Raw genomic sequence first — 56,601 nt, forward strand, 5'->3', positions numbered from 1 at the left:
GAGGTTCGTTTCGGAAAAGCGAGAGTAGGGGCCGGGCTCATAGGCGGGATCCAATGTGCCGGCATGGGAGCGTGCCACCAGTTCGGCATCCTGCTCGGTCGTTGCAATCCAGACGTTCGTCAGTTTCTCCAGGTCGTAGTCGACGCCTTCGACCGCATCCTTGTGGACGAGCCACTTCGTTCTCACGAGCGTCCTGCCCGCTGACAAGGGAATGACGATCGCGACGACCGCATGGTCGCCCATGAAATGGTTCCAGCTGTTGTGGCCCCACAGATGCATGTCGCCGAGATCCTTGCGGGTCATCGCGCCCAGGAGCTTGGCGGATGCGGCGGTAGCGTCTGCTGTCTGGGACTCGCCGGCGCCTGAAATGATCAGCCGTTGCGTCCGGAAGTTCGTCGCGCAGTCGACGAGTTGCTCGACGGCTGCCGAGGGGTAGCCATCGGCCTCCCAGCGCCTGGTGCGTTCCTCGTAGAGAGCCTGGTGCTGCCTTGCCGTCTCCTGATCTTCGGGGCTGAGACTTTCAGGATCGAAGCCGAAGTCGAGATCGACGAAGGAAACACAGAGTTCGGGGTGATTGGCCGAGCAATGGTAGCACTCGCGATTGTTTTCCATCGTGAGCTTCCAGTTGCCTTGCTCGATGACATCCGACTGGAACGCTATCTTTGCGTTGCTGATATCGTAGGGCGCGAGCCGTTCTGCCATCACCTGTTCGAGGCGATCGACATCCTGCGGAGGATTGTTGGAAAGACAGACGTAAATCAGACCGCCGATGGACTTGAAGGCGATGGGCTTGAGGTTCTTGCAGCTTTTGTCGAAATCGGTGCCCATGTGGGGTGCGTAGCTAAGCTCGCCCGAGAGCTCGTATGTCCATTGATGATAGGGGCAGACCAGCTTCGAAACGATGGTCGGACCCGCATCGAGCAGCCTGGAGCCACGATGGCGACAGACATTATGGACGACGCGAATTTCCCCATCATCATCGCGCAGCAGGATCAGGCTGCTGTTGCCGACATCGACAACGACAGCGTCACCTGCTTCCGGGACGTCGCATTCAAGTCCGACGCAGATCCAGTGCTTGCGGAAAAATACGTCCAGATCCGCCTCGAACACGTCCTCTCGCGTATAGAGGCCGGCTGGCAGCGAGTGACCGTCGATCCGGTCATCGAGCAGGGATGAAACGGACGGTGGGAGCTTCTGTAACATAATTTCTCCTCATCTAAATCTGGAGAATCTATGTGCGCAAAAAACCATGCTCTCAACGGCATTAATATTCAGCGTTGACATAACGATATGTAATGCGTGAACGTCCTGTTTTCAGGTGCGCAGTGATCGTTTGTCATGCCGCGCGGGAGATGAAACAGAAGGCGACTTCGCATGGTCAGTTTGCGTCGAAAGCTTCCTCCTTTGACCGCTTTGACGACGTTTGAGGCTGTCGCTCGCCTGTCGAGCTTTACCCGCGCGGCGAGCGAACTCGGCGTCACGCAGGCTGCCGTCAGCCGCCAGATTCATCTTCTCGAGGAAACGGTCGGCAGCCCCTTGTTTCGGCGCTTGCACCGCAGGGTCGAATTGACGGAGAAGGGTAAGGCGCTTTCATCGGCAAGCACGCAGGCGCTCAATCTGATTGCCGATACGCTTGCGGATATCACCGCGCAGGATAGCAGCAACGAACTCGCGATCAGCGCGACGATCTCGTTTTCGCATTTTTGGCTGCTGCCGCGCATCGCCTCTTTTTCGCGTGCCCATCCCGAGATCAAGCTACGCATTATCACCCAGGACAAACTTGCCAGTCTCGACAATGATGAGGTGGACATTGCCATCAGATATGGCAATGGAGCCTGGCTCGACGGACAGGCGGAGCTTCTGTTTCACGACGAGATCTTCCCGATCTGCAGCATCGACTACGCGCAAGAGCATGGCCCGATCGCTTCGATCGAGGAACTTGTGCGCCATCCGCTGATCACCAACGACACGGATGATCCCACCTGGACCGGATGGCGCGATTGGCTTGCCGAATTCTCGGTCAAACTTCCCCCGAAGCCTTCGGGCATGCGCTGCAGTTTTTACACCGAAGCCATCTATGCGACGCTCAATGGGCAGGGAATTACGCTCGGTTGGAAGCGCCTGGTCGAAAACCTGTTGAACCAGAACAGCCTGGTTCGTGTGACCGAAGCATCGGTTGCCACCAGGAACGCATATTTCGTCGTCCTTCCGCATCGCCGACAAGGCAACGCCGCGGCAAGCACCTTCGTTCGATGGCTGAAAGACAGTTCAACGGAGGCGATTTGATCAGTGCTGCATTCGCATATGCTTCGCCTGCCAATGCCGTCTCCTGCTCCCATTGGTCCGCAATTTTCCTAGAGGGAGATAACGCTCTCTTATCAACGACTTACGCTCGTCTCCGCCGCAGCACCTGCGCGCTGCAAGAGAGGGTCGCTTCGACGTGGACGTCAGTCGCTCCGACGCCGGGCCTTCGCGCTCTGCGCGGCAAGCCGTCGGCCAATCCAGGAAAGGTATGAGCAGGAGATGAGGAACCAGACGCCAACGAAGACATAGGCCTCCAGCGCCTGATTGCCCCAGGCGACATCGCTGAACGCCATGCGCGCGGTGGCGCTGAGATCGTGCAGGCCGAGGATCACGACAAGGGAGGTATCCTTGTAGGCGCCGATGGTGCTGTTGACCAATGCGGGCATGGCCCGCTCGGTCGCCTGTGGCAGGAGCACGAGACGGGCGGTCTGCCAGAAACCGAGGCCAAGCGAAGAGGCAGCCTCATGCTGGCCGGCCGGCAGCGCCATGAGGCCGCTTCGCACATCCTCGGCGAAATAGGCAGAATGGAAGAAGACGAGGGCGATCAGGACCGCCACGATCGGATCGATGGCCATGCCCTTGGGGAGCGTCAAGGGCAGTACGAATACACCGACGAACAGCAGCGTCACCATCGGCACTCCACGCATGATCTCGACATAGGCGCCTGCGGCGCGGTGCAGCAGCCGATGGCGCGTCTGGTAACGGGCGAGTGCGAGCAGCACCCCGACCGGCAGGGCGAGGGCCAGCGCGATGGTGGAAAGGATGATGAGGATCGGCAGGCCATTCCACTTGGTGGCATCGACCGGAACGAGTCCGAGGATGCCCCCGCCCATCAGCGTGAAGGACGCGGCCATGCCCGCCAGCCAGAACCCGGCGAAGAGCCTCATGTCCAGCCAGCGCCCGCTGACAGCCATCTGACCGGTGGCGATGGAAAGGCCGAGTAGCAGCAGCGAGGCGAGCATCGGTCGCCACTGCTCGTCGAACGGATAGGTGCCGAACAGGATGAAACGGGACTTCTCCGCCCAGAAGGGCCAGCAGGCGCCTGCCGCCTCGGCACATCCGGCCGGATCGGCAAGTGGTGGCACGGCTGAGAGGACGAGCCAGTCGACAATGGCCCACAGGATGACCAGCACGAGGCAGCCGCTAGCGAGCGACAGGAGGCTTGCGCCCGGTCGGGAAAGCTGCCTCAGCAGCCAGGCGGAAAGCCGGCCGAAGCCGATCGATTGTGTCATGCCGCTCATCGTCCGCCCCTCCCTTCCCGGGCGCGGGTGCGGGCGTTCCAATGGTTCAGTACGCCGGTGAGCGCAAGGCAGAGCAACAGGTATATCGACATGGTGATCAGCATGGTTTCCAATGGCCGGAAGGTCTGGTTGATTGCGGTGCCGGCGACCGACATGAGGTCCGAATAGCCGACGGCAATCGAGATCGAAGTGTTCTTCAGGAGATTGGCGAACTGATTGTTGAGAGGCGGAACGACGGTCCGCAGCACCTGGGGCACAACGATGAGCCAGGTGGTCTGGCCGCTCTTGAGGCCGAGCGCCGCCGCGGCCTCGATCTGGCCCTTCGCAACACCTTCGATGCCGCCGCGCAGCACCTCGGCGATCTGCGCGCCGTGATAAAGGCCGAGCGCGACGGCTACGGTGCAGAACTGGATGGAAAGGGCGACGCCGCCCTCCACCGAAAATCCTGCAAGTGCCGGCCAGGAGAGCCCGAGCGGTGCGTTGAGCGCGACGGCAAGCGCAGCCGGCACCGCGACGCATAGGGCAAGCGCGACCGGCAAGACCGGCAGGCGACGGCCGGCGAGGGCCTGGCGGCGGGAGGCGTGGCGCGTCCACAGCCAGATGAGCACGCAAACGAGAAAGAGGCTGGCGAAGAGCCAGAGCGTATTGCGTGGATCTTGCGAAAGCCAGGGCAGGTAGATTGCCCGGTTGGAAATCGTGAAGGGGCCGAACACCAGCGCCTGTCGGACGGTAGGCAGCCCGTTCACTGCGGCGACGAAGATGATCAGCAGGACCAGAATCTTCGGCAGGTTGCGGAAAAGTTCGATGTAGGCCAGCGCGAAGTAGCGTGCGACGGGCGATGTGCTGACGCTGAGTAAGCCGAGCAGAAGGCCGGCGAGCGATGCAATGACGAGGCTCGCGACAGCGACGACGACGGTGTTGGCAAGGCCGGCGAGGATCGCCCGCAGATAGGTGTCATTCGCCCCATAGGGGATGATCGTTTCGCTGAGATCGAAACCGGCCTGCTGGGAGAGGAAGGCAAAGCCCGGCCGGATGCCGGCCGCGAGCATGTTGGAATGGACGTTGAAGGCGATGGCGGCGAAGGCCGCGAGGATCGCAAGGCCGACAGCGATATCGGCCAGAGAAACGGCAGGCCCCACCTTGGGGGGACCGTCCTGCGGGGCTTGAGGAGTTTGCAGTTTCCGGTCCATGGAGGCGCTCAGGGATTGGTTTCGACAGGCAGGGCAAAGCGGGCGACCAGCGCCTTCTGCGCCTCGGTCTCCGGTCCGGAGCCAGCGGTGGCGACAAGGGCGGTGGCCTCCGCCACATCGAGGCCGAAAGCACGCAGAATGCAGATGGCGAAAGTGCCGGTGCGGCCTATGCCGGCCGCGCAATGGACGAAGACCTTGTCGCCGGTGGACAGCGACCGCGCCGTTTCGCCGGCGAGGGCGAAGAGTCCGGCCTCGTCCCCCGGCACGCCGAAATCCGTGATCGGGAACCGAACGACGGCAATGTCCATCCCTTCGGCGAGGCTAGCAGCGTAGCCGGGCGCCTTCTCCTCGATTTCCGCATGCGGAGTGAGGCTGACGATGCGGGTGATCTCGTGTGCACGCAGGTCGTCCATGTCGTCGGCGAACGGGCGCAGGCGGCCGGGCATCGGCCCGAGCCAGAGTGTGCCGGCAATGCCTGACGGCAGCCGGAGGGGGCGCAGGAAATGTGTATCGGTCATGCGGTTTCCGCTGCGAGCTCCGAGAGAAGGTAGGCCGGCGTCTGCGCCGTCGAAACTGCCGTCACGGTCACACGCAGCGCGGCGAAGGCGGCCTCGAGATCCTCATGTGCGGCCTGCATGCGCCAGCGGATCACGCGCCAGTGCAGGGCGGCATGGGCCTCGGCGGCAATCGGATCGAGCACAAGGCCGGAGACAAGCTCAAGGAGCCGGGCGCGGATGGCGAAGTAGCTTTCGACGAGCGCCTCGCCGGGGTTGGCCGCAAGTTCGCCGATCGTGGCGAGTTGGATGCGGGCGGACATGGCGAAATTCGGCGCGCAGCAGCGCGTGCAAAGGTTCAGCATGTCCGACAGCATGGAGAAATGCAGGTTGCGCTGGGCGGGATCGAGAGGGCTTACCACCGTGCCGACGCCTGAGCGTGTTTCGAGGAGATGCTCGAAGGAAAGGCGCTGCAGGACCTGGCGGATCGGGGTGCGGCTGACGCCAAACTCCTGCGCCAGCTTGCCCTCGTGCAGCATCATCGGCGTATCGGGGTGGGTCGTGCAGATGCGGAAGCGCAACTCCTGCAGCATGTCCTCCGAACGGGGCGGACCGGATCTCGATGTTTGCGGCAAGCTCACGCTTTCCCCTTTCCTGTGATTTGGCCCGCATCCGCGCGGCCGTTGTTCTGGTTGTGCAGCCAGGCTTCCTGAAGCGGGCTCTCGACCGATTCCGGAAAGGCCCGGCGCACCATAGACAGGGCCTCTTCGACCGAAAGGCCCCGTGCATTGAGAATATGCGCTGCGACCATGCCGCTACGCCCGGCGCCGTAGCTGCAGCACAGTGCGATCGCCCTGTCCCCGGTCAGCAGGGCCGAAACCCGCCCTTCCAGCCGCCGCCACGCCTGCATCCACGCCGCGCCGGGTGCGGAAAAATCGTCGATCGGCAAGGCCGCAAACGCGATGCCTCTCTGCCGGACGCGCCTGCGCAGCAGGGCGCGGAAGCCGGGTGGGCAGTCACCGTCGCGCGCCAGAAACAGGAAAAGACCGGCCCCGCAGGCGGAAAGCGCGGCGAGCGTCTCGTCAATCCCCTCGGGATCGACCCAGATCTCACCGCGAGGATTGATCGTCACACCGGGCGCGCCGAGGGTCACGAGGCGTCCGCCGCCGGGGCAATCGACGGTGGCGCGGATGGATATGAGATCGTCTACATCCGCCACGCCGCCGTTCCTCCTTCTGGCCGCTCTCTTCACCGTATCGGATAGGCGTACATCAGGCCACCTTTGCTGGTCGAGGCATTCTGGCTACCTTCGCGCTTGAGCTTGAAGGGCGTCGCAGGACCAAGATGGCGGTCGTACATTTCACCGTAGGAACCGACCTGCTTGATCACCTGGTAGGCCCAGTCGGCGGGCAGCTTCATCTTGGCGGCCATGTCCGCGGTCGCGCCGTCCTTGGCGAAAAGACGCTGTACGGCCTTCGGCTGCTTGTCGAGATCGGCAATGGCGGCATCGACATTGGTCGAATTGATGCCCAGTTCGTCGGCGTTCAACATGACCTGGAATGCCCAGCGCACTGCCTTTTCCAGCGTTTCGTCCGGTTGGGTCACCAGCGTCAGCGGTTCGGCGGAGATGATCTCCGGCAGGAGCTCGTAGTCGTCGGGAACCTTGGCCAGGCGGCGGTCGGCGGCAAGCGCAGTCATGTCGGAGGCGTAGGCGTCGCATTTGCCGGCGAAGAAAGCCTGCAGGCGTGCGGTCTTGTCGGCGATGTTTTCGACCTTGTAGGCAAGGCCTTGGGCGGCGAACCAGTCTGCGATGTTGAGCAGTGTCGTCGAACCGTCCTCGGCGCAGATCGTTGCGCCCTTCAATTCCGTAGCGGACTTCACGCCCAGTGATTTCGGCACCATGAAGCCTTGGCCGTCATAAAATGTGGTCGCGACGCAGGCGAGGCCGGGATCGGCCGAGCGCGTTCCGGTTTCCGTGACCGAGCGGGAAGCCATGTGCGCTTGCCGGGAGACCAGGCTCTTCAGCGAGTCGGAAAAGCCGATGCCGCGGATATCCGCCTTGCTCGCATCGCCGAGGATGGCGGCGGCCGCCATGCGGCAGAAATCGGCATTGAAGCCCTGGAAGACGCCGGCGCTGTTGGGCACGGAAAAGCCCGGCGCACTGGGGCTGACCAGGCAGACGAGCTTGCCGCCAGAGACCACCTCATCAAAAACCGGACCCGCCTGAGCCTGGGACGTAATGGCAAGACCGGCGGCGCAGGCGAGCGCTGCCGCGAGATAAGACCGAAGCATGATGTTTCCCCTCCTCAATCAGGTAAAGACAGCTATACCTGTATACATGTGTAACGTAGAGGCGGCCTTTCCTGCTGTCAACGGGGACGGGACAGAATAGTATTGCGTCGACTATCGGCGCTCGACCGAGTGAGTGGCGGAGGAGGACCGCTTGCTCAGCGGTTCGGGTTCGCGCCGTTGGGCATGCAGGCGGTCGGCCAGATATGCGCCGGCTGTAACGCCACGAGGGACCTAGCCAAAGGGGCCGAACCAAGATCGAGGATATGCCAACCGTCTGAAAAGATGGAACGCTACTCCGTTGCCCATCAGCCAGTGATCGCTGCGAGGGAAAGCCTGTTCGAGTTACACACAACTGTCACTCTGGGCTGTTACACATCGTGTCATCCGAATGAATTCAGGAGTCATTCGAATGATAAAGATGACTGAGGATATCGCGGTCCGATCCAAATGGGGCCAATGGCAAACCGTCGAGGAACAGCTCAATCGGGATATCACGTCCGGCGCTCTTGCGGCGGGTGCCCGGTTGCCGACCGAGACGGAGATGATGGAGCGCTTCGGCGTCGGTCGGCATACGGTTCGCCGCGCGATAGCCGAACTCGCTGCGGCCGGAAAGGTGCGGGTGGAGCAGGGGCGGGGCTCCTTCGTGGAGGAGCAATCCGTCATCCGCTACAACATCGCGCGACGGACCCGGTTCAGCAGGAACTTGAAGGAGCAGGGCCGCGTTCCCTCCGGCCAGCCGGTCGAGGAGCTTGAGATAGCGGCACCGCCGGTGGTCGCATCTTCGCTGCGCATCGCCGAGGGCGATGCGGTCTATATGATCGTGCGTCGCGGTTTTGCCGACGACGTGCCGATCACCGTCAGTCGCGCCTACCACCCGGTGGCGCGCTTCCCGAACATGCATATCCGCCGTGGCCAGGGCGTTTCAGTGACCGAGATCTACAGGGACTTCGGCATTCCCGACTATCTGCGCCATCGCACCATGATCTTCACCCGCCTGCCGATTGGCGAGGAAGCGCGCCTGCTCGCGCAATCGGAGGAGCAGCCGGTGCTCGTCGTCCAGAAGGTCGACGTCGATATGGCCGGCAATCCTATCGGCTACTCGGAAGTCGTGTGGGCGGGCGAGCGTATCCAGTTCGTTGTCGATTACGACGAGCAACCCGCTGACGAGGGCGGGGATACCTGAAGCGATACCAGCAAGTGCCGCAGCGGTTTGCGTTCGGCGAAAAACAATGGGTGGGAGCACCTCCGAGGTCTTTGCCTTGGTGGAGGTACTCCTGCGAAATTCGAGGACTATCAGAGAAAGAACGATGAGCGACGTGAGAGAAACGGACAAAGTTATCGGCCATTACCGCCATGACGAAATCCTGAGCATTCTGGCTGCGGGACGACCGGACCCTATCAAGAACTGCGCCGAACAGGTGCTGGATGCGCTGGGCGAGGTTTCGGTCCTCGTCAATCGCACGGGGCTGGCCATGCTGCCCTTCGTCGATACGGTTCGCAGCACGGCCTTCCATCTGGGCGAAGTGCTGATGGCGGAGGCGCATATTCGCGTGCCCTCGCATGGTGTCGAAGGATATGGCGCCGTTGTGGGCCGCGATCTCGAACATGCCATGAGCGTTGCCGTGATCGATGCGGCGATTGCCGCCGGGCTTTCCCGCGAACAGATTCTTGCCTGCCTCGATGCGGAATGCGCGCAACAGGATGAGGCCGACCGGGCGCGGCTGCGCAAGGTCGAGGCTACACGCGTAGAGATGGAGACCTTCTGATCATGACGCTCGCCATCACACCGACCGTTGACGACGTTCGCACCAATGCAGTCTTCGAGGAACTGATGTGGGGGATCGCCCGCCCCGGTATCGAACGGCGCCTTCCGGCCGCTGGTTTCAATGCCGTTGCCGAAAGCCTGATCGACCGCGAATGCAGTTTCCACGCCGAAACCGACAGAGTACTTTCGGACCTGATCACTCTGACGGGTTCAAAACCTGCTGCGATCGACAAAGCCGACTACGTCTTCGCGCCCATTGATGCGGAGACAGGCGTGGCAGCGCTTGCCGCGCTGAAGATCGGTTCGTTGTCCTACCCGGACGAAGCCGCGACGCTTTTTGCGACCGCCCGTTTTGGTTCCGGTCAGGCCTTGCGCCTGTCCGGCCCCGGCGTTCGTGACACCCTGACGATCGAGGTTGACGGTATTCATCCGTCTTTCTGGTCCATGCGCGCGAAGTCGCTCCGTTATCCACTCGGCTGGGATCTCTTTCTTCTGGATGGTGACCGGCTGATCGGCATTCCCCGCTCAACCAAAATCGAGGTGCTGTGATGGCCTATGTGGCAACAAGGGGCGGTGAGCGCGCCATAGAGCAATCCGAACGGCTCTACCGGGAAGACCTCGGCACGATCACCAAGGCGCGGGTCGATGCCGTGCGCGATGGTCTGCCATACCTGGTCGACCGCGTCATGGGTGAAGCTTCCTTCTACGAGCCGGACCTGGCGGCCTTGGCCTTGGCGCAGTCCGGTGGAGATCTTTACGAGGCGGTGCTGCTTTTGCGTGCCTATCGCACCACGCAGCCACGGCTTGCCGTGGCCGAGCCGGTCGAGCAGCCGGATCTGTTCACGGTGCGGCGCATTTCTGCGGCCTTCAAGGATATTCCGGGGGGACAGATCCTCGGTCCGACGCTCGACTACTCGCATCGCCTCCTGGAGGTCGGCGTTCTGGGCGGTGAGGACTATGCAGCACCGGCGGTCGAGGATGCCATGAAACCTGCGCCGGCCACGCAGCCGTCGCTGGCCGCCTGGCAGAAGATGCAGGGGCTGATACCGGATCATCCGGCAGAGCCGGTACAGCCGGAGGAAATTCCCGACGTTACCCGCGAACCGCTGCTGTTCCCGGCAAGTCGCGCTCACAAGCTTCAGTCGCTTGCCCGCGCCGATACCGGCGGCACGCTCGCACTCGGTTACGCCACCATGCGCGGCTATGGTTCGGTGCACCCGACCGTCAACGAGCTGCGGCTTGCCGAAGCACCGGTGCGCATGCGGCATCCGCGCGGCACAGTCTTTTCCGCTGGCCGCATCAGGGTCAGTCAGACGGAGGTGATCTCGAAGGCTGCCACTGGCCTCGAGCTCGGCTTCTCGGCGACCTTCGGTTGGAACGAGGTGAAGGTGATCGCTGCTGCGACCCTCGACCTTGCTTCCAACCAGCCCAATCCACATCCGGCCTCCAACGAGGAGTTCGTGCTCTATCACACGGAACCGGTGGAAAGCTCCGGGTTCTGCATTCACTTCAAGCTGCCGCACTACGTCACCTTCCAGTCGAGCCTCGACGCGCTGCGCCGGGTTACGGCCGACCGCGCGCAAGCGACGGCGAAGGTCAAATCGAAGACGGAAAACGAGGCAAGAGAAGATGAGGTCGTGTCGTGAAGTCCAACGCTAAACTGAAGGAACTGACAAAGCCTTGGGCGGCTTTCAACTACGGCTTCCTCGACGAATCTGCCAAGCGGGAAATCCGTCGACGCCTTCTGAAGGCGATCGCGGTTCCCGGCTACCAGGTCCCCTATGCCAGCCGCGACGTGCCGATCGCCCGTGGCTGGGGAACGGGTGGCTTGCAGGTGACGCTGACGCTCCTGAAGCCGGATTCGGCGGTGAAGGTCATCGATCAGGGGGCCGACGATTCCGTCAATGCGAGCAGCATCCGCAAGTTCCTCGGCAAGGTGGGGGGCGCCACCGAGACGAGCGATACCGAGAAGGCGACGCTCATCCAGTCCCGGCATCGCATTCCCGAGGAGAAGATGCGCGAGGATCAGATCCTCGTCCTGCAAGTCCCCAATCCGGAGCCGCTGCGGCCTGTCCAGCCGGACATGTCGATCGCGCGCGAAATGCATGGGGACGCCGACTATGGCCAGCTCTGGCTGGTGCTCTACGAGCAGCTCGTCAAATCCGGGCGCATCATGCAGGGGTCGAGCTATCCGAGCATGGTCAACGGCCGCTATGTGATGACGCCGTCACCCATTCCGCGCTGGGACGTGCCGAAGCTTGATCAGGCCGACCATTTGACGATCCTGTCGGCCGGTCGCGAGAAACGCATCTTCGCCGTGCCGCCTTACACCAGCGTCGAGCCGCTCGTCTTCGACGATGTTCCCTATCGGGTCGAGGATCATCAGGACAAGACCTGCCACCGCAGCGAGGTCACCGGCTTCTTCATGAACGAGCTTCCGCAGGAAGACGGCACGTCCCGCTATGAACTGTCCGACAGCTATTTCGGCATCAAGAACATACGCAAGTCTGAAGGTGAGCCGGTGAACATCGGCGCAACCTGGTACAACAATGGAAGGATGGACTGATGCCCTCCACATTCTTTGATGGCCAGTCGGCCATTCAATATCAGCCGCCACGGCTGATGACGGCAGATCCGATTCTGAGCATGCGCGGCATCAGCCGCAGCTTCGGCGATGTCAGAGCGTTGGTCGACGTCGATGTCGCGGTCTATCCGGGTGAGGTGCTTGGCATCGTCGGTGAATCCGGTTCAGGGAAATCGACGTTGCTGCGCATGATGAACCTTGAAGATACGCCCGACCAAGGCACCTATCATCTGGCGTTGCCAGGTCGTGATGACGGCAACCTCTTTTGCCTCGATCGTTTCCAGCGGCGGATACTGCGGGCGCTCCATATCGGTATCGTCTATCAAAACCCGCATCTCGGACTGCTGATGAGCAACAGCAGCAGCGGCAATGTCGCCGAGCGGCTGCTGATTGCCGGGGAGCGCAACTTTGCAGCCCTTCGGGCCCGCGCCAGGGAAGCGCTGGAAGCATCCGAGTTCCCGCTGGCGCGCATGGATGCGCGTCCCGTCGAGCTTTCCGGCGGGATGCAGCAGCGCGTTCAGCTTGCAAAGGCGATCGCGCTCGAACCGGCACTGTTGCTTCTCGATGAACCGACTACGGGCCTCGATGTCAGCATCCAGGCACTCGTTCTCGATACACTCAAGAAGCTGCAGCGCGACCGGGCCATCACCATGGTTCTCGTCTCGCACGACCTGGGTGTCATACGGACAATGGCGGACCGCGTTATGGTGATGCGCCGGGGCGAGGTTGTGGAACAGGGGCTTGCTGACCAGATTTTTCAGGATCCGCAGCACGCCTACACACAGCAACTCGTCCACGCGAAGCTTTGAGTGGGGGATTAGAAGATGAATATCCATACGTCCGCCACGCCGACGCCGGCTCCTGTACTTCGCGTCGAGGGCCTGTCGAAGCACTTCCAGATGCATCATCTGAAGCGCACCCTTTTTGCCTTCGAACAGATCGCCTTCGAGCTCGGCGAAGGCGAGTTCATTCTGCTGAAGGGCGAAAACGGGGCTGGCAAGTCTACACTGCTTCGCACGCTCTATCGGTCCTACCTGCCGCGCGCGGGGCACGCCTACTATCACACGAAGGAAGGCGTCATTGACCTTGCGTCGGCCGCAGACGTCGACGTGGCGCTTCTTCGCCGTCGGGAAATCGGCTTCGTCACGCAGTTTCTCAATGCCCGACCGCGCGTTGCGGCGGAGGAGCTGGTGGCTGAACCGTTGCGGCTTGCCGGGACGTCGCATGCAGAAGCACTGGCGGAAGCCCGCCGCTGGCTCGCCGCATTCGGGGTGAAGCCGCAGCTCTGGCCAGCCTATCCCTCGACATTTTCGGGCGGCGAACAGCAGAAGGTGAACCTTGCGAGGGCGCTGATCCTGCCGCAACGGCTTTTGCTGCTGGATGAGCCGACCGCTTCCCTCGACCGCACGGCCCGACGCGCGCTCGTCGAGCGGCTGACTGAACTCAAGGCCGCGGGCGTGGCGATGATCGGGGTCTTCCATCATCCGGAAGATGTCGCCGGTCTGATCGATCGGGAAATACATTTGGAAACGATCAGGATTGCAGATGAGGCAGACGATGTGGCTGAGTGACTTCGAGATCGTTCTCAGGGACCGTGTCATCGAACGGGGTTCGTTGAGGATCGAAGATGGGGTGATTGCCGAAATCCACGAAAGGCCGGTGGCCAATGCGGATATCGACGGGGAAGGGCGGCTTTTGCTGCCCGGGTTTATCGATATTCATGGTGACATGATCGAGAAGGAGGTTGAGCCGCGCGCCAACGTCCGCATGCCGCTCGAACTCGGTATCTATGACCTCGACAAGAAGCTCGCGGCCAACGGCATTACCACGGCTTACGCGGCGCTGGCCTTCACTCCAGCGACTTACGGCCACGTCCGTTCGCTGGAGAACACCATTGCCATCATCGAGGCGCTGGCTTCGATGCGCAGCGAGCTGCTCGTCGACCATCGGGTTCATGCCCGCTTCGAAGTCACATTTCCATCGGCGGTCGCCGTTGCCGAAAAGCTGATGGATAGCGGCTCTCTCGGACTGATCTCGTTGATGGACCATACACCCGGGCAGGGCCAATACCGCGACCTTGAAATCCACACCCGCAACATGGCCAAGACCAAGAAGATCGACTACGCCACGGCCGTCGAAATGGTCAAACAGCGCATTGCCGAACGGGAGACGCACGGCGATGCCATGCATGTCGTCAGCGGTCTGGCCGAACTGGCACGTGCGCGGGGCGTCGTCGTTGCCTCTCACGATGACGACACCTTGGAAAAGGTGGCGCTTTTGCACGGTCTCGGTGCGGCGATCAGTGAATTCCCGATCACGCTGGAAGTCGCGGCCGAAGCGCGGCGGCGCGGCCTCGCGACGGCGATGGGAGCTCCGAATGCCTTGCGCGGACTTTCCTACTCCGGCAACCTCTCGGCCCGCGAGGCCTTCGCGGCCGGTGTGCTGGACATTCTCGCCAGCGACTACCACCCGTCGGCGATCTTGCCCGCGGTTCTGGCGCTTGGCGAGATGGGCGAGGGGGGATTGCCTGCGTCCGTAGCGCTTGCCAGTGCCAACCCTGCCGCCGCGCTCGGAATGACGGATCGTGGCCACATTTGCGAGGGGCTGAGGGCAGACTTGGTCATTGCGGAACGCGGCAGGATGCCGAGGCTTCGTGCGACCATCTGCGGTGGCCGGAAGGTGTGGTCGGACGGCGCGGTGACGGTGGGAGCCAAAGCGGCCGCGTGATCGGCCACAGGATCATCTGCAAGTTTCAGGGAAGCCGGGCAAGTATGCCCGGCTTTTTGTTTCGGGATGAAATTCTAATAATACCGAAATTCATTTGAATGTATCGGATGATTGTTGAGTTGTATAAAATCATTTTCCAAAAAAATAGACGCTATAATACATTTGTCATGTGCTTTCTGTATTGAAGACAATCAGAAGAAAGGCGCGATATTTCGCGCTTTCGCACTGGACGAAGTGATTACTTCATTTTTGGGTGAAGAAGATGCTGGAACTGTACTCGCTGAAGAAGTCTTTCGGGCAGCTGAATGCAGTCGACGACGTGACCGTGACGATCGAACCCGGTCAGATGGTCGGGGTGATCGGGCGAAGCGGAGCAGGAAAATCAACGCTGCTTCGACTGATCAACAGGCTGGTGGAACCCACGAACGGCAAGATCCTGTTTGGGGGTCGCGATATCACGAAGCTTAAAGGGCGTGACCTCCGTCTTTGGCGAGCGTCGTGCGCGATGATCTTCCAGCAGTTCAATCTGGTAGAGCGCATGGACGTGCTGACCAACGTGCTGATTGGTCGAGTGGCCCATCAGGGCGTCGTATCGACGATCATCAAGCGGTTTACAGAGGAAGAGAAGGCGATGGCCGTGCAGGCGCTTGATCGCCTCGACCTCTTGTCGCAGGCTTTCCAGAAGGCCGGCACTCTGTCAGGCGGCCAGCAGCAGCGCGTGGCGATCGCGAAGGCGCTCGTGCAGCGGCCGGAGATCATGCTGGCCGACGAGCCGATCGCGTCCCTCGATCCGGCCAACGCCACCCGCGTCATGGAAGCGTTACGGAAGGTCAATCGGGAGGACGGGATCACCGTTCTCGTCAACCTGCACACACTCGACACGGCCCGCGCCTACTGCGACCGCATTATTGCGATGAAGGCCGGCCGCGTCGTGTTCGAGGGACGGCCGCACGATCTGACGCGCGAACGCCTCAACGCCGTTTACGGTTTCGACGATGCCGATTCCGCGATCGATGAAGCCGTGACATCGACCGCCATTCCTTCCCTTGCCGATCAGCATGAGAAGCAGATGGCGGTGGCCTGATTTCCCCTCGGCTTCGGCAATGGCGCCGAGCCGTGATCCATCCCCGGAGAACTATGATGAAGAACGTCCTCATGACGATGGCCGCAACGGCCGTGTTTGCGCTTTCGGGTTCCGCGCATGCGCAGGAATGGAAACAGCAATACAAGACCATCCGCTACGGCATCACGTCAGCGGAAAATGAAAAGGATCGTGTCGCCCGTTACAAGGGCTTTACGGCCTATCTTGAAAAGCAGCTCGGCGTGAAGGTCGAGATCTTTACGGCCGGCAGTTATGATGGCGTGGTCCAGGCGCTCGCCGCCGACCAGATCGAATTCGCAAACCTGGGTTCGTCGGCCTATGCAGCAGCCTACACCGAAACCAAGGGCGGCGTCGAACCGATCCTGGCTCAGGTCGATAAGGAAGGCGCCAGCGGGTATTACTCCGTCATCAGCGTGCGCTGTGATTCTGGCTATAAGTCGCTCGCTGACCTGAAGGGAAAGGTTCTGGCCTTTGCCGATCCGGACTCGACCTCCGGCTACGCAGTTCCCTATTTCAACCTCGTAAAGGAGGGCATCGATCCGACCACCTATTTTTCGGCCGTGCCTTTCTCCGGCGCGCATGAAACCGGTGTAATGGGCGTCTTCAACAAGCAGTTTGACGCGACCGCGACCTACATCAATACCGAGAAGAGCGGCATTCCGCAGCGCATGGTGACCAAGGGAATGATCCCGGCCGGCGAGATCTGCAACATCTGGAAGTCCCCGGAGATCACCAACGGTCCGGTAACGGCACGCAAGAACCTGCCGGCCGACCTGATCGAGGCCGTCAAGACCGCTCTGCGTGAGCTGCCTAAGAACGACCCGGCCGTCTACAAGGAGATCACCTCCGGCGACGAGACCGCCGACGGCTACATCGAAGTCAGCCACGATCGCTATCAGTGGATCGTCGAAATGCGCGACTGGCTGCGCAAGCAGCGCCGCCAGGGCTGATCACTGCCGATGATACGAGGCGGCACCGGAAGGCTCCGGTGCTGCCTTTCTTGATAGAGCATTATTGGTCAAGCGCATGAGCGATCTCTCCCCTTCAATCCGAAATTTCGAGACCGAATATCGCGAGGTGCGGAGAAGCGCGCGGCGGGTTCAACTTGCCTCGACGCTGGTGTTCACTGCCCTTGTGGTGGTTTCGGCTTACCTGGGCGGGTTCTTCGCCTTCACCGACGTCACCTTGCCCTCGGGCGAGCGGGTGGCGATGTTGAAGCTCTGGGCCGGCTTGCCGCGGCTGGGGGAATACCTGGAAAAAACCATCCCGACCTTGCGGTTCTCGACGCTTGGTGCGGATCTTGCAGAATGGTTCTGGCGCTGGAAAACCTGGCTCGCGTTGCTCTGGGAGACGATCCTGATCGCCTATGCTGCCACCGTTCTGGGCGTCTGCGGCGGCTTCGTTCTGAGTTTTCTTGCCGCTCGTAACCTGAGCCCGGCCGGATGGCTGTCGATCGCCGTCCGCCGCTATCTCGAGATCATCCGGACCGTGCCTGAACTGGTCTGGGCGTTGATCTTCGTCTTTTGCTTCGGGGTTGGCCCGCTTGCAGGGGTGCTTGCCATCGGCCTGCATGCATGCGGTTCGCTGGGCAAGCTCTATTGCGAGGTCAACGAGAATATAGACATGCGCCCGCTCGATGGCATCAAGGCCTCCGGCGGAAGCTGGTTGCAGCAAATGCGATACGGCGCCGTGCCGCAGGTCATTCCGAACGTCATCAGCTACACGCTCCTGCGCTTCGAGATCAATGTCCGCTCATCGTCGATCATCGGGTATGTCGGCGCTGGCGGTCTTGGTCAGGAGATCCGCACGGCCATGTCGCTGCAGGAATACACGGACCTTTCGGCGCTGTTCGTCATCATCCTGGTCAGTGTGACCGTTATCGATTTCCTGAGCGAACGCCTGCGTCACCGCATCATCGGCATCACGGAGCATTGGGCATGAGCGACGCGGACCTTCCTCTCGAAACGAACATGGTCAAGGACGCCAAAGCTCGGTTGCGTGGCGCATTCGAACGGCCGCTCATCCGCCGCCTTGCGCCCTGGATCATCGTTGTCTCGCTGTTGATCCCGTTCGCCTTTAGCGCGGTTGCTTTCGATGCGACGCCAGCCCGGTTTGCAGAAGGGCTATCGCGGCTCGGCGGCATTATTGCCTTCATGTTCCCCCCACACGTCTGGACGACCTGGGTGGAGTGGAACGAGGTGCTGGAGGGGCTTGGCCAGACGATCGTGATGGCATTCCTTGGCACCTTGCTTGGCGCTGCCGTTTCGCTGCCGCTCGCGCTGCTCGGCGCAAAGAACATCATGCCGTTCGGTTGGCTGCGGCTGTTTTCCCGCCGGGGATTCGATGCACTGCGTGCGGTCGAGCAGATCATCCTGGCGCTGGTGTTCATTCGTGCCTTCGGGCTCGGTCCGCTGGCCGGTATCCTCGCGATCGCGGTCTCTGAGATCGGCACGTTTGCCAAGCTGTTTGCCGAAGCAATCGAGAATACGTCACGAAAGCCGGTCGATGGTGTGAAGGCCAGCGGTGGCAGCACCATGCAGGCGATCCGCTACGGGATCGTGCCGCAAGCCCTGCCGGTCATCCTCTCGATCATTCTCTACAATTTCGAATCCAACGTTCGCTCGGGCACCATTCTCGGCGTCGTCGGTGCGGGCGGCATCGGTTTCCTTCTCGCTGACCGCATGCATGCCTTTCGCTGGCCAGAGGCCTGGTCGATCATTTTCCTGATCGTGGCCATGGTCTATCTGATCGACCTCGCCTCCGCGTCACTGCGGCGTCGGCTGGGCGCTGCGGGGCGGTGAAGGAACGCGTTGTCCGCATGGCAACGCTTGCCGCCGGCGAAATACGACGCTCGCATTGACGTCTCCTGAACCAAAGCCGTTGGAACGATCAGGCATTCGTTAAGACCGGCAGGTTGCGTCCCGATTTCCGGCGCGGTGACTCCTGGTCGCCCCAACGGGATCTCCGCCGGTCTGCGGGGACGCCGACCACCGGTCCCAGAATCGTCAACGCGTGGAGAGGGGCGGGGGAGGTGGCGGCGTCGTCGAGCCTGTGCCGAGCGAACGCTGAACCATGACGCTGTCGGCCCAGCGTCCGTAGCGGTAGGCGATCCCGGGCAGCAGGCCGACGCGCACGAAATTGAATCGCTCATGCAGGGTGAGCGAGGCGACATTGTCGGCGTCGATATAGCCGATCATCTGGCGAAAGCCTGCCGCGGCACAGGCGTCGATGAGGCCGCGCAGGAGCAGGCGGCCGACGCCTTGGCCGTGATGCTCGTGATGAACATAGATCGAGTGCTTGACGGTGTAGCGGTAGGCTGGTCGCTTGCGAAACAGAACGACGTAGGCGTAGCCGACCACTGCGTCGTCCTTGGTTGCGACAAGATGCGGGAAGCGGCGGCTCTTCAAGTTCTTCCGCCGCTCGCGCAGGTCGTCGGGTTGCGGCGTGTCGCCTTCATCTACACCTTCCTCGATGCCGCGACGGATGTGCCGGCGATAGATGGCCAGCATGGCATCGACGTCGCTTTCCCGCGACGGGCGAATGACGATTGTTTCATCCTGCGGCATAAGGGATCCGAAGCTCCTCGATCCTATTCGGCGACCACATAGGTATGAAGTCGTATGCGGCCCGATGAGTCGGTTTGACGGTAGAGGCCCTGAATCTCGACGTCAAAGCCGGGAAACGCGTTGAAACAGGCTTCGAACATCTTGAGGTAGTCGATCATCGGCTGCGCGCGCTCGGTCAGCCGCTCTCCCGGCACGATGGTCGCGATCCCAGGCGGATAGACGACGAAAGGCGTCGTTGCGATCCGCCCGGCGATGGCGTCGATCGGCAGAAAGTCCACATCGTTGCGCACAAGGCAGCGTGCGGCGTCGTGGGGCGAAAGAGCGATATCCGGCAGGTGTGCCTCAGAAAACTGCTTGGCCTGCAGCGCGCTGACATTGGCGTCGCGGAAGAAGCGATGCATGTCGCCGCACAGGTCCCGCAGGCGCACGCCGGCGTAACGACCGGGTCGGCGTCGATAGAACTCCGGGATTGCCTCTTCGAGAAGCGCATTGTCGTCGTGTAGCTTCTTGAAAGCGACAAGGCCGCTGATCAACGTGCCGGCCTTGCTTGCCTCGACGCCGGGCGTGAGCAGGAAAAGCAGGGAATTCAGGTCGTTCTTTTCCGCGACGATCCGGTTCTCGCGCAGGTATTGCGCGACGATCGGCGCCGGAATGCCGTGCTCAGCATATTTGCCGGTTGCCCTGTCAAACCCGGGAGTGAGCAGCGTAAGCTTGTTGGGGTCGGTCATCGCGAAGCCCGGCGCCATGTCGGAAAAGCCGTGCCACGCAGCCCCTGGGGTGAGGTGCCAGAAGGCCGGATTGGTGGCGAGCTGATCGGTGGCGACGCTCTCCCACGGCACGTCGTGTACCGCTCCAGGGCTTGCCACATCCGGCATGGCCACACGGTCCGGCACGAAGGGCTCGAAGAACCAGCGGCGCTCTGGCCGACGTTCCTTTTCCTCGAACTCCCGGCGCACTGTCCGTATCTTCTTGCGGAGTTCGATGCCGAGCCGGATCGTATCGTCCCATAGAACCTCGCCAGAACGGCCCTTCATCATCTGCGCTCCGACGTCAAGGGAAGCGAAGAGGGGATAGAAGGGCGAGGTCGAAGCGTGCTGCATGAAACTTTCATTGAAGCGCCGGTGTTCGACCCGGCGCTTCTGGCCGCTGATGTGCCGATCCTTCATGTGGATCTGCGACGCCTGGGAAAAGCTTGCAAGCTGCTTGTGCGTGGATTGCGTGGCGATGATGCCCGGCGCCTCGGGTCCGAGTTCGCCAAGACCCATGGCAAAACGTCCGGCATAGAGCGGATGAAACTTCATGAAGCCCGCCCAGGCTTCGTCGAACAGGATATAGTCGCACAGATGCCCGATGGCCTTCAGGATCATCTCGGCATTGTGGATCGTGCCGTCATAGGTGCACTGCTCAACCACCGCTACCCGAAACGGGCGCGGCTTCTGCCAGGCATCCGGGTCCTTGACCAGCGGATGGGTGCGGATGCGCTCCCGTAGCGTCTCTTCGTTCAAGGCGCCGAAATCCATCGGACCGATCAGACCATGGGCGTTTCTGGCTGTCGGCACATAGACCGGGATACCGCCCGAGATCATCAGGGCGCCGTGATGGGCCGCCTTGTGATTGTTACGGTCGAAGAGCACCAGATCGCCATCGGTGACGAGGGCGGAGAGAGCGACCTTGTTGGAGGTCGAGGTGCCGTTGAGGACGAAGTAGGTCTTCTCCGCGCCGAAAATCTTGGCGGCTTCCTTCTGGGCGGCAAGGGCTGGACCTTCATGGGTCAGGAGATCGCCGAGATCGAGCACGGAGTTGTCGAGATCGTCGCGGAAAACCGCTTCGCCCAGATGCTCCATGAACACGCGGCCGACCGGGCTGCGGCTATAGAAAACGCCGCCGTTGTGGCCGGGGCAGGTCCAGAGCTGGTTGCCTTCCTCGGCGTAATCCACCAGCGCGCCAAAGAATGGTGTCTTCATCGTCTCGGCATATTGCTTGAGGCGACTGATGAGGTTTTTCGCGATGAAGGCAGGGGTCTCCTCGGACAGGAAGACATAGCCGTCGATGAAATCGAGCACTTCGACGGGCACGTCCTCGAAGCGCTTGCGCCTTATCAGGAGAATGATCGGGAATTCGAGACCGCGCCGGCGCATCAGATTGATGAGGGAGGCCGTCTTGCCTTCCATGCCCTTCTTGCCCCAGTCGACCATCATGCAGCCGATGGCTGCATCCGTCTGGACGGCGATTTCGGCGTCTTCGAGATTACGCGCACGGACCACCTCGAAACCGGACCGCTCGATCTCCTCGACGATCTGCTTATACCGGGCCCCTTCGAGATCCTCGTTATCGAAGGCTGGTGTCGCGAACAAAAAGGTGAAGCGTCTGAAGTAATCCATCTGAGCCTCCGCCATTTACACGGAAGCGAGTTGTTCGTGCGTTTCGTGACGATGTTGTGACGGTGGCCCTCCTAATCCGGGATCTTTGCGCTGCAGAACGATCGCCGCCTGCGTGATCGGCAGCTTGAAGGTATTTCGCCCCCGGGTTGGGACGATGCAGGTGGTTTCGCGCCTCTTCTTGAGGCGCTGGCCGGCTTTCTGCCCAGAGGAGGCTCCTTTCATAGCCCTCAACCAAGCGATATTCTTGCCCAGAGACGAGGATGCCGAACGCCATGAAGCTTGCTCACATCAACCTGGTAGCCCGCGATGCGGAAGCGCTCGCAACCTTCTACATGGACGTCATGAAATGCGATTTGCTTCGCGCACCCAAGATGTTGTCCGGTGAAAAGGTGTCGCGAGGAAACGGGCTTTCAAACTCCGAGATACGTACAATCTGGTTGAGATTCTCCGGACTGGAACACCCTTTTCTGGAGATTCATGAGCATACGGTCACCCATCATCGTGACCAGCCAAGGGTCAATGAACCCGGTTTCGGACACTTGTCGTTCCAGATGGAAGATATTCGTGACGCGCTTTCGAAAATCATCCAGGCTGGCGGGGCGCAGATCGGCCAAATTACGGATTTCGGGACTCCGGACAGACCGTATCTGATCGCTTATGCGCGCGATCCAGAGGGAAACGTGCTTGAGCTTGAGCAAACACCTCATGGCAGTTGATGGCGCGAAGTGGTTATCGAACCCAACACAAAGGTATCGGGCGACCGGAGAGAGGCTGCTCGATGGCCTCGATGCACACTTCCGGCAGCGCATTCTGCCGTCACCCGATTGACGCGGGAAAGTTCACCAAATAGGGCCAAGCCGAAATGTGTGGTAAGCGCCAGCAAGACAGCGACAGGAGTTTAGAGTGAGCGAACCGACCGTAGCAGAGGCAACAGATCGCATTTACGAATCGCTTCAGGCAGACAATGCCGACATCGATGTGCATATCGCGACCCTCAAGGCAGCATTGATGCGGGCGGGCTTGAAAGAGGCTGTATTTGACCCGACCAAGCTCGTTCAGAACAATCGTTCCGGACGGAAGTTGATGCAGGCATATTTCCGGCAGCGCGGCGTGACGGTGAAATTCTCAGCTGCGTGAAGTCTTCCAGGGTTCCAGACATCCCGCAGTAGGGCCGCTGACGGCAGCCCCTCAAGGACCCGACATAACGTTTTGGCAACGCAAGCTTTCGGCCCAAAGAACAAGCGACTTTGGGCCGAAGGTGTTTCCTTGCGCCGCTCGATGCTCCCCGAAGAACGCCGGGGATAGTGGGTCGCCAGTTCGCGCCCCTCCCTAAGATCAGCCGTACACTTCGCCCAAAGGGATCGAAGGAGCATTGATTGATTCCAATCAACGCGGCAATGTTCGCTGGATCGCCGTGAAGAGATGATGCTGCGGTCGGCGGGGGAGGCGAATATGGTGTCGAAAGGGCAGGGGAAACGGGTGACGTTTTCCGATGTCGCCAGACGGGCCGGGGTCGGCACGGCAAGTGTCGATCGGGTCATCAATGATCGCGGAAACGTCAGCGAGGAGGTCAGCAAGCGCGTTTTGCAGGCTGCAAAGGAGCTCGGCTTGCGACGGTTGCTGCCGGAGGCGCATCGTCGTCTGATACGAATTGACGTGATCCTGGCTCGGCCGGAGCTGCCGCTGATCGCCCGGATGGGGTTCGAGTTTCGCAGGATCTCCACGTCGCTCGATCGCTCGATCGTCATTCACAGAACGGTGCTTGAAGATGAAAGGCCGGAAACGCTGGCGAAGGCGCTCGTCAAGACAAGCTGCGACGCCGTTGTTTCCTACATGCAGGATCACCCGATCGTGCATGCTGCGGTCGAGGAACTGAGCGCGCGGAGCGTGCCTGTCGTCACCGTTATCTCCGACGTTCCCGGGTCTGCGCGCATTGGCTATGCGGGGACGGATCACTACAGGGCCGGGCGATCGGCCGGCTATTTCATCACAAGGATGACGGGCGCGCCGGGATCGGTCATCGTCCTTTGCAATCATCTCGGCTTTCAATCCCATGCAGACCGTGTGCGCGGTCTTAAACAGTTCCTCGAGGAAAGAGCGCCGGACTGGCACGTGGCAGAGATCGTCGAAGGTGGAGACGACCGCGTCCGCTCGGAACTGCAACTGCTTGAGGCATTTCGAAAGCATCCGGACACGGTTGCGATCTACAATGTCGGTGCCGGGAATATCGGTGTGGCGCGGGCGATCCGCGCCGATATCCTCCATCGCCGTCCAGTGTTCGTCGGTCACGAATTGACCCGCAACACGGCGGCGTTCCTCAGGGAGGGCCTGATGTCGCTGACGATCGACCAGAGCCCCGAACTGCAGGTCCGCCTCGCCGTCAACATGCTTCTCCGGCATTTCGATTTCTTTGGCGCCGAACAGGCGGCCTATCCGCACGAAACGGAAGTGCCGATCGTGCTCTATGGACCGGAGAATCTTCCCAACCCGCTTCCGTTCTGACGAACCGATCGGCTGATGGATTTCCATCAGCAAGATGTTTGTCGGCGGAGGGGCGTCGCGTCATGCTTCCGGCGTCAAGAGGTGCGTGCACCTCTTCAGGGAAGGAAACAACCATGAACCATATCGTTGCCCCCGTCCGATGGGGCATTCTTGGTGCCGCGCGCATTGCGGACGGCGCCATCATTCCGGGTCTCACGAAGAGTGCCTGGTGCGAACCGCTGGCGATCGGCGCGCGCAGTAAAGAGCGTGCGCGTGCCATGGCGGACAAACATGGCATTGCCCGTGCCTATGGCAGCTACGAGGAGGTGCTTGCCGATCCGGATGTCGAGGCTGTCTATGTGGCCTTGCCGAACCATCTCCATGTGGAATGGACCCGCAAGGCCGCGGATGCCGGCAAGCACGTGCTCTGCGAAAAGCCGGCGGCAATGACGGCCGCGGACCTCGATCTGCTCGAAGGGGTCGATCCGGCGCTGAAAATTTCCGAAGCCTTCATGGTCCGCCAGCAGCCGCGCTGGATCAAGCTGCGCGAGATCCTCGCGGCCGAGGAATACGGCAAGCCGCTTTCCTTCTCCTCGCTCCTCTCCTTCATGATGACGAACCAGGCCGATTTCCGCCAGAAGCCGGAATTTGGCGGCGGTGCCTATTACGATCTCGGCTGTTACACGGCCATGACTGCACGCTACGTCTTCGGCGCTGAGGCGGAGCGGGTCTTCGCGGCCACGCAGAACAATGACGGCGGCATCGACATGTTCACCTCGGTGATCCTCGATTTCGGCAGCGGGCGACACTCGACCTTCATGGTGTCGCTGGCGCAAGCCTCCTCCCAGTCGATCCAGATCGTCTGCGAGCGCGCCTTCATCTCCTTGCCGCAGGCCTATGTGCCCTCCCGCGTCAGCCCGAACACGATCGCGATCGACACTTCGGCCGACCACGCGAACTCCAACATCCATACGCTCGAGTTCCCAGCGCTCGACCAATACGAAGAAGAGGTGACCAACTTCGCCCGGGCGATCCGCGGCGAGGCCGTTCCCTATTTCGACATGAAGGACGCGCGCGCCAATGCGGCCGTCGCGGATGCGGTCTTTGCTTCGGCAAGGAACGGCACCTGGATTGATGTGAAAGGATACTGAGATGACGATCAAACTTGCCCTGATCGGCGCCGGGCGCATCGCGAAGGTGCATGCCAAGGCGGTCGCTGCCAGCCCCGACGCGGAACTGGTTGCGCTCGCCGATGCCGTGCCTTCCGCCGCGCAGGCGCTGGCTCTTGCAACCGGCGCCAAGGCGTCCGACGCCGACGCCATTGCGTCGGACAAGTCCGTCGATGCCGTGTTGATCTGCACCCCGACGGATACGCATGCCGATCTCATCGCGAAATTTGCCAGGGCTGGCAAACATGTCTTCTGCGAAAAGCCCGTCGATCTTGATCTCGGCCGCGCCGAAGAGGTGGTGTCGATCGCGAGAAAGGCCGGCGTAAAGCTGATGCTCGGCTTCAACCGCCGCTACGACCCCAACTTTGCCGGCGTGCGTGCGGCAATCGATGCTGGCCGGATCGGTGACGTCGAGATGGTGACGATTACCTCGCGCGATCCGGGCGCGCCCGACATTTCCTATGCCTCGCGCTCCGGCGGCATTTTCCGCGACATGACGATCCACGACCTCGACATGGCGCGGTTTATGCTGGGCGAAGAGCCGATCGTCGTTTCGGCCCATGCTTCGGTCCTCGTCAAGCCGGAACTGAAGGAGATAGGGGACAGCGACAGCGCAACTGTCATCCTCGAGACTGCGTCGGGCAAGCAGGCTGTTATCACCAACTCCCGCCGCGCCACCTACGGCTATGACCAGCGGGTGGAGGTGCACGGCTCACTGGGCGTCGCCCGGGCGGAGAACCATCACGAAAACACGGTCGTTGTTGGCAATGCGGAAGGCTATAGGAGCGCGCCGCTGCAGAACTTCTTCATGACCCGCTACACCGCTTCCTATGCCGGCGAGATCGCCGAATTCATTGCGGCCCTCAAGGAAGGTCGCGAGCCGGCGACGACAGGTACCGATGGTGTCATCGCGCTGAAGCTCGCCAATGCCTGTGTCGAATCGGTGAAGACCGGCAGGCGCGTCGCCGTCTAGATCGGGGCTCTCCAATTCTGGAAGGCGCGCCAAGCCCTGGCGCGCCTCTTCTGTCGCTAGATTTCCGCGCCCGATGAGCGGCGGGCGACGAGTTCGGGGGCGATGATGAGATTGCGGATCGGCGCTGTCGGATCGGCGAGCCGTGTGGTCAGCGTTTCAACGGCCGCGGCGACCATGTCGGGTACCTTCTGGCGAATGGTCGTGAGCGAAATCGGCTCGGATGCGGCCATTGGAATATCGTCGAAGCCGATGACGGCAACTTCGTCCGGTACACGGAAACCGTGCCAGGCGAGGCGGCTGATCGCACCAAGCGCAATCAGGTCGTTTGCGGCGAAGATCGCCGTCGGCCGGTCCTTGCGTGCCATCAGCGTATCCGTGGCCGTGCTGCCGGCGTCGACGTCGTATCGGCCCTCGACGATGATGGGCTTCACGCCATGCTCCTGCATGATCTTGCGGTAAGCGTCCGCGCGGCGCTGCGCACCGGCGCCCGGACCGCCGGTAATGTGGGCGATGTCGCGATGGCCGAGCGTCAGCAGGAACTCGGTCGCGAGCCTTGCTCCGAGCGCGTCGTCGGAGCTGACGCTTTCGACTCTCTCGGATTTCAGGTCCCGGCCGATATAGACGGTCGGCAGGAGCTTCGAGACGGCGACGATCTCATCCCGCTCCGCGGGCGCGCCGATCAGCACGAGGCCTGCGATGCGCTGATCGATGAAGGCGCGGATCGAGCTGGTCGTGCCGCTGACGGCCAGCATGGCGAAATAGCCTGCGTCCCTGAGTGTCCTGTCGCATTCGCGCGCAAGCATCGCCTCATAGGGGTTCAGCACGTCGCCGACAACAAGGCCGATCGATCGGCTCTGGCGGCTGGCGAGCGTCTGGGCCGCAAGGTTCGGGGTGTAGTTGAGATTGGCAGCGGTGGCGAGGATGTGGGCTTTCGTATCGTCCTTGACGCCCGGGTCGTTGCGAAGGGCGCGGGAGGCCTGCGAGCGCGACACGCCAGCCGCCTTGGCGACGTCCTCTAGCGTTATTCCGGATCGGGTGGGAAAGTCCTTCATGCCTTCCTATAAAAAGGGTCTGGCCGAAACGCGCAAGCGGCGAAGTGATGTTTGCAGGGCCAGCCGGGGATTGGCCCCGGCCTGCTGATATCGTTGCGGTTATTGTTTCGCCTTTCCAGCTTGCTCGATGCAGAAGCGAAGGGTGGTCGCCGAGGTGGCGACAGCCTCGATCGCCGACATGGAATAGTCTTCGTTCTCGATGCTGATGACGTCGTCGTAGCCGATCTGCTGCAACGCCTTGACGATATCGAGCCAGCCGTGGACGGCCGTTCCGTGACCAAGAGACACGAAATTCCAGGAGCGGCCGCCGACCGGCGTCACGTGCTTCGGATCGAGCAGACCGTCGATGCGGGCGCGCTGCTCGATCCGGGAATCCTTGCCGTGCACGTGGTAGATGCTGTCGCCGAGCGCTGCGATCGCAGACAGCGGTTCGCCGCCCATCCAGATGAGATGGCTCGGATCGAAATTGACGCCGACCGTCGGGCCGACCGCCTCCCGAAGACGGAAGAAGCTCTCTGTGTTGTAGACGCACTGGCGGCCGTGCTGCTCCACGCAGATGCGTACTCCCTTTGCTTCGGCAGCCCGAGCAAAAGGCCTCCAGAATGGCAGCACACGCTCCTGCCACTGCCACTCCAGCATCTCCATCGCTTCCAACGGCCAGGAGGAGGTAATCCAGTTCGGGTTCCGGTCGTCGGGGCCACCGGCCGGCAGGCCGGACATCATGACGATACGTTCGACGCCGAGGAGGCTCGCAAGTTCAAGTGTATCATAGGCGAGTTTTGTGTCGGAGGGACCGATCTCGCCAGGATGCAGCTGGTTGCCCGAGCAATTCAGCGCCGAGATTTCAAGGTTACGCTCCGCCAGCATGCCCTTGAACCGGTCGCGGGACGAGGCCTTGGCGAGAAGGTCGGCGATGTCGACGTGCGGCGCGCTCGACCAGCCGCCGAGGCCGAATTCGACGTGCGTAAGGCCGAGTGCGGCGACCTGATCAAGGCACGCGGGGAGGGGAAGGGCGCCGAAACCGTCGGTGTTGAGACCAATTTTCATCGTTTACTCCATTGGCACGCGGCATCAGGCGGCGGCGTGCTTGACCTTGGCGGGCTGGTTGGTGTCTGCGGCCTGCTGGATGGCATCGAGGATTTCCGAGGCGCGCAAACCGTCGAGAATGGAGCCGTTCGTCATCGGGTGGCCGTTGGCGATGGCCTCGAGAAATTCTTGAATCATGAAGCCGAAGACCTCGGCATATCCAATCGCCACGCCGTCGTGGGGCACCGGCAGAAGCCCGGCGAAGGGCAGTGTCGGATTGTTCGCGACGATCGCGAAGGGCGACTGACCGGAGCCGTCGAACCGCGCAATTTCGAAGTGGGCGGGGGTACGCGACGAATAGCGGACGGCGCCCTTCGTGCCGGTGATAGCGATGGTCAGACTGTTGCCCATGCCAACGGCGACCCGGCTCGCAAGGAAAGTCCCCTGGCAACCATTCGCGAAACGCAGCAGGGCAGACATCACATCGTCATTGTCGACGCGGCGGCTCTCGCTGCTGAGCTCCACGTGGTTGTGCCCGATGCTGGCGCCAGCCGGAAGGAAGCGCTGCTTGATGGAGATCGTGGCGATCGCGCCGGCGATCTCCTCGACCTCGCCGCACAGGAAGCGCGCGACGTCGACGGCATGCGTTCCGATATCGAGGAGCGCGCCGGGACCGGCCCGATCGCGTTCGTAACGCCAGCTGTGTGGGAGCTGCGGATCCGCCGCATATTCGCTTTCGTACTGGACGAGCGCATTGACCAGATCGCCGATCTCGCCGCCCTCAATCAGACGCTGCATGGCCGCGACCGCGGGGATGCGACGATAATTGAAAACCGTCGCGGAAACGGTCGATGCCGCCCTGGAGGCTTTGTAGATCTGTGCTGCCGTCGCTGCATCGAGTGCCAGCGGCTTTTCGCAAATGACATGCTTTCCGGCAGCGAGCGCTGCGAGGGTGACCTCGGCGTGCAGGAAGTTCGGAAGGCAGATGCTGACGATGCCGATGTCCGGATCGGCAAGCACCGACTTCCAGTCGGAGACAATGGTCTCGAAGCCCCAGGTCGCGGCCATCGAAGCGGCAAGTTCGCCATTCGCGTCGCAGACTGTTTTCAGCCGAAGCCCGCGGATCTTTCTTGAGAAGCGGTCGATCGCGACCTTGTAGCCGAAAGCATGTGCGGCGCCGATCATGCCGGCGCCGATCACCGCGATTGCGGATCCTGTCATATTTTCCTCCCGCGTTTCGTAATTTGAAGTCGCCAATAATATGAGAGCGCTCCCATGCCGTCAACGATACGAAGGAATATCCAAAACTTCACGGAAATGATGATTGAATTCAATCAACGGAGTGCCGGAGTGGCTGCTGATGGCGAATCCGTCGTTGACAGAATGGGAGCGCTCTCAATAATGGGCCGCATGAGAGCAGAGGAGCTCTTGATCTGAGCCGGGCATCCGGCGATTTGAGGAGGAACGAAATGAAATCTCTACTGGCCGGATTGTTGCTGTCGACCACTCTGCTGACGTCGGCGAACGCCGCGAACATCGGCGTTGCGATGTCGAACTTCGACGACAACTTCCTGACAATCCTGCGTCTCGCGATGCAGAAGGCGGTCGAGGGTAAATTGGATGTGGAGCTGCAGTTCGAGGACGCGCAGACCGATATCGGCAAGCAGCTCGATCAGGTGAACAATTTTGTTGCCCAGGGGGTCGATGCCATTATCGTCAACCCGGTCGATGCATCCGCGACGCAGCCCATAACCGCAGCCGCGACGGCGGCCGGCATTCCGCTCATCTACGTAAACCGCCAGCCGGTGGAGAAGCTTCCGGAGAGCGGAGTGAGTTTCGTCGGCAGCAACGAGTATGAGGCGGGCACCTTGCAGATGACTGAGGTCTGCCGGCTTCTCGGCGGGAAGGGCAAGGTCAACATCATCATGGGCGACCTCGCCTATGAGGCAGCGCGCGTGCGCACCCAGGCGGCCGAAGACGTGCTGAAGAAGCCGGAATGCGCAGGCATCACTGTCGCTGAAAAGCAGGCCGGCAAGTGGACGCGCATCTCGGGGACCGACCTGGTGACGAACTGGCTGAGCGCGGGTCTCGATGTCAACGCGATCATCGCGAACAATGACGAGATGGCGCTCGGGGCCGTTCAGGCGCTGAAGGGTGTGAACAAGGAACTTGGCGCCGGCGAAGGCAAGATCGTCGTCGGCGGCATAGATGCGACCCAGGATGCGATGAAGGCCATGAAGGCGGGCGACCTTTCCGTCTCCGTATTCCAGGACGCGGCGGGGCAGGGCAAGGGTGCCGTGGAGACCGCTCTCAAGATGATTGCCAAGGAACCGGTCGAACAGAATGTCTGGATCCCATTCGAGCTCGTCACGCCGGCAAATCTGAGCAGCTACGATAGCCGCAACTAGACCTTCCTCCCAGGGTGCAGCACGGCGCGGCACGCGGCGAGACCGCGTTGCCGCGCCGCGAGGACATTGAAAACAGGCAGCCTGGTCATACGGGATCAGCCCGCATCGCGACGACGCCAGGCACGGGATTGCCACCAAGGTCGGGCATGATCGTTCCAATAAAATGGCTGTACGCTCGAGGCCCGTCTTGGACGAAGTCCGTCGCCTGGCGGGCGTGACCGTGGTCTGCGTCACACGTGAAATCGGCATTGCCAGTAGAGACGCCAACGGCACCGTCTTCATGGGGGCGGCGCCGTCTTTTTGCTGGCCAGTGGTGCCCATGCGCCCGGTCGGATGGCGTGCTCGGCGGATAAAAACGATTAGGGAAAACTAAAAAGCGACAAGAATGGACGGATTCGCGGCAAAGCGTACTGGACAGTACTCTGAAGTTTTGCTTGTTCTGCTGTCGCATTTGTTGAGGGACATAGGCGTTGCGTAGTCGGCAGGAGAGGACAGACAAGCATGGCGATTAAAATTGGCGCGCCGCGGGAGGTAACCGCAAGTGAGGCGCGTGTGGCGCTGACACCTGACAGCGCGGTGCAACTTGCGAAACTTGGCTATAGCAGCATCATCGAGACGGGCGCGGGCGTTGCGGCCGGTTTTTCCGATGATGCCTATCGGGCCGCGGGCGTTGAGGTGGCCCCGTCGGCGGACGCGCTCTGGGCTTCGGCCGATGTGATTGTCAAGGTGCGGCCGCCTGAGCCGAGCGAGGTCGCGCTTTTGTCTGCGGACAAGACGCTGATCTCGTTCTTCTATCCGGGCCAGAACCCGGAACTGCTTGAGCTAGCCAAGGCGAAGGGCGCCAACGTCATCGCCATGGACATGGTGCCGCGCATCAGCCGCGCGCAGAAGATGGATGCGCTGTCGTCGATGGCCAATATTGCCGGCTACCGTGCGGTGATCGAGGCCGGCAACTATTTCGGCCGCTTCTTCACCGGCCAGGTAACGGCCGCCGGCAAGGTGCCGCCGGCCAAGGTGCTGGTGATCGGTGCGGGCGTTGCCGGTCTGGCGGCGATCGGTGTCGCCACCTCGCTCGGTGCCCAGACCTATGCCTTCGACGTGCGCCCTGAGGTCGCCGAACAGATCGAGAGCATGGGGGCCGAATTCGTCTATCTCGATTTCGCCGATGGTGAGGGGGGAGGTCAGCAGGACGGTGCTGCCACCGGCGGCTACGCGGCCCCTTCTTCGCCGGAATTCCGCGCGAAGCAGCTTGCCAAGTTCCGCGAGCTTGCGCCGCAGATCGACATCGTCATCACCACGGCGCTGATCCCCGGCCGTGATGCGCCAAAACTATGGCTTGCCGACATGGTGGCCGCGATGAAGCCGGGATCCGTTGTGGTCGACCTTGCGGCCGAGCGCGGTGGCAACTGTGACCTGACCGTTACCGATCAGCGGATCGTCTCCGACAACGGCGTCGTCGTCATCGGCTATACCGATTTCCCGAGCCGCATGGCCGCGCAGGCGTCGACGCTCTATGCCACCAACATTCGTCATATGCTGACGGACCTGACGCCGGGCAAGGATGGCAAGCTCGTCCACAACATGGAGGACGACGTCATCCGTGGCGCGACCGTCACCTTCGACGGGGCGATCACCTTTCCGCCGCCCCCACCGAAGATCGCCGCGATCGCGGCGCAGAAACCAAAGGAGAAGGTGAAGGAGCCGACACCGGAGGAAAGACGCGCCACCGAGGCTGCAGCCTTCAAGGCCCAGACGAAGAGCCAGCTGACGCTGCTCGCCGTGGGCACGGCGCTGCTGCTTCTCGTCGGTGCCTTTGCGCCGGCGGCCTTCATGAGCCACTTCGTCGTCTTCGTGCTCGCCTGCTTCGTCGGCTTCCAGGTCATCTGGAACGTCTCGCATTCGCTGCACACGCCGCTGATGGCTGTCACCAACGCGGTTTCCGGCATCGTCATTCTCGGCGCTCTGCTGCAGATCGGGTCTGGCAACTGGCTGGTGGTGCTGCTTGCGGCACTCTCGGTGCTGATCGCCACGATCAATATCGTCGGCGGCTTCCTCGTCACACGGCGCATGCTCGCCATGTTCCAGAAATCCTGATCGGGCAGGGGTAATCATTATGATGATCGGTATCGTATCGGCCGCCTATATCGCGGCAGCCGTTCTCTTCATCCTCTCGCTCGGCGGGCTTTCGGGCCAGGAAAGCGCCAAGCGCGCCGTCTGGTACGGCATGACCGGCATGGGCCTTGCCATCGTCGCCACGGTCTTCGGACCTGACGTCGGCAATTGGCTTGTCATCGTGCTGATGATCGCGGGCGGCGCCGTGCTCGGCCACTTCGTCGCCTCCCGCGTCCAGATGACCGAGATGCCGCAGCTCGTTGCCGCACTCCATTCCTTCGTCGGTCTGGCTGCCGTGTTCATCGGCTTCAACGCCCATATCGAAGCGGTTGACGTTGCCGGCCTCGACGCGGCGGCCCGCTCTGCGCTGACCGGTTTTGCCGCGATCCTTGCGCACAAGGAACCGGTGGAGCTGTCTATCATGAAGGTCGAGGTCTTCCTCGGCGTCTTCATCGGCGCCGTCACCTTCACCGGCTCCGTCATCGCCTTCGGCAAGCTCGCTGGCAAGGTCGACGGCAAGGCAAAGAAGCTGCCGGGCGGTCATCTGCTCAATGCAGGTGCCGCACTGCTCTCGCTCGTGCTGCTGGTGCTCTACGTCAACGGTGCCGGCACCTGGACGCTGCTCGCCATGACGCTCGCGGCCTTCTTCATCGGCTACCACCTGATCATGGGCATCGGCGGTGCCGACATGCCGGTGGTCGTGTCGATGCTGAACAGCTATTCCGGTTGGGCGGCGGCTGCCATCGGCTTCACGCTCGGAAACGACCTGTTGATCGTCACCGGCGCGCTCGTCGGCTCGTCCGGCGCGATCCTCTCCTACATCATGTGCAAGGCGATGAACCGCTCCTTCCTGTCGGTCATCCTCGGCGGCTTCGGCGCCACCACGGGTCCAGCCATGGAAATCACCGGCGAACAGATCGCCATCGATGCCGAAGGTGTGGCCGCCGCCCTCAACGACGCCGACAGCGTCATCATCGTGCCGGGCTACGGCATGGCGGTGGCGCAGGCGCAGCAGTCGGTCTCCGAGCTTACCCGCAAGCTGCGGGCGGCCGGCAAGAACGTGCGCTTTGCCATTCATCCGGTCGCCGGCCGGTTGCCGGGCCACATGAACGTGCTCTTGGCCGAAGCGAAGGTTCCCTACGACATCGTTCTGGAGATGGACGAGATCAACGAGGACTTCCACGAAACCGATGTCGTCATCGTTATTGGCTCCAACGACATCGTCAATCCGGCCGCCCAGGAAGACCCGAACTCGCCGATATCAGGCATGCCGGTGCTCGAGGTCTGGAAGGCCAAGCAGGTGTTCGTCTCCAAGCGTGGTCAGGGGACCGGTTATTCCGGCATCGAGAACCCGCTGTTCTACAAGGACAACACCCGCATGTTCTACGGCGACGCCAAGAAGAGCATCGACCAGTTGCTGCCGGCGCTGGCGTAGCCGCATCTCAAAATGAACCACCGCCCCGCCTGCGCGGGGCGGTGGTTCGATGCCGTGCAAGAGCACCGTCCATGTCTGAAGCGGCTTTTCCAAAAAAGCCGATCGGCCCCGCAAAGTCTTGGCTGAAACAGAGGATCGTCGAGCGGCGGATCGCACTGCCGGCTTCGCCCAGGCGCGCTATGCATCGTATCCTAAGCCAGCCAGAAATCGTGGCTTTTGGAACCGTAAAGTCCGTTGCCGCAGCCTGTGGCGTTTCGGGCACAACGATCGGACGGTTGTGCTCTCGCGTCGGCTACGAGAGCTTCGGGGAAATGCGGCGGGTTCTTCAGAAACAACTCGCCCTGCATGCAGCAAGCTACCCCTGAAACTAGAATACAGGAACCGGGTGATCGCGGGGCAGGCCAGCCCACTGCGAGCTCTCGAGGACCCGGGAAAGGTCGAACTATCCACCGAGGGGCGTGCCGGTAATGCGGCGCCGACAATCAAGATCGCAATTGCGATCCGGTAGCGACAGTCGGCGTTTCGGCGTGTGAGATGTGGCTCGACCTGTGGCACCACCTGATCGGTCGAAATCGGCCAGATCAATCTCGAATGCATCCGTCAGCTGGAAAACATGCGTTCGAGGGCGGCGAAGAAAACAGTTCTTGATGGAGCAGGCTTCGTCGGATGAGCCGTAAAGCTGCCGTGTAATGGTCAGCAAATTGCCCCGGTACCGCCGCACCTAGCCCTTCCCAGGATTCCATCGTCAGCGACGCGTTCGGTATCCGGCCGACCTAGGGGGCGATTGAAAGGCAGTGTCGCTTCCGATCACGCCATGCACATCATAGAGGAATGAATATGATCACCGGTTACAAGCCCATTGCGTCGCTCACGGCTGCAGTCTTCGGTCTCATGGTATTCAGCCCGGCATCCGCCCTTGAGATTGCCCAGGCGCAACAGACCCAGCCGACGCAGGGCCAGGCTGACAGCAAGGGCGCGGGGGCCGCTATCAGCGAACAAAAGATCGAGGCTTTCGCGGTTGCTTATCTTCAGGTCGACAAGGTCAGGCAGGAATATTCCGCGAAGATAGAGGCAACATCGGACGAAGCGGCGAAGAAGCAATTGCAGACCGAAGGTAGCAAGAAGATGGTCGATGCGGTCAAAGCCTCACCTGCCATTTCGGTCGAAGAATATTCGGCAATCCTTACAGCGGCGCAGAGCGATCCGACCGTCGCCAAGAAGGTTCAGGCAGAGCTTCAAAAGACCGCTCCCGTACAGAATTAACCGGTCTCGGAAGAACCCGGTTCGCCAGAAACTACCTGGGGCCCGCAAATCAAGTTGCGGGTCCCCCGCTGTGAAGCGGTGCCTTGCCGATCTGCCCAGAGGCGGGCTACGGGTGCAAACGGGCTCTGGCCGCTTTCGCGGCCAGCCCTGGTACGCCGATCACGCAGCGATCGGGCAGGATGCCGCCCGTCACTCAGTCACGGGCAGCAGGATCAGTGAAGCGTGATTCCTTGGAATAGCCGTCGCTGCAAAGGTCGCTTTCCAGCCGCGATGCACGTCGAGTGCGCGGCGTGCGAGCTGCGTCCGCTTACTCCACCAAATCCGGCACGCCGAGCCTTGCCAGTTCTGCCTCGGTTGGCGTCTGGGTCTTGCCGCGCGTGCGCTTTTCGGCCGGCAGGAATTGGCCGGCGCCGGGTTTGCCGCAGAAGGTATGGTATTCGGCGATCACCTCGCCGCGCAACAGGGTGACGGCTGGCCAGCCCTTGATGCGCAAGCCCTGATAGGGCGTGTAATCGACCGAGTGGTGGAGACGGTCGTTGTCGATCACCGTCTCGTACTGGTCGTCCCAGATGCACAAATCCGCGTCCGAGCCGACGGCGATAGTACCCTTTCGCGGGTAGAGGCCGTAGATCTTCGCCGCATTGGTGGAATTGAGCGCGACGAAGCGGTTGATGTCGATGCGACCGGTCATGACGCCCTCGGAAAACAGGATCGGCGAGCGGGTCTCGATGCCCGGCACGCCGCTCGACATGCGGTTGAACGGCACGTCGCTGCCATGAGGGGACTTGCCGGTGGAATCAAAACGGTAGGGACTGTGGTCGGAGGCAAAGACGTCGAAGAAGCCGTCTTCGATCCCTTGCCAGATCGCTTCGTCGTTACCCTGCCAGCGGGGCGGTGGGCTGCAGAGCGCCTTGGCGCCCTCCAAACCAGGCCGGTCGAGGTCGATCGAATCGAGCGCGATGTATTGCGGGCAGGCCTCGGCATGGACGGTAACGCCGCGGCGCCGGGCGGCGGCAATGATGCCTATCGATTCGCCGCTGGAGACATGAACGACCATCAGCGGCACGCCGGTCACTTCCGCAATGGCGGTCATGCGGTAGATCGCCTCCTGTTCCATGATGGCAGGGCGCGCGGCGGGATGGTATTTCGGTGCATGCAGGGCACGCTCCAGGAGCCGTTCCGTCACCCAGGCGATGCCGGCGGCATTCTCGCAATGGATCATGACCATGGCGCCCTCGCGCCGGGCGGCAGCCATGGCGTCGAGCAGCTGGCGATCCTTGAGCATCACATCGTCATAGACGGTGAAGAATTTCAGCGAGGTGCAGCCGCCGGCAATGATGTTGGGACATGAAATACTCACTTCCGATCTTTGGAAAGCGGAACGATTTGCGGCGCCGCACCCCCGCGCGGGACGATATCGGCGGTGCCTTCTGAAAGCCGATCACGGAGCGCCCACCGCAGGCGTCCTGCATTTCGGCGAGGCCTATACGGAGCTGGTCGGCAATCTGGCGGACGCCTTCGAGCGGGAACGGCTGGCTGTCATCCGCGCACTCGGCCTTGATCCACTCCCGGTAGGACCGGATCAACGGCCTTCGCTCGTGCCGACGATCGGCTGGCGGGATGCCTGGTTGGGCACCAGGGATCGCGCGCTACGGCTTCGTCGAGAAGGCCTTCGCTTGGGGACATGACGGCACCACAGTCGGCCAAGCATGTGCCATGGGTCTTTGTGAGGGCCGACTGGAAACCGTCGTTGTCGCTACCAATGCCGCTTGGACCGCTCCGCGTGTCGGACGGCTCGCGGATGAAATCCTGCGCACCGTCACCGCCACCCCTGACCCTGGGGCCTTCGTCGAGCCCCTCGCAGGATACGAAGATTGGACAATGCCGCCGGAAGCCGATCCGTCGGGCTGCTACGCTCGGCTGAACGCGACGTTGACCGTGGCCGTGCAGCCGAACGACGAGCTCCTGCTCGCTGAGGCTTACTCCCCGCAGGACGCTTTCCACTGGTTCGGTGCCAAGACCGCAGACGCAGCCGGCCCCGCCCAGGAGCGCCTCCGGCAATGCTCGCCCCATTCCTTCGCCGCGGCCGACAAGGAACTCCACTTCCTGCGCCACCCCAAAGCTCCCGGCCGTCTCTATGCGCACGACGGCATGCGAGCGACCCCAAAGAGCACCCATTCTTGGCTGTGAGGGGGTGAGCACCGGCAAGCAGCGGATGCAGGCGTGAGGTAGGAAGAGGAGGGCGACCGCGACCGGCAATGCGGATCGTCCGCTCGCATCGATCATCGCGATGTCGCGAGTGATCATTCCATGGCGAGTCCGCGGCCGAAGACCGGCCGTCGACGCCTACGCGCCCCTGCCAAATCGATGTTCGAGATACGCCACGCCAAACGACACGATGTCCCGCGCGCCGAAGAGGTGGCAGAAGGCGTCTCCAACCTGGCCGCTTCGATGCCGGTTGATCGCAACATAGGCTTTGACGATCGTTTCGACTGCGTCCGGCTCGCCGTCGACCGCGAAACAATCGAGAATACCATTGCTGTCAAAGTCCTCGGCAGTCTCCCACACCGTTTCGCCATTCGGGCCACGAAGCGGCATCTCATAGGTCACGCGCCGCTTGTCGGGGATATTGGCTATGGCTTCCGCGTAATGCAGCGCGGTAACGGAGTTCAAGGGTGCACCCAACAGGAGGACATTTCCTCCCAGTTCGACAAACCGTTCGACAGGCGAACCTTTTCCCAGTGCCTGGCCGAGGTGATGAGGCTCCGTCAACGCTTCAGAAAGAGGCCCAATCGCAACCATCGATGCGTCAGGGTGAGCGCTACGGCGCGCGCCGGGCGCGTCGACAAGGAATTGATTGAGCAGGCCAAAGCCCGGATATGTTCGAGCAGTTGCGGGGTTGAACGGCGGCCAAGCGCGACGAAGTTCGTCAGGCATCTGCGCGCCGTTCAGTGTTTCCTCGTAGGGCGAGAGGTCCCATGAAGCATATCCCATGAGTGTGCCCGATGGCCCGACTGCGTCGAGAAGTGCGCCAACAATGGCGGATGCGCCGCCTTCGACGGGGCCAAGGGCTTTCAAAGAGGCGTGAACCATCACGAGGTCGCCCGTTCGCACACCTAATCGCTGAAGATGCGTCGCAATTTCAGTCCGGGTTTTCATCCAACCGGCTCGGATGGCCAAGATATTCGAAATCAGGCCGCCAGGGCCAGTGCGACCATCCAGGCGACGAGCGCGATCGAAAGCCAAAGCCAGGCGTGCCTGTTGCGCTGCCGACGGGCGCCTTCCCAATCATAGGACATGACGTTCCTCCTCTTGGAAGCAAACAATGCCCAATTGAGGTCGGATGGAAAAGCGAGTTCTACGCGATGTTCACAGTATACATCCGACAAGCTGCAGCGAGCACCACGACCTAGAGGGCTTCGCTTGCGACTTTGGCTGCCACCGATACTAAAGCGCTGCCAGAGCTACGGCCGTTCCGAACCTCGCGATCTTCATCCGGCGTTCGCGACGACCATTCCAGTCATATCCCAAGAGCGGCTCCTCCCGTTCGCGTTTGATACTGGTCCACCAAAGCCTCAATCGACCTTGCGCCCTCGCTGACGCTCCCGAAGCAATGTGATGTATCGGCGCCGGATGCCGTCGATGGGCACGTCGCCGGCGATCCACAGTTTGAGCAGAATCTCAAACTCGGTGTCACGCTCGATCGCCATGCCGCGCTCGGCCCATTTCGCAATGACGCGATCGGCGATTTCCTTGCGCGTGGCCATGTGCTTCCCGTTGCCTCCTGGATCCGGCGTTTGCTACCTGGAGACAAAGGCCTTTCGGCAGTCGCCAGCCGCTGACGAGGACGACTGATCCGCAAGGGAACCCAGCGTCCCGCCGATGTGGTCGGCCTGTTGCCTGGTCAATCTGAACTGTAGCGCCGACACATCCGTAAGGTTTGGATCGACGCTGAACTCGATCCTCAAAAAGACGTCGCCGGTTTCATCGCCGGTGATTGCCTCGGCTCTCCAACCGACAACGGCCGATGACCTGACATTGCCACGCCCATCCGTACTCCAATCGTTCATGCGCTTGCGAACCTCTCTCATTGCGAAAACCAACGACAGAAAAGAAGCGTCCTGACCGCGCCTATCGGGAAGAAAGTCCGGAGGTGCGCGTATGAGAATTGGTACATACCAGTGTTAAGCAATAGTTTTAAATTGCCCGTTTGGCATTCGAAAATTACGACTTACTAAAAGATCGAAACGACAATAGCGCCACACTGTGTCTTTCCTGCTGTTGGCAACTCCCTTCCAGAGCGCACATCTTCCCAACCATGCGACCAGGTGCGCGCTCGAACCTGCTTCGCCGCCAGCATCTTGCGCCCATCTGCAGGCTTCCTATCTCTGCTGAAAATCCTCGACATGGAGGCTCGAGATGAATCGGCCGGCACTAAACGCAATTCCTGACCACGAAATTGAAGTGATCCCGCCGGAGCGGGATGAGGCGGGAAACACCGTGATCTGTCTCTGTTGCCACAGGAAGCGGTTGGCTTCCGGCATGGATGCCGACGGTTGCGGCATATGTGAGGAATGCCTCGCGCCGTGACGCAGCCGGAGCCGGACCTTCAGCCCGAAGTGCTCATCGCGTTTGAGAAAGCCCTTGCAGAAATGCGCGAAGGCTACGTCCACGGAAGCTTCGAAGGCTGGCCTTGGGGCGTGACGGTCAGACGTTCACTCGATCGGAAACGGGTCTGGCTCTATGGCGAGGAGTTGGGCGGGACGGACGTTGTCAGCTTCAATCTTTATGTGCTTTCCGGCTCGGGCTTGACGCTCAAGCCTTGCGAAATGTCCTCGTCGAAGGTCATCGATTTCGTGTTGGGCTTTAAGCCAACCTAGGGCGTACCTGCTCATTGCGTTGGCTTAAGGTGTCGGGGCGTCCGGCTGTCCAACGAGCGGCTGGCCGGAGACGGTGCCTTTACCCTTACAATTTCTGGCTTTGTAGTTCCTCGAGCAAGGCAAGCAAAGCGACGACGTCGATTTGGAGATCCCGACAGATTTGCTGAAGTTCGCTCACCAGATCCTCTTGACGGGGGGCTTCGTGCATCAAGTGGTCGTGCGCGGTCGACGCGACGGCATAGGCCTCGAAGAGTTCATACAAATCTTGGCTCTTTGTGGAGCGGAGCTGCTGACGGCAACCGGGAAGCGCCATCGCCAGGCGCGCTCGGCCCAAGTGCATCAATCCCATGACTGTCTCTCCCGTTTCATGACATCGGAAAGCCGCCGCCGCTATGCCCGCTGTCGCGACCCGGTTCCTGAAGTCGCAGCTACGATGGCCGGCTTATTTCGAGATCGTCAGCGCGGGCTTTGGCAGGACAATCGCGACAGCCTGCCCACCATTATCCAGGGACGCACTTCCGATAAGCAGGTACGCTGCGATTGCCACCATCGTGACGATCGTCACCGCGAGCGGGAGACCCGTCGAAGACTGATGCTTCGGCTGTCCGTATCTATGCACCTCGTACACGCTGGCCTCCTCGAGATCTCAACCGGCAACGACACCAGGACGGTCCGAAGGGATGATTGATCCGCCCTGGAGCCGTTGCCCGCCCATGGCCGCTAAGGGCCGAACCGCCATGGGCTGGTAATGGAGGAGATAGGGCGTTCGGACTAGGCAAGAACGGGACTAGGACCTTTACCGAGCCGGCATCGGACTGAAGTCCGATCGTGGAACCTTTTGCGCTTGCCGACTTTTCGAGTGCCCTTTCGATGAGTACCGCCACCAACGCGCAAGGTCGGTCGTCGGTCTGAGGGGCACAGGTTGTAGTCTGAGGGTATTTTTACCCTATTGCCGCGGTTCTGCCTTGGATTGTATTCGGCACGACGATGTGAATGACAAGCATGGCAATGGCGAGAGAAACACCCTTCAGCGCGGTTACGCGCAAGATGCTCGACAACTGGCTCCTGACCGATCCCGAGCAACCGACGTCACCAGAAATCGTCTATCGCGACATACTTGAAATGTTGTCGATAAAGATGCGCCTGACCGTTTTCACGGTTGAGGGCAACGACCCGAAGCGCTGGTTCATGAAGGCCGTCCGGCATTCCGGTTTCACGTCCCGTATTCTCAACATCAACAAGATCTTTGCCGACGCCTATATCGGTGAATTCAAGGACCAGACCTACATGGAGGAAGCGGTGATCCCGCGGCTTCTCCAGGTCATGGCCAGCCAGCAGCCTTCCATGGAACTGGTCAAGACGAGGCTCTTTGGTATCAATCTCGGCTACGACCGTATTCTCTTGCCACAACGCAACACCGACCGGCCCCAATGGATCATCTCATCCTCCTACGCCCAGTTCCTGCTTAGTCCGCCACGACGGATCGAGCAGATGGACGTCGCCGACGAAGCCATCATCCAACTGCTGGTAGAGGGCGCGACCGCAAAGGAGATCGCGGTATCGCTTTCCATATCGCACCGCACCGTCGAGCATCGCCTGGAGCGAATGAAGGAACGATACGGAGCCAGGAACACCGTGCACCTCGTGGCGATGCTGATCGCCACCCACCTTGACCGCTCGGCAGAACGTTAAGGGGCAAGCAAGACCCGCGGGGTGTCACCTGAACAAGAGAAGGATCGCTTCGGCGTTGTTGTTGGCGATATGCAGCGATTGCGTCGCCAGTTGTTCCTGGGCCTGAAGCGCCTTTAGCCTGGTCGAGACCACATTCATGTTGGCATCGATGAGGCGGCCGATGCCTTTGTCGATGGTTTCAATCAGCCTGTTTGCAAATTCCGACTGCATGTCGATGCGTTTCTTCAGCGCGCCGAGAACGGACGCGCCTTCCACCACCCTTTGGCCCGCCACCTCCATGTAGTTGATGTAGTGGTCGATCAGGTCGGGGTTTTCTTCGATGTCGATGGCGAGGAAATTGATCGCCGGAAGCGGCTCGATGCTGACGACGATGTTCGAGAACGCCGCGCTCGTTCCCGAACCCCATTTCCGGTCCGCTGACGGGTCCGATTTTAGGATGATCCGGCCCGGATCGGCGGAGGATACTGCGATAATCGCGTCTGGCCAGTCCGCATCGAGCAGGGAGTGAAGGAGGGTCACCATCTCATCGGCCGTTTCGACGGCGCCTGTGTCCTTCCCAAGAAGGTTGTTCACATATGTCCGGTCAAATGAATACGACTTCGCAGGAGCTCCGTTCAGAGAGAACTGAAAGCTGACCTGGACACCGTCAGGATTGTTCCCGTCGATGTGGAGCGTAAATTGCTCAAATGGCGGCGTTAGCCCCGATCCTCTTTCACCGAAATCCGATTTTTGTATCAGGCCGCCTGTGCTGACGCCGGTGCTGCTGAGGTTCGCGATCTCGACATAAGAGCCGTCCCCGTGCGTCTGGCCCGTTGTAATACTCATGAGGACGTCGTCGTGAACCCAGTTGTTCGAGCCTGGTGGCTCGTAATGGCCATAGCTCGCGCTGACAGACGCCCCTTCCGGGCCCAGCAACGTGTTCAACAGCCCCGCAAACTGGGTGTTCGTCGAGATCACGCCACCCAGGCTTGCGTCATAGGCATCAACCTGTGCCTTGGTGATCGTTATGGTCTGCTTGTGTCCTGCGTAGTATGGACCTGGGAGGTCGCGCAATTCGGCATCAATACCAGTGTCCCCCGACGGGTCGTATTCCTTGTCCAGGATGATATCGAACTTGATTTCGGCGCCCGCACTATTGAAATCGAGCGGCGAGCCATGCGGGAAATTGAAAGAGAACGTTCCAGCTGAGCCTGAGTTCTGCGCTGGGTTCATCCAGCTCGTTCCGGTTTCGGTGTAGTAGATCGTGGCCGAAGCCCTCACAGGGTAGAGGGTGTCGTACCTCATTCCGCCGATCGTCTTCACATCGCGCGGGTCTGCCTGGAGCAGACCTCCACCCGTGGTGTTGAATAGGCTGATCTCGTCAAGGTGAAGGTCTATCGTGCCTACGGAAACGCTGCCGGACGACCTGGAGAAAGACGAAACCAGCGACACCTTGTTCATGTCGATGTCGTAGATCTGTCCGATGTCCGTATTCAGCCAGTTCTGACCGCCGAAGCTCGAAGATGTGGCGATGCTTACGATCATCTGCTTGAGTTGGTCGAGTTCGGATTGAACTTTCGCCTTGTCGACACCGGGCTCCTTCGCGGCGACGAGCTTCGCCTTGAACTCGTTGAGGACGTCTATGACGGCTTCCATCCCGGCGTAAGCGGTATCGACCTTGGCCGCGCCGAGACCGAGGGCGTCCGACACCGCGGAAATTGATATTCGGTCGGAGCGCATGGTCGTTGAGATCGACCAGTAGGCGGCATTGTCGGCGGCTGTGCGGATGCGAAGCCCCGAACTGGCCTCGCTCTGGGTGTTGGTAAACTCGGAACTGATCGACCTGAGTGTCTGAAGGGCCGCCTTTGCGGAAAGATTGGTCAAGATACTGGTCATCAAACAGCGCCGCTTCTATAAATTCTTGAAATGAACGGTATCGTCATGATGCCAGCCAGGCCGCACGAGCCACCGGGCGACTATGGTTTGCAGAACCTTAACGGAAGCGGCTGACTGGCAGGGTAGAAATACCCCGGGGCAGATGAGGCCCACTCTCTCCACTCGAAAAGATTGACCGAAGCGTATGGTCTTCAGAGCTCTAGGGGGCGATGCGGCGATCACCGGTCGCGAAGGCCGCATTGCCTTCGTAACCACGCGTCAGTTGTCGCGGTCCGTCGATTGGCGGACGTGCGCCCGGTCGTCAACCTGGCGACCGGTTTTCCGCGTCATCCGAAGGTCTCTGAGGCTGCTGCTGGTTCGTCCTGTGCTTCAGGAGATAGGCACTGGCAGGTTGGCGTTTGCTGCCCGTGTAGTGTTGGTTTGCGCCAATGCCCGTGTAGTAGTCTCCGTCGCATTCTTGCGCGGAAGAAGAATGGGGGGCGATGATTGCCATGGAAGCGACGACAGCCGCGAACAAGATGCTGCGTTTCTGTTTCATGGCGCGTCCTCCCGCGTTTTGCGAAATTGCCCGATGCAGATGCTACCATAAAGGCGACGCAAGGCCCTGGCGGGCAGCAGCTTTTGCATTCGCAATATATCACATTAAATGAAGCCCGACAGTTTCCAGCAACGCGTTCCCTAGGGCGTGGGGCGGGAATGGGTTGCGCCAGCCCTCATGCTTCAGGGCGGGCGTTTCACCTCTCCATCCAATCGAGACACGGCCGCTGCATCGCTCTTTGCGCCGTCGCAAGGACGCTCACCGCTCGGGCCGCTAGCACGGTACCCGAGCTCCCCATCGTGTAACCGTGGTCGGGGAGATTGCTGAGAGGGGGAGGCACAGCGACAATGTCAGTGAAACCGCAGTCCGACTGGGATCCCCGGTCCGATCTTGTCCTGTCTGACCAAATCGCCGCTTATGATGCGGTGCGCCGGCATTGTCCGGTGGCCTATAGCGATTTTCTTGGTTGGTCCTTGTTTCGTCATACCGATGTCGTGCAGGTTCTGGACGATCACGAGACATTCAGCAGCGTTGTCTCAAGCCACTTGTCGGTACCGAGCGGCATGGATCCGCCGCAGCACACGGCTTATCGGCAGCTGATCGATTGCCATTTTGAAGCCGCGCGCGTTGAGGCATTTGAACCGGAATGCCGCGCAATCGCCGCAGATCTGGTAGACGGCCTGCAAAGGGGCAGGGAGATCGACCTGGTCGCAGATCTTGCCAGGCTTTTCGCCGTGCGAATCCAGTGCGCGTATCTTGGCTGGCCCGATCGCCTGCATGCGCCGCTGCTGGAGTGGGTTCGCAAGAACCACGAGGCGACTCTGGCCAAAGACACGAAAGTGATGGAAGCGATCGCGCTGGAGTTTGACGGCTACATCTGCGATTTGCTGGCGGAGCGGCGCGTAAACGGCGGTCCTGTGCCGGAAGACATCACGACCGTTCTGTTGAGAGAAAGGATCGGGGATCGGCCGTTGAGCCATGAAGAGATCGTGAGCATCCTGCGCAACTGGACGGTTGGCGAACTCGGCACGATCACTGCTTGCGTCGGTATTTTGGCCCACTATTTCGCGGAAAATCCGGCGGTTCAGCAGCGTCTTCGGGAGGGCATGCACCTGTTGCCTGCCGCGATCGACGAGATTTTGCGGCTGCACGCACCGCTCATTTCAAATCGGCGGGTGGCGACCCGTTCCGTGGAAATCGGGGGACGCGAAATCGCTGCTGGCGAACGCATCACGGTGATATGGGCGTCTGCAAACCGCGACGAGGCGGTCTTCGGCGACCCGGATGAGTTCCGCCTCGATCGGCTTCTCGAAGAGAACCTCCTTTATGGCCGTGGTATCCATGTCTGCCCAGGCGCGGAACTGGCACGCCTTGAGCTGCGCGTGCTCGTGGAGGAACTCCTGAACCGTACCCGGTGGATCGCGCTGGCGCCCGGTCGGCAGCCGATAACGGCGGTCTATCCGGCAAGCGGTTTTGCCGCGCTTCCTATGCAGCTATCGTAGCGGCAGTCGGCTCTTGTCCAACGCCCGGGTGGCGGATTGGCCGAACGGCCGATCTTCTTACCATCAATCTCACGTGCGGGGAGTGGGGGCATCCGGCTCATCTTCAGTGCCGATGCATCTGCCAGGGCTTTGATGCTGTGGTTCCAGAACCGCCCGGAAAGGCGTCGCAGGCGACCCTGGAACCACGTTTGCGACCATGGCGGTGGATGTCGCCAAGGTTGTATTAGGTTATTCTGTAATTGAATTGCGCGACAAGGCGGGTAGGACCTTTGCCGCCTCGGATAGGACTTAGGTCCTATACGGAACGGGACCGCGGCAACGAAGCCGGCGAGCATTCTGCTCCTCAGCCGTTCGAGAGAGTTTTTCTATTGCGAAGGCAATCCGATTATACCTTCGACTGATTGGGGCTAGTCCGTTTAGGGGTGTTGTCTTTGGGGAGGGTGCCTGCCACCCTTTGCTCATTGTGATTGTGATCCTCGATGCAGTCCCCGCTGCAGAGGCCAATTGCATGCACCCACTGAGCCTCGCCTTTGCCGGTAGAGGCTCTTTTTTTGCGGCGATCCGCCCGAGCGGCAGTGGAATGGCAGCCGGCCCGACGGGCGCACGCCTCAGAGACGCACCGTCTTGCGCGGGTTTTCCGCTTCAGAACGACTGCCCCGGGCCTTCATGGATCGGGTAACGGCTTCAGAGCCGTCCGGCGGGGACGGCTCTGAAGCCGTTACCTACCCATGGCGGTTAGCGGCCGAAGTGCCATGGGATGATCAGGAAATAGGTTCGACGGGAACGCGTGACAACGGACCTCAGACCTTTGCCGCGAGGAATGGGACTGAAGTCCCATGGCGAAACCTCGGTCACACCCTAGCTTCCATGGAAGCTCCACGGACCGGAGCAGCGATCGACCTATTTCCAGCCCTGCCCCACATGCCCCTCATACTAGGTCGAACGGGCTTCAGCATGCGGCGCCCCGACACGTGGCCCTTCAGTTACCTCAGCGGCTCCTCCGGGAGCCGTCTTTTTTCCACGCCGGCGCGTCGGGCACGACCTGACCTCAGCGCAGCCAGAGACGACGGATGCGTGACAGCGAGGTTGATCCGCAGGATCGCGCCTGAAAACGGTCCGACCATAGTCTGGCCTGGGTGGGACGAAGGTCTTGCCGACCCAGGGGAAAGGTCCGTGGCATGCAGGATCTTTGCTAGAGCGAGTTGACGGGGCATCGCGGTCATGGGCAAAGTCGGTTTGTTGCCCGCCGCGCTGAGTGCGCTTTGCGCACGAAACGCCCTGGAGAAAACATGATCACGCGTCGGATGGTTCTGACAGCATTCTGGCCGGCGGTCTGCGCCCTCGCTGTTACTTTGCCTTACAATCTCGAAACGTCGGGTGCCGGCCTCAAGCTCGTCAAGACGGCTGCCTTCGCCAACAATGGCAATGGAAACGGTGGTGGCGGTGGGAACGGAAACGGCGGCGGCGGTGGTGGCGGCAATGGCGGTGGCAACGGCGGCGGCAATGGCGGTGGGAACGGCGGAGGAAATGGTGGCGGGAACGGCGGAGGGAATTCCAACTCCAACAGCGAGCGTTCCAACAGCTCCAATCGCGGGAACGCAAAGGCCAATGGAGCGGATGTCGGTGTTCGCCACGATGGCGGTATCACGGAAGAGATTGCAGGCGGCCGCTACATCATGAAGGACGCCCGCGGACGCACGATCATAAACCGCCGTGCGACCGCAACCGATAGAAAACGCATAGATTCATTCTTGCATTAGGTGAGCGGTGGCACGCGAAGTCGGTTGCGCCATTCTCTGGTCAGCGTGGATCAGACTTCACGCGCATCGCGCAGCACCATGGCCGCTTCTGTGCGGTTGCCGACGTCCAGCTTCGTCATGATCTGCGTCATGTGATGCTTTACGGTCTTTTCCTGCAGGTCCAGTTCGATGGCGACATGCTTGTTGCTCATGCCGGCTGCCACAAGTTCCAGAACCTCCCTTTCGCGTGGCGTTAGGCTGGCGACCATGCCGGATTTTCCGCTTGGCGCCGGTGTCCGGCTGGACAAAAGCTTGGCCGACAAGGTCGGGGCCACATAGCGCTCTCCCGAAGCCACGGTTCGAATAACGTCGGCAAGCGTTCTCGCGCCGACGCCCTTCAGCACGTAGCCGGTAGCACCGCGATCCAGTGCGGTTGTGACGTCGTCACCGTCTTCGGAAACGGTGAGCATGATGATCTTTTGCGATGGGGCGATTTCCAGGACTGCCGGAATGGCCTCCAGGCCGCCACCGGGCATGGAGATATCCATGAGCATGACGTCCGGTGCGAGGTTTTTCGCGATCTGAGTGGCATCGTCCTTGGAGCTGCCCTCGGCGACGATTTCAAAGCCCTCTATCTCCGACAGGCTGCGGGTCACGCCTTCCCGAAACAACGGATGATCGTCGACGACAGCAACGCGAATGGACACCATGATTGTCATATCTCCTTGACGCTGGTTGTCATGCGAACGGTTGTGCCGCTCGCGGCCGCAACGAGCTCGAACGTTCCTCCGAGACTTTCGATCCGTTCCCTGAGGCCGGCAAGACCAAGACTTGTGGGCAGAACTGTGTCCGGGTCAAAACCGGGTCCCCTATCCACAACCTCGATCGTGACACGGTCGCCATCGGTTCGCTGCGACACGCGTTGCCCGACACCACCCCCGTGACGATAGCCGTTGTTGAGCGTCTCCTGCACGAAACGGTAGATGCATATCTTCGCCGCCTGGGACAGACGCTCGGGGGGACGCGCCAGGTTGAGTTCGACCGGCGAGCCAGTCCGTTGCTGGTGCGCCTTCACGCACCGTTGCAGAATTTCAGTCAGGCCTGCCGTCTCGATCTGCGGCAGGACCAGGCCACCGCAGATCGTGCGGATCTCCTGCATCGCTTCGTCCAGGCTCGCCTTGATCGCGCCGATTTCGCGGTCGCGCGTGGCTGCCGGCGTCGTATCGCGCTTCAAGGTCTCGCTGTCCAACCGGAGCGAGGCATAGGCCACCAGTTGGGCGGGGCCGTCGTGCAGGTCCGCTCCGATCCGTCGCAGATAGCTTTCGTTCAGTGCGGTGGCGCGCTGCGAAGCGCGCTGGAGCCGACCGCGCAATTTTTCGTTCTGCGTGAGCGATGCCTGGAGTTCGTCGACCCTTTGATTGAGGGCATGGCGCTGGCTCTCGATCGTCCTGCTGCCGCGAAAGACGATCGCCGAAAGCACGACAAAAAAGGCAAGCGTGAATGCGGCGACCGCCAACCAGGTGTGCATGCGCGCCTGATTGAGGCTTTGCTGAAACTCGTTGGCGACTTCGTGGAACTCCGACACGGCAACCACCTGTCCGGACCAGGGCTGCAAGACGGGATTGTAGATCACCAGCGCCGGCACTCCCGATACCTTGTCAGCCGTTGCTTCCCCTTCTTGATCGAAGCGCGCAGCCATCTTGCCGGAGAATGCAGTTTGCAATTCCCCGCTGAGTTCGGATTTTGTGCCGACATCGGCCCGGTCATTCGAATAAAGCACCGTGCCGTCCGCGCGCCAAAGACGGAACGAGAGAAGCCGGTCACCGAGTGCGCCTTGGCCAAGCGTCTCGTCCAGCGCATGCGCCACGGTCCCGTCGAGGACTTCGTTCTTCTGCATGTCGGGAAGCAGCGGCGCGATCACGCTATCGACATAAAGAGCAGTCGTGGCTGCCGAGTTTCGGGTGACCGCATCTTCGATCCTGTTCGATACAAAAGCGCCGATCAACACCATGGCACATGCGGATACGGCTCCCCCGATCAGCAGGAACTGTGTCGCGAGTGATTGAGAATTCCAGCGGGTGATGAGTTGATTGATGCGCACCAGGTCTCTCGGATCGGGCCGCCGGCTCGTGCGGCGCGACGATTGTAGCAAGGCCACGCCAACCTAACCACTCTCGAGACGCGGTCAATGGCAGGCGCATCGACGCGCTCTTGATCGGACTTTTGATGCTGTGGCCTCGGACCTAAGTCCCAAGCGGGGAGGCAATGGTCTGGGGCCGATGGCGCCTCATCCGGGGCGCAGATATCGTCCTTGCATCAATGATCGTGCGTCAGGTCCCCAGGCGGACCGTGAGCAGCACGTTGGAATGAACGGAATGAACAAGGAGATTCTCATGGCTGCGACGAAACTAATCGCGCAAAGCATCATGGCACTGACGCTGGCAATCGCGCCCGCGGCTGTTGGTAGCTTGGGGCTGAACAGTTCCGCCTATGCCAAGGGTGGCAATGGTGGCGGCAACGGTGGCGACCATGGTGGCGGCCACGGTAGTGACCATGGTGGTGGTCACGGCAGCGATCGCGGCGGCAGTTCCAGCCACGGCAATTCCGGCAATTCCCGCGGCGGCAAGGAGACCAAGGACAACAAGTCCGGCGAGAAGTCGCATCAGAAATCCCACACATCGAAAGGCAAGGAAAAGACCTCCAAGCCGGCGAAGGCGGAGAAGGTCGTCACATCAGCTCCGGTGGTGGATCCGGTCGTGGAACCCGAACCGCTGCGTGCTGCACCGGGCTTGCGTTCACTGAACCGGAACTACCACGCCTATCTCAATTCGAGCGACCCGAAGATGGCCGGGATTTCGGCCTACGCGATCGCCTATGCCGAGTTTGAAGCTGAAAACGGCGTGGACGCCATTCCCACCGATCCGGCATTGAGCGACGAAGCGTTGCGCGAGGCGCTCGCCGGCTTCACCAAGGACGGTGTTGTGAGCGACGATATGGTCGATGACGCCAAGGAGATACTCGGTGTTGGCCCCGCGGTCGGCAAGATCGATGAAATCCGCGAAACGCTGCCGCCGGTGGACGAAACGGATCCGGACGCGGAAGTAGCTGAATAATCAATGGGGCCGGTTCCGTCGAATGTTGTCGGGCCGGCCGCCAAACCGGGTGGAGTTTGAATGTTCGATCGTGTTGCGGAAGCCTTCGACCACGCTGTAACGCACGGGCGCGTGGGCTTTTCACTTCAACACATCAACTCAGTCGCCGACGTCGGCCGCGTGCTTTATTCGGAATGCTTGGGAAGGCTCGTCAAGCCCGATGGCGAGATCATGACAGCCAGCGAATTCATCGGCTATCTGGAGGCGGCGGGCCGTGTTGCCGTGCTCGACAGGCATATGCTCGCGCTGGCTTTCCACTGGCTCGCGTGCCAGCAATCGGGCGTGCTCGGGTGCAATATTTCAGTCGAGAGCATCGCTGATGAACGCAACAGAGCACTTCTCTTCGATCTGCTGTCTGCAAACGCGACGTTTGCATCGCGCCTTGTGCTCGAGCTGACGGAAAGTCTGCCGGTGTCGGGATTGCCGGTGGCCAGCCGGTTTCTTCAAAGCGTGCAGGCGCTTGGCTACAGAATTGCGGTCGACGATTTTGGTACAGGATTCTCGACGCCTGAGGCACTGCTGTCGCTGCCCGTCGATATCGTGAAGATCGACGGGTTCTTCCTGCGCCTGGGTCGTAATGATGCGGAACGGTTTCTCTCGCACATGGTCGGCCTCGCATCCTGTGTCGCCCCGGTAGTGGTCGTCGAAGGCGTGGAAACCTATGCGCAGTTCGAAGCTGCACAAGCCGCTGGAGCGACCCATGTACAAGGGTTTCTGCTCTCCGAACCCACCCTCGCTCCACTATATGGCGCAGAGGTGCACCATCGCGCAAACATGATGGTCTGCTGAAAACACGGCAGTGCGCGCGTCGGCTTGGGGCTTCGCCCTCGCAAGCTGGCGTCTGGAGAAAATCGTCCCAATTTCTTGAAGAGAGTGCCTGTGCCGGCCGTGGTCACAGGGGACCCCAGAGCGCTGGGGTCGCTTGGGGCTGGGGCGCGCTCTGGGGTCACGAACGCCAAATGCTCATTAGCGCTCAACCCGCAATGGCAGGGCTGCTTGGATTCGGCAATGCAACTAGGACCTTTGCCTGCGCGTTTCGGACCTAAGTCCTAGGTGCCTCGCCCGCCTCTGTACCGACGACGTCGCCGGCCTCCATCGCTTATGTCGTGTGAACGAACCGGACCTCGTCTCAGACTTCTTTCCTCGGGCGGCGCCTCGACGCGATCGCAGTTTCTCCGTAGTCTATCGGAGCGGCGCATTGCGAATGGAAGTGACGATGCGGGCCCTACACCTCATTGCCTTTTGCCTTTGCTCGTCCGCCGTGGCGGCGCATGACGCGCCAAGCGGATGGTCGTATCCGGCCGCCTGTTGTTCGAACCTTGATTGTCGTGAGGTGAGTGCGACGGAGATTGACGAACGCAACCGGGGTATCATCGTAAGAGCGACTGGCGAACTCATTCCCTATTCGGACAGACGCCTCCGTCGCTCGCCGGATGGCAAGTATCATCGGTGCTCTGTCAACGGCTCCGCTCATGGGCGGACGATCTGTCTCTTCGTGCCGCCCCGCAGCTTCTGAGCGCTAGGTTCGACGGGGCATCAAGCCAACCGTCACCGCAATCCGCAATGAATGGGCGGTCTTGCCTTGTTCCTTGAATTCGAGATCCAGGGAACACGCGATCTCCGCAGATGCTTCAAGGTCTCGTAGTGTCCCGACTGCAACCGACAAGCCCGGCCTGAACATGTCAGTCCCCACTCCTGGCAAGAATTCCGGCGAGCGCTGTGACCTCACGCTCAAGCACTTCGGGCGTTATTCCGATGAACCGTCCTTCAAGGCTGAGAGAGATCACGCCATGAACGGCCGCGAAGAATGTCCGAGCACGAATTGCCACGTCTTCTGGAGAGGCGTCGTGCAATTGCCGGGCGAGTGGTGCTGCGATCAGACCGATGAGAAAAGCGTGTTCGGCAACGTGCCATTCAGGAACGGCGACGCCCTCGGGCATCCGGTGTTCGAAAAGAGCCGACCACAGGTTTCGCTCTGCGAGCGCAAATCGGAGATAGGCTAGCGATAGGCTCAGGAAGGTTTCCTCGATTCCGGCCGCTGGCCGTACCGCGGTGTTGAGGGCGGTTTCGAGGCGCTTCAGTGTACCCGAATTGACATGGAGGATCAGTCCGTCGAGATCATCGAAGACCGTGTAGAGCCCACCGAGCGCAGCACCTGCGCGCTCGGCTATGTCGCGGGCGCGCAGGCTCTTCAGACCTTGCTCCTGGATAAGGTCCGTGCCAGCGGCAACAAGCCTCGCCTTCAGCTCTTCCTTCTTCGTTTCACGCTTTCCAGCCACCTGCCACCTCATTTTTGAACGATGTTCATTTTTATGTTGAACGTCGTTCATTTTTGTGCGAAAAGATTTTTGAACATTGTTCATACATGGAGGTGAGGAAATGTTCAAACAAATCGTAACGCTGTTACGGGGGCGCGCCCATGAGGCGGAGGAAGCCTTCGGCGATCGGCACGCGCTACCCATTCTTGCGCAGCAAATCCGTGATGCCGCCCAAGGGGTCGAGAATGCCCGTCGGGCGGTCGCTCTGGCCATCGCGCAGAATCGCCTGGAGACGGAAAATGCCGAGAGGCTCTCCACGCATATCGGAGACCTCGAGGCACGCGGCGTCGCAGCCCTTGAAAAGGGGCGGGAGGATCTGGCAGCCGAAGCCGCTGCCTCGATTGCGCGGCTCGAAACGGAATTGCAGAACGCACGCCAGGTTCAAGCGGAATTTGCAAGGGGAATCGATCGATTGCGGCATGCGGTGCGACAGAGCGAAACGCGTCTGGCCGCGCTGCGCCGCGGTGAACGCCTTGCCGCGGCACGTGACCGGACGCGGCGTCTTTCCCGCGATGCGCCCGGCAACGACCTCGCAACGCTTAGCGATGCCGAGGCGACGCTTCAGCGGCTCGAAAAGCACCAGCGCGAGGCGGAACTGACGGCTGAAGCGCTGACGGAGTTGGCAGAGGGGCCCGACCCAGCCGCGCTCGCGGAGAAACTGGCGGCGGCCGGTTGCGGGCGCCCTCTCGTGACCAGCGCCGATGAAGTGCTCGACCGCCTGCGCGCCAAAGCAAATTCAACTCTTTGACCCCTTATTTCCAAAGGACAACGACGATGAATGACAGCCTGATGAAACACTCCCCCGCCTGGACCTCCTTCTCCTATGTGAGCTTCGGCGTGGCCGCCTTCATGGTGGTGATCGGTCTCTATATGATGCCGATTGATCTGTGGGGAAAAGGCTATCTTGCGATGGGCATTCTGATGCTCCTGCAGACGGCCGTAAACGTCACCAAGACGCTGCGTGACAATCTGGAAGCCGAAAAGCTCATTCGCAGGATCGACGATGCAAAAACGGAGAAGCTGCTGCTCGGCATCAAGGGCGACGAAGTTTAATCGATTATTAGCCCTGCCGTCACAATGCACAACCTGTGAACGAGCGTGAAACGAATTTCATCTAGAACGCTCAAAAAATGGGGAGACGATCCGTGAAAGACAATCTCATGACTTCCCGGCGCTTTGCGCCGCTCTTCTGGACGCAATTCCTGTCGGCGTTCAACGATAACTTTCTCAAGAACACGCTCGTCTTCCTCATCCTTGCAACCGTGGCGGCCGATGATGCAGGATCGCTCGTCACTCTTGCCGGCGCCGTCTTTATGGCCCCGTTCCTGATCTTTTCCGCACTTGGCGGTCAACTTGCCGACAAGTTCGACAAGGCGGTGGTTGCCGAACGACTAAAGCGCTGGGAGCTCGCTGCCGCGGCTGTTGCCGTTGTCGGGATTGCGTTCTCCTCGATCGCGGTTCTGCTGGTTGCGCTCTTCCTGTTCGGCGCCATCTCCGCGCTCTTCGGGCCGGTCAAATACGGCATCCTTCCCGATCACCTGGAGCGCAAGGAACTGCCGCGTGCCAACGCCTGGATCGAAGGTGCGACGTTCATCGCCATTCTCAGCGGAACCGTCATCGCCGGGGTTGCCGCGGCCGATGGCGTCAATCCCTGGCTGTTTGGTCCGATGATGCTCGGCCTGGCGCTCGCCTGCTGGCTTTCGAGCCGCTACATTCCGCGTCTTGGCGCCAAGGCGCCGGACCTTGTCGTCGATCGCAACGTCCTGCGCTCCACTGGCCGGCTCGTTGCTTCGCTGCGTGGCGACAGGCGGCTTTGGCGCACGGCGCTGATGGCCGCCTGGTTTTGGCTGGCGGGCGCTATCGTGCTGTCGCTGCTGCCACCGATGGTGAAGAACCATCTCGGCGGCGACGAAACCGCAATTACCGCCTATCTCGCTGTCTTTGCCGTGGCCATCGGTGTTGGCTCCGCAATCGCTGCCTGGATGTCTGCGGGCCGTATCGTGCTGCTGCCGGCGCCAGCCGGTACGCTGATCATGGCGCTGTTCGGCCTGGATCTCGCCTGGTGCGTCGGGCATGCCGGTGCGGTCGCCCCGACTGAGACGCTCTCCGCCTTCTTCGCCGGTCCCTATACGGTGCGGATCGCCATCGATCTTGCCGGCATGGCAATCGCCGGGGCTTTCCTCGCTGTGCCGACGCTTGCGGCCCTTCAGGCCTGGGCGCAAGAAGACCAGCGCTCGCGGGTCATCGGCGCATCGAACGTGCTCTCTGCTGCCTTCATCACGATCGGTGGCGGCCTTGTCGCCGTCCTGCAGGCATCCGGCGTATCAACGCCCGTGCTTTTCGCCGGCCTCGCGCTGGCCAATGCCGTGGCGGCCTGGGTCATGCTGCGCACACTGCCAACCAACGCTTTCCGCGATTTCGTCTCCATCCTCTTCCGTGCCTTCCTGCGGTTGGAGGTTGAAGGCCTCGACAACCTGAAGAAGGCAGGCCGCGCACCGATCATTGCGCTCAACCATGTGTCCTTCCTCGACGGCGCGCTGGCGCTGGCGCTCACCGACGAGGAGCCAACCTTCGCGGTCGATTACACGATCGCCAAGGCTTGGTGGGTCAAGCCGTTCCTGAAGATGTGCAACTTCCTGCCGCTGGATCCTTCGAAGCCGATGGCAACCCGGACGCTCATCAAGACGGTCAATAATGGCGAGCCGCTGGTGATCTTTCCAGAGGGCCGCATCACGGTCACCGGCGCCTTGATGAAGGTCTATGACGGTGCCGCGATGGTGGCTGACAAAACCGGCTCCATGGTGGTTCCGGTGCGCATCGATGGGTTGGAAAAGAGCTACTTCTCGCGCCTCAGCGCCCTGCACGTTCGTCGCCGCCTGTTTCCGAAGGTCAAGGTCACCATTCTGGAGCCGGTTCGCCTCTCGGTGCCGGAAGAGCTGAAGGGCCGCAAGCGCCGGATGGCGGCCGGGGCGGCGCTTTACCAGGTGATGTCGATGCTGATGTTCCGTACGACGAATACGGACACCACGGTCCTCGAGAAGGTCATCAAGACGGCCAAGGAGCGCGGCTTCAAGCAACTGGCTGTGCAGGATCCGGTTACCGGCTCCCTGTCCTACGGCAAGCTGCTCACCGGCGCTGCCGTGCTTGGCGCGAAGTTCCAGTCGCTCTTTCCTGCCGAAAAGACGCTTGGCGTTCTCCTGCCCAACGCCAACGGTGCAGTCGCCACCATCCTCGGCGTAATGTCGGCCGGCAAGGTGCCGGCCATGCTCAACTTCACGGCCGGTGCTGCCAACATCATTTCGGCCTGCAAGGCAGCCGAGGTCCGTCATGTGCTGACGTC

General features: G+C 61.2%; 56 protein-coding genes and 1 pseudogene (1 of these 57 running past the window's edge). 34 read left to right on the top strand and 23 right to left on the bottom strand.

Annotation, left to right across the window (positions count from 1 at the left end):
* Positions 1–1,203 (bottom strand): SRPBCC family protein (locus tag I8N66_RS07020; RefSeq protein ID WP_291151403.1); only part of this gene is annotated, 1,203 nt, incomplete at its 3' end.
* Between the two features lie 171 nt (positions 1,204–1,374).
* On the opposite strand from I8N66_RS07020, the gene I8N66_RS07025 reads away from it, so the two are divergent.
* On the top strand, positions 1,375–2,286 hold the full coding sequence (locus tag I8N66_RS07025; RefSeq protein ID WP_291151406.1) for a LysR substrate-binding domain-containing protein: 912 nt from the start codon (positions 1,375–1,377) through the stop codon (positions 2,284–2,286).
* A gap of 161 nt (positions 2,287–2,447) precedes the next feature.
* On the opposite strand, the gene I8N66_RS07030 is transcribed toward I8N66_RS07025, so the two are convergent.
* From I8N66_RS07030 to I8N66_RS07055, 6 genes are read right to left on the bottom strand one after another with little or no spacing between them, the layout of a single operon-like run.
* The gene (locus I8N66_RS07030; RefSeq protein WP_291151408.1) at positions 2,448–3,545 is read right to left on the bottom strand and encodes an amino acid ABC transporter permease; all 1,098 of its coding nucleotides are present in this window, start codon (positions 3,543–3,545) and stop codon (positions 2,448–2,450) included.
* The gene (locus tag I8N66_RS07035; protein WP_291151411.1) at positions 3,542–4,735 is read right to left on the bottom strand and encodes an ABC transporter permease subunit; all 1,194 of its coding nucleotides are present in this window, start codon (positions 4,733–4,735) and stop codon (positions 3,542–3,544) included. Before I8N66_RS07035 ends, I8N66_RS07030 begins: the two co-directional genes overlap by 4 nt.
* 8 nt (positions 4,736–4,743) lie before the next feature.
* Positions 4,744–5,253: a protein-tyrosine phosphatase family protein gene (locus I8N66_RS07040; RefSeq protein WP_291151414.1), complete on the bottom strand. Its 510-nt coding sequence runs from the start codon at positions 5,251–5,253 to the stop codon at positions 4,744–4,746.
* Positions 5,250–5,870 (bottom strand): GntR family transcriptional regulator, encoded by a 621-nt coding sequence (locus tag I8N66_RS07045; protein WP_291151417.1) that lies wholly within the window; start codon positions 5,868–5,870, stop codon positions 5,250–5,252. Before I8N66_RS07045 ends, I8N66_RS07040 begins: the two co-directional genes overlap by 4 nt.
* Positions 5,867–6,448: a hypothetical protein gene (locus tag I8N66_RS07050; RefSeq protein WP_291151419.1), complete on the bottom strand. Its 582-nt coding sequence runs from the start codon at positions 6,446–6,448 to the stop codon at positions 5,867–5,869. The genes I8N66_RS07045 and I8N66_RS07050 overlap by 4 nt, the downstream gene beginning before the upstream one ends.
* A gap of 29 nt (positions 6,449–6,477) precedes the next feature.
* The gene (locus I8N66_RS07055) at positions 6,478–7,521 is read right to left on the bottom strand and encodes a transporter substrate-binding domain-containing protein (RefSeq protein WP_291151422.1); all 1,044 of its coding nucleotides are present in this window, start codon (positions 7,519–7,521) and stop codon (positions 6,478–6,480) included.
* 409 nt (positions 7,522–7,930) lie between these two features.
* On the opposite strand from I8N66_RS07055, the gene phnF reads away from it, so the two are divergent.
* The 12 genes from phnF to phnE (I8N66_RS07115) all read left to right on the top strand — a co-directional run bounded on the left by phnF (position 7,931) and on the right by phnE (I8N66_RS07115) (position 18,500).
* Positions 7,931–8,704: a phosphonate metabolism transcriptional regulator PhnF gene (gene phnF / locus I8N66_RS07060; protein ID WP_291151425.1), complete on the top strand. Its 774-nt coding sequence runs from the start codon at positions 7,931–7,933 to the stop codon at positions 8,702–8,704.
* A 124-nt stretch (positions 8,705–8,828) separates the two neighbouring features.
* Complete coding sequence (locus I8N66_RS07065) at positions 8,829–9,287, top strand: phosphonate C-P lyase system protein PhnG (protein WP_291151428.1); 459 nt, start codon at positions 8,829–8,831, stop codon at positions 9,285–9,287.
* 2 nt (positions 9,288–9,289) lie between these two features.
* Entirely contained in the window at positions 9,290–9,835 is a 546-nt protein-coding gene (phnH, locus tag I8N66_RS07070) for a phosphonate C-P lyase system protein PhnH (protein ID WP_291151431.1), read from the top strand.
* Entirely contained in the window at positions 9,835–10,932 is a 1,098-nt protein-coding gene (locus I8N66_RS07075) for a carbon-phosphorus lyase complex subunit PhnI (RefSeq protein WP_291151433.1), read from the top strand. The genes phnH and I8N66_RS07075 overlap by 1 nt, the downstream gene beginning before the upstream one ends.
* Entirely contained in the window at positions 10,929–11,852 is a 924-nt protein-coding gene (locus I8N66_RS07080) for an alpha-D-ribose 1-methylphosphonate 5-phosphate C-P-lyase PhnJ (RefSeq protein WP_291151436.1), read from the top strand. Before I8N66_RS07075 ends, I8N66_RS07080 begins: the two co-directional genes overlap by 4 nt.
* Entirely contained in the window at positions 11,852–12,679 is an 828-nt protein-coding gene (locus I8N66_RS07085) for an ATP-binding cassette domain-containing protein (protein ID WP_291151439.1), read from the top strand. Before I8N66_RS07080 ends, I8N66_RS07085 begins: the two co-directional genes overlap by 1 nt.
* 15 nt (positions 12,680–12,694) lie before the next feature.
* Positions 12,695–13,441, top strand: a complete 747-nt coding sequence (locus tag I8N66_RS07090) for an ATP-binding cassette domain-containing protein (RefSeq protein WP_291151441.1) — start codon at positions 12,695–12,697, stop codon at positions 13,439–13,441.
* Positions 13,428–14,597, top strand: coding sequence for an alpha-D-ribose 1-methylphosphonate 5-triphosphate diphosphatase (locus I8N66_RS07095; protein ID WP_291151547.1), 1,170 nt, complete (start codon positions 13,428–13,430; stop codon positions 14,595–14,597). The genes I8N66_RS07090 and I8N66_RS07095 overlap by 14 nt, the downstream gene beginning before the upstream one ends.
* Positions 14,598–14,859: 262 nt before the next feature.
* Positions 14,860–15,681: a phosphonate ABC transporter ATP-binding protein gene (gene phnC / locus I8N66_RS07100; protein WP_291151443.1), complete on the top strand. Its 822-nt coding sequence runs from the start codon at positions 14,860–14,862 to the stop codon at positions 15,679–15,681.
* A 56-nt stretch (positions 15,682–15,737) separates the two neighbouring features.
* A complete protein-coding gene (gene phnD, locus I8N66_RS07105) occupies positions 15,738–16,649 on the top strand; it encodes a phosphonate ABC transporter substrate-binding protein (RefSeq protein ID WP_291151446.1) in 912 nt (303 codons plus the stop codon).
* A 76-nt stretch (positions 16,650–16,725) separates the two neighbouring features.
* Complete coding sequence (gene phnE / locus I8N66_RS07110) at positions 16,726–17,640, top strand: phosphonate ABC transporter, permease protein PhnE (protein ID WP_291151449.1); 915 nt, start codon at positions 16,726–16,728, stop codon at positions 17,638–17,640.
* Positions 17,637–18,500 carry a phosphonate ABC transporter, permease protein PhnE gene (gene phnE / locus I8N66_RS07115; protein WP_291151451.1) on the top strand — a complete coding sequence of 288 codons (864 nt, stop codon included), beginning with the start codon at positions 17,637–17,639 and terminating at the stop codon, positions 18,498–18,500. The genes phnE (I8N66_RS07110) and phnE (I8N66_RS07115) overlap by 4 nt, the downstream gene beginning before the upstream one ends.
* A 204-nt stretch (positions 18,501–18,704) precedes the next feature.
* Here the strand turns inward: phnE (I8N66_RS07115) and I8N66_RS07120 are convergent, their stop codons facing one another.
* Together I8N66_RS07120 and I8N66_RS07125 are read right to left on the bottom strand one after the other, a co-directional pair.
* Entirely contained in the window at positions 18,705–19,265 is a 561-nt protein-coding gene (locus tag I8N66_RS07120; RefSeq protein WP_291151453.1) for a GNAT family N-acetyltransferase, read from the bottom strand.
* Positions 19,266–19,288: 23 nt separating this feature from the next.
* Positions 19,289–21,646, bottom strand: coding sequence for an Orn/Lys/Arg decarboxylase N-terminal domain-containing protein (locus tag I8N66_RS07125; protein WP_291151455.1), 2,358 nt, complete (start codon positions 21,644–21,646; stop codon positions 19,289–19,291).
* A gap of 272 nt (positions 21,647–21,918) precedes the next feature.
* Here I8N66_RS07125 and I8N66_RS07130 point away from each other — a divergent pair, with 272 nt between their 5' ends.
* The 5 genes from I8N66_RS07130 to iolG all read left to right on the top strand — a co-directional run bounded on the left by I8N66_RS07130 (position 21,919) and on the right by iolG (position 26,269).
* On the top strand, positions 21,919–22,362 hold the full coding sequence (locus tag I8N66_RS07130; RefSeq protein ID WP_291151457.1) for a VOC family protein: 444 nt from the start codon (positions 21,919–21,921) through the stop codon (positions 22,360–22,362).
* A gap of 187 nt (positions 22,363–22,549) precedes the next feature.
* Positions 22,550–22,783, top strand: coding sequence for a hypothetical protein (locus I8N66_RS07135; protein ID WP_113540166.1), 234 nt, complete (start codon positions 22,550–22,552; stop codon positions 22,781–22,783).
* A 342-nt stretch (positions 22,784–23,125) separates the two neighbouring features.
* Positions 23,126–24,148, top strand: coding sequence for a LacI family DNA-binding transcriptional regulator (locus I8N66_RS07140; RefSeq protein ID WP_291151460.1), 1,023 nt, complete (start codon positions 23,126–23,128; stop codon positions 24,146–24,148).
* 113 nt (positions 24,149–24,261) lie between these two features.
* Complete coding sequence (locus I8N66_RS07145) at positions 24,262–25,278, top strand: Gfo/Idh/MocA family oxidoreductase (RefSeq protein WP_291151463.1); 1,017 nt, start codon at positions 24,262–24,264, stop codon at positions 25,276–25,278.
* Between the two features lies 1 nt (position 25,279).
* Complete coding sequence (gene iolG / locus I8N66_RS07150; protein WP_291151466.1) at positions 25,280–26,269, top strand: inositol 2-dehydrogenase; 990 nt, start codon at positions 25,280–25,282, stop codon at positions 26,267–26,269.
* A gap of 56 nt (positions 26,270–26,325) precedes the next feature.
* On the opposite strand, the gene I8N66_RS07155 is transcribed toward iolG, so the two are convergent.
* From I8N66_RS07155 to I8N66_RS07165, 3 genes are all read right to left on the bottom strand, one after another.
* On the bottom strand, positions 26,326–27,321 hold the full coding sequence (locus I8N66_RS07155) for a LacI family DNA-binding transcriptional regulator (RefSeq protein ID WP_291151469.1): 996 nt from the start codon (positions 27,319–27,321) through the stop codon (positions 26,326–26,328).
* A gap of 99 nt (positions 27,322–27,420) precedes the next feature.
* Complete coding sequence (locus I8N66_RS07160; RefSeq protein ID WP_291151473.1) at positions 27,421–28,368, bottom strand: sugar phosphate isomerase/epimerase; 948 nt, start codon at positions 28,366–28,368, stop codon at positions 27,421–27,423.
* Between the two features lie 24 nt (positions 28,369–28,392).
* The gene (locus I8N66_RS07165) at positions 28,393–29,568 is read right to left on the bottom strand and encodes a Gfo/Idh/MocA family oxidoreductase (RefSeq protein WP_291151476.1); all 1,176 of its coding nucleotides are present in this window, start codon (positions 29,566–29,568) and stop codon (positions 28,393–28,395) included.
* Between the two features lie 248 nt (positions 29,569–29,816).
* Here I8N66_RS07165 and I8N66_RS07170 point away from each other — a divergent pair, with 248 nt between their 5' ends.
* From I8N66_RS07170 to I8N66_RS07185, 5 genes are all read left to right on the top strand, one after another.
* Positions 29,817–30,755 carry a sugar ABC transporter substrate-binding protein gene (locus tag I8N66_RS07170; RefSeq protein ID WP_291151479.1) on the top strand — a complete coding sequence of 313 codons (939 nt, stop codon included), beginning with the start codon at positions 29,817–29,819 and terminating at the stop codon, positions 30,753–30,755.
* 507 nt (positions 30,756–31,262) lie between these two features.
* Positions 31,263–32,849, top strand: a complete 1,587-nt coding sequence (locus I8N66_RS07175) for a Re/Si-specific NAD(P)(+) transhydrogenase subunit alpha (protein WP_291151550.1) — start codon at positions 31,263–31,265, stop codon at positions 32,847–32,849.
* A 19-nt stretch (positions 32,850–32,868) separates the two neighbouring features.
* The gene (locus I8N66_RS07180) at positions 32,869–34,302 is read left to right on the top strand and encodes an NAD(P)(+) transhydrogenase (Re/Si-specific) subunit beta (RefSeq protein WP_291151482.1); all 1,434 of its coding nucleotides are present in this window, start codon (positions 32,869–32,871) and stop codon (positions 34,300–34,302) included.
* Between the two features lie 71 nt (positions 34,303–34,373).
* Entirely contained in the window at positions 34,374–34,667 is a 294-nt protein-coding gene (locus I8N66_RS37505; protein ID WP_365886936.1) for a hypothetical protein, read from the top strand.
* Between the two features lie 472 nt (positions 34,668–35,139).
* Entirely contained in the window at positions 35,140–35,565 is a 426-nt protein-coding gene (locus tag I8N66_RS07185; protein ID WP_291151485.1) for a DUF4168 domain-containing protein, read from the top strand.
* Positions 35,566–35,872: 307 nt separating this feature from the next.
* Here the strand turns inward: I8N66_RS07185 and I8N66_RS07190 are convergent, their stop codons facing one another.
* Positions 35,873–36,925, bottom strand: coding sequence for an amidohydrolase family protein (locus I8N66_RS07190; RefSeq protein ID WP_291151488.1), 1,053 nt, complete (start codon positions 36,923–36,925; stop codon positions 35,873–35,875).
* Positions 36,858–37,151, bottom strand: a complete 294-nt coding sequence (locus I8N66_RS07195) for a hypothetical protein (protein WP_291151491.1) — start codon at positions 37,149–37,151, stop codon at positions 36,858–36,860. Before I8N66_RS07195 ends, I8N66_RS07190 begins: the two co-directional genes overlap by 68 nt.
* 34 nt (positions 37,152–37,185) lie before the next feature.
* On the opposite strand from I8N66_RS07195, the gene I8N66_RS07200 reads away from it, so the two are divergent.
* The gene (locus tag I8N66_RS07200) at positions 37,186–37,755 is read left to right on the top strand and encodes a hypothetical protein (protein WP_291151494.1); all 570 of its coding nucleotides are present in this window, start codon (positions 37,186–37,188) and stop codon (positions 37,753–37,755) included.
* Between the two features lie 156 nt (positions 37,756–37,911).
* Here I8N66_RS07200 and aac(3) read toward each other — a convergent pair whose 3' ends face one another.
* Both aac(3) and I8N66_RS07210 read right to left on the bottom strand, forming a co-directional pair.
* A complete protein-coding gene (gene aac(3), locus I8N66_RS07205) occupies positions 37,912–38,724 on the bottom strand; it encodes an aminoglycoside 3-N-acetyltransferase (protein WP_291151497.1) in 813 nt (270 codons plus the stop codon).
* 416 nt (positions 38,725–39,140) lie between these two features.
* Entirely contained in the window at positions 39,141–39,332 is a 192-nt protein-coding gene (locus I8N66_RS07210) for a hypothetical protein (protein WP_113540187.1), read from the bottom strand.
* A gap of 807 nt (positions 39,333–40,139) precedes the next feature.
* On the opposite strand from I8N66_RS07210, the gene I8N66_RS07215 reads away from it, so the two are divergent.
* Positions 40,140–40,445, top strand: coding sequence for a hypothetical protein (locus tag I8N66_RS07215; RefSeq protein ID WP_291151500.1), 306 nt, complete (start codon positions 40,140–40,142; stop codon positions 40,443–40,445).
* 85 nt (positions 40,446–40,530) lie between these two features.
* On the opposite strand, the gene I8N66_RS07220 is transcribed toward I8N66_RS07215, so the two are convergent.
* Entirely contained in the window at positions 40,531–40,794 is a 264-nt protein-coding gene (locus I8N66_RS07220) for a hypothetical protein (protein WP_291151503.1), read from the bottom strand.
* 644 nt (positions 40,795–41,438) lie between these two features.
* On the opposite strand from I8N66_RS07220, the gene I8N66_RS07225 reads away from it, so the two are divergent.
* Positions 41,439–42,137, top strand: a complete 699-nt coding sequence (locus I8N66_RS07225) for a helix-turn-helix transcriptional regulator (protein ID WP_291151506.1) — start codon at positions 41,439–41,441, stop codon at positions 42,135–42,137.
* Positions 42,138–42,161: 24 nt separating this feature from the next.
* On the opposite strand, the gene I8N66_RS07230 is transcribed toward I8N66_RS07225, so the two are convergent.
* The 3 genes and pseudogenes from I8N66_RS07230 to I8N66_RS07235 form a co-directional block, all read right to left on the bottom strand.
* Positions 42,162–43,421, bottom strand: coding sequence for a flagellin (locus I8N66_RS07230; RefSeq protein WP_365886943.1), 1,260 nt, complete (start codon positions 43,419–43,421; stop codon positions 42,162–42,164).
* A 36-nt stretch (positions 43,422–43,457) separates the two neighbouring features.
* Positions 43,458–44,012, bottom strand: a pseudogene (locus I8N66_RS37510) (flagellin/flagellar hook associated protein); the annotation flags it as partial.
* A gap of 301 nt (positions 44,013–44,313) precedes the next feature.
* The gene (locus I8N66_RS07235; protein ID WP_113540193.1) at positions 44,314–44,550 is read right to left on the bottom strand and encodes a hypothetical protein; all 237 of its coding nucleotides are present in this window, start codon (positions 44,548–44,550) and stop codon (positions 44,314–44,316) included.
* 347 nt (positions 44,551–44,897) lie between these two features.
* Between I8N66_RS07235 and I8N66_RS07240 the strand changes: the two genes are divergently transcribed.
* Positions 44,898–46,052 carry a cytochrome P450 gene (locus I8N66_RS07240; RefSeq protein WP_291151513.1) on the top strand — a complete coding sequence of 385 codons (1,155 nt, stop codon included), beginning with the start codon at positions 44,898–44,900 and terminating at the stop codon, positions 46,050–46,052.
* Positions 46,053–47,341: 1,289 nt separating this feature from the next.
* On the top strand, positions 47,342–47,812 hold the full coding sequence (locus I8N66_RS07245) for a hypothetical protein (RefSeq protein WP_291151516.1): 471 nt from the start codon (positions 47,342–47,344) through the stop codon (positions 47,810–47,812).
* Between the two features lie 50 nt (positions 47,813–47,862).
* On the opposite strand, the gene I8N66_RS07250 is transcribed toward I8N66_RS07245, so the two are convergent.
* On the bottom strand, positions 47,863–48,504 hold the full coding sequence (locus I8N66_RS07250) for a response regulator transcription factor (RefSeq protein ID WP_113540225.1): 642 nt from the start codon (positions 48,502–48,504) through the stop codon (positions 47,863–47,865).
* A gap of 2 nt (positions 48,505–48,506) precedes the next feature.
* Positions 48,507–49,892, bottom strand: coding sequence for a sensor histidine kinase (locus tag I8N66_RS07255; protein ID WP_113540196.1), 1,386 nt, complete (start codon positions 49,890–49,892; stop codon positions 48,507–48,509).
* Positions 49,893–50,184: 292 nt separating this feature from the next.
* On the opposite strand from I8N66_RS07255, the gene I8N66_RS07260 reads away from it, so the two are divergent.
* From I8N66_RS07260 to I8N66_RS07270, 3 genes are all read left to right on the top strand, one after another.
* Entirely contained in the window at positions 50,185–50,904 is a 720-nt protein-coding gene (locus tag I8N66_RS07260; RefSeq protein WP_291151520.1) for a hypothetical protein, read from the top strand.
* A 60-nt stretch (positions 50,905–50,964) separates the two neighbouring features.
* On the top strand, positions 50,965–51,732 hold the full coding sequence (locus tag I8N66_RS07265) for an EAL domain-containing protein (protein ID WP_291151523.1): 768 nt from the start codon (positions 50,965–50,967) through the stop codon (positions 51,730–51,732).
* Between the two features lie 427 nt (positions 51,733–52,159).
* Positions 52,160–52,459 (top strand): hypothetical protein, encoded by a 300-nt coding sequence (locus tag I8N66_RS07270; RefSeq protein ID WP_113540227.1) that lies wholly within the window; start codon positions 52,160–52,162, stop codon positions 52,457–52,459.
* A 166-nt stretch (positions 52,460–52,625) separates the two neighbouring features.
* On the opposite strand, the gene I8N66_RS07275 is transcribed toward I8N66_RS07270, so the two are convergent.
* Positions 52,626–53,222 (bottom strand): TetR/AcrR family transcriptional regulator, encoded by a 597-nt coding sequence (locus I8N66_RS07275; RefSeq protein ID WP_291151555.1) that lies wholly within the window; start codon positions 53,220–53,222, stop codon positions 52,626–52,628.
* A gap of 100 nt (positions 53,223–53,322) precedes the next feature.
* Here I8N66_RS07275 and I8N66_RS07280 point away from each other — a divergent pair, with 100 nt between their 5' ends.
* From I8N66_RS07280 to I8N66_RS07290, 3 genes are all read left to right on the top strand, one after another.
* Positions 53,323–54,009: a PspA/IM30 family protein gene (locus I8N66_RS07280; protein WP_291151527.1), complete on the top strand. Its 687-nt coding sequence runs from the start codon at positions 53,323–53,325 to the stop codon at positions 54,007–54,009.
* A 26-nt stretch (positions 54,010–54,035) separates the two neighbouring features.
* Positions 54,036–54,314 (top strand): YiaA/YiaB family inner membrane protein, encoded by a 279-nt coding sequence (locus tag I8N66_RS07285; protein WP_113540199.1) that lies wholly within the window; start codon positions 54,036–54,038, stop codon positions 54,312–54,314.
* Between the two features lie 92 nt (positions 54,315–54,406).
* Positions 54,407–56,601: the 5' portion of an acyl-[ACP]--phospholipid O-acyltransferase gene (locus I8N66_RS07290; RefSeq protein WP_291151533.1), read on the top strand. The gene runs 1,204 nt beyond the window's last position; only the first 2,195 of its 3,399 coding nucleotides appear in the window; its start codon is at positions 54,407–54,409; the stop codon falls past the right edge of the window.

Origin of the sequence: Ensifer sp. SSB1 (genome assembly GCF_016652895.1) — a bacterium.
Lineage (GTDB): Bacteria > Pseudomonadota > Alphaproteobacteria > Rhizobiales > Rhizobiaceae > Ensifer.

Coding starts and splice junctions, on each gene's coding strand:
- I8N66_RS07240 (WP_291151513.1), top strand. CDS start 44,898: ATGTCAGTGAAACCGCAGTCCGACTGGGATCCCCGGTCCGATCTTGTC.
- I8N66_RS07285 (WP_113540199.1), top strand. CDS start 54,036: ATGAATGACAGCCTGATGAAACACTCCCCCGCCTGGACCTCCTTCTCC.
- iolG (WP_291151466.1), top strand. CDS start 25,280: ATGACGATCAAACTTGCCCTGATCGGCGCCGGGCGCATCGCGAAGGTG.
- I8N66_RS07180 (WP_291151482.1), top strand. CDS start 32,869: ATGATGATCGGTATCGTATCGGCCGCCTATATCGCGGCAGCCGTTCTC.
- I8N66_RS07125 (WP_291151455.1), bottom strand. CDS start 21,646: ATGGATTACTTCAGACGCTTCACCTTTTTGTTCGCGACACCAGCCTTC.
- phnC (WP_291151443.1), top strand. CDS start 14,860: ATGCTGGAACTGTACTCGCTGAAGAAGTCTTTCGGGCAGCTGAATGCA.
- I8N66_RS07160 (WP_291151473.1), bottom strand. CDS start 28,368: ATGAAAATTGGTCTCAACACCGACGGTTTCGGCGCCCTTCCCCTCCCC.
- I8N66_RS07155 (WP_291151469.1), bottom strand. CDS start 27,321: ATGAAGGACTTTCCCACCCGATCCGGAATAACGCTAGAGGACGTCGCC.
- phnE (WP_291151451.1), top strand. CDS start 17,637: ATGAGCGACGCGGACCTTCCTCTCGAAACGAACATGGTCAAGGACGCC.
- I8N66_RS07270 (WP_113540227.1), top strand. CDS start 52,160: ATGCGGGCCCTACACCTCATTGCCTTTTGCCTTTGCTCGTCCGCCGTG.
- I8N66_RS07085 (WP_291151439.1), top strand. CDS start 11,852: ATGCCCTCCACATTCTTTGATGGCCAGTCGGCCATTCAATATCAGCCG.
- I8N66_RS07260 (WP_291151520.1), top strand. CDS start 50,185: ATGGCTGCGACGAAACTAATCGCGCAAAGCATCATGGCACTGACGCTG.
- I8N66_RS07095 (WP_291151547.1), top strand. CDS start 13,428: ATGTGGCTGAGTGACTTCGAGATCGTTCTCAGGGACCGTGTCATCGAA.
- I8N66_RS07185 (WP_291151485.1), top strand. CDS start 35,140: ATGATCACCGGTTACAAGCCCATTGCGTCGCTCACGGCTGCAGTCTTC.
- I8N66_RS07235 (WP_113540193.1), bottom strand. CDS start 44,550: ATGAAACAGAAACGCAGCATCTTGTTCGCGGCTGTCGTCGCTTCCATG.
- I8N66_RS07230 (WP_365886943.1), bottom strand. CDS start 43,421: ATGAGGTACGACACCCTCTACCCTGTGAGGGCTTCGGCCACGATCTAC.
- I8N66_RS07090 (WP_291151441.1), top strand. CDS start 12,695: ATGAATATCCATACGTCCGCCACGCCGACGCCGGCTCCTGTACTTCGC.
- I8N66_RS07280 (WP_291151527.1), top strand. CDS start 53,323: ATGTTCAAACAAATCGTAACGCTGTTACGGGGGCGCGCCCATGAGGCG.
- phnF (WP_291151425.1), top strand. CDS start 7,931: ATGATAAAGATGACTGAGGATATCGCGGTCCGATCCAAATGGGGCCAA.
- I8N66_RS07075 (WP_291151433.1), top strand. CDS start 9,835: ATGGCCTATGTGGCAACAAGGGGCGGTGAGCGCGCCATAGAGCAATCC.
- phnD (WP_291151446.1), top strand. CDS start 15,738: ATGAAGAACGTCCTCATGACGATGGCCGCAACGGCCGTGTTTGCGCTT.
- I8N66_RS07120 (WP_291151453.1), bottom strand. CDS start 19,265: ATGCCGCAGGATGAAACAATCGTCATTCGCCCGTCGCGGGAAAGCGAC.
- I8N66_RS07225 (WP_291151506.1), top strand. CDS start 41,439: ATGACAAGCATGGCAATGGCGAGAGAAACACCCTTCAGCGCGGTTACG.
- I8N66_RS07030 (WP_291151408.1), bottom strand. CDS start 3,545: ATGAGCGGCATGACACAATCGATCGGCTTCGGCCGGCTTTCCGCCTGG.
- I8N66_RS37505 (WP_365886936.1), top strand. CDS start 34,374: ATGTCTGAAGCGGCTTTTCCAAAAAAGCCGATCGGCCCCGCAAAGTCT.
- phnH (WP_291151431.1), top strand. CDS start 9,290: ATGACGCTCGCCATCACACCGACCGTTGACGACGTTCGCACCAATGCA.
- phnE (WP_291151449.1), top strand. CDS start 16,726: ATGAGCGATCTCTCCCCTTCAATCCGAAATTTCGAGACCGAATATCGC.
- I8N66_RS07025 (WP_291151406.1), top strand. CDS start 1,375: ATGGTCAGTTTGCGTCGAAAGCTTCCTCCTTTGACCGCTTTGACGACG.
- I8N66_RS07200 (WP_291151494.1), top strand. CDS start 37,186: ATGCCTGGTTGGGCACCAGGGATCGCGCGCTACGGCTTCGTCGAGAAG.
- I8N66_RS07055 (WP_291151422.1), bottom strand. CDS start 7,521: ATGCTTCGGTCTTATCTCGCGGCAGCGCTCGCCTGCGCCGCCGGTCTT.
- I8N66_RS07165 (WP_291151476.1), bottom strand. CDS start 29,568: ATGACAGGATCCGCAATCGCGGTGATCGGCGCCGGCATGATCGGCGCC.
- I8N66_RS07245 (WP_291151516.1), top strand. CDS start 47,342: ATGATCACGCGTCGGATGGTTCTGACAGCATTCTGGCCGGCGGTCTGC.
- I8N66_RS07220 (WP_291151503.1), bottom strand. CDS start 40,794: ATGGGATTGATGCACTTGGGCCGAGCGCGCCTGGCGATGGCGCTTCCC.
- I8N66_RS07065 (WP_291151428.1), top strand. CDS start 8,829: ATGAGCGACGTGAGAGAAACGGACAAAGTTATCGGCCATTACCGCCAT.
- I8N66_RS07040 (WP_291151414.1), bottom strand. CDS start 5,253: ATGACCGATACACATTTCCTGCGCCCCCTCCGGCTGCCGTCAGGCATT.
- I8N66_RS07215 (WP_291151500.1), top strand. CDS start 40,140: ATGCCTCGCGCCGTGACGCAGCCGGAGCCGGACCTTCAGCCCGAAGTG.
- I8N66_RS07265 (WP_291151523.1), top strand. CDS start 50,965: ATGTTCGATCGTGTTGCGGAAGCCTTCGACCACGCTGTAACGCACGGG.
- I8N66_RS07130 (WP_291151457.1), top strand. CDS start 21,919: ATGAAGCTTGCTCACATCAACCTGGTAGCCCGCGATGCGGAAGCGCTC.
- I8N66_RS07145 (WP_291151463.1), top strand. CDS start 24,262: ATGAACCATATCGTTGCCCCCGTCCGATGGGGCATTCTTGGTGCCGCG.
- I8N66_RS07170 (WP_291151479.1), top strand. CDS start 29,817: ATGAAATCTCTACTGGCCGGATTGTTGCTGTCGACCACTCTGCTGACG.
- I8N66_RS07035 (WP_291151411.1), bottom strand. CDS start 4,735: ATGGACCGGAAACTGCAAACTCCTCAAGCCCCGCAGGACGGTCCCCCC.
- I8N66_RS07210 (WP_113540187.1), bottom strand. CDS start 39,332: ATGGCCACGCGCAAGGAAATCGCCGATCGCGTCATTGCGAAATGGGCC.